Annotated in this window: 46 protein-coding genes, 2 tRNA genes, 2 rRNA genes and 8 pseudogenes (2 of these 58 running past the window's edge); 34 read left to right on the forward strand and 24 right to left on the reverse strand. The window is 59.9% G+C overall.

The window, feature by feature from the left end; translation table 11 throughout:
• The 4 genes from ETW24_RS01395 to ETW24_RS01410 all read left to right on the forward strand — a co-directional run.
• A tRNA-Ile gene (locus ETW24_RS01395) sits at positions 1–14 on the forward strand; it begins 63 nt to the left of the window's first position.
• A 435-nt stretch (positions 15–449) separates the two neighbouring features.
• Positions 450–3,293, forward strand: a 23S ribosomal RNA gene (locus ETW24_RS01400).
• A gap of 223 nt (positions 3,294–3,516) precedes the next feature.
• Positions 3,517–3,631: ribosomal RNA gene (rrf, locus tag ETW24_RS01405) — 5S ribosomal RNA — on the forward strand.
• 46 nt (positions 3,632–3,677) lie between these two features.
• A tRNA-Met gene (locus ETW24_RS01410) sits at positions 3,678–3,754 on the forward strand.
• 7 nt (positions 3,755–3,761) lie between these two features.
• On the opposite strand, the gene ETW24_RS01415 is transcribed toward ETW24_RS01410, so the two are convergent.
• The 7 genes and pseudogenes from ETW24_RS01415 to ETW24_RS01445 all read right to left on the reverse strand — a co-directional run bounded on the left by ETW24_RS01415 (position 3,762) and on the right by ETW24_RS01445 (position 10,529).
• Positions 3,762–3,911, reverse strand: a complete 150-nt coding sequence (locus ETW24_RS01415; protein ID WP_164982658.1) for a hypothetical protein — start codon at positions 3,909–3,911, stop codon at positions 3,762–3,764.
• A gap of 68 nt (positions 3,912–3,979) precedes the next feature.
• Positions 3,980–5,189 (reverse strand): annotated as a pseudogene (locus tag ETW24_RS01420) (IS3 family transposase).
• A gap of 429 nt (positions 5,190–5,618) precedes the next feature.
• Positions 5,619–6,406, reverse strand: a pseudogene (locus tag ETW24_RS01425) (IS5 family transposase).
• Between the two features lie 131 nt (positions 6,407–6,537).
• The gene (locus ETW24_RS01430) at positions 6,538–7,128 is read right to left on the reverse strand and encodes a YceI family protein (protein ID WP_129369433.1); all 591 of its coding nucleotides are present in this window, start codon (positions 7,126–7,128) and stop codon (positions 6,538–6,540) included.
• A 131-nt stretch (positions 7,129–7,259) separates the two neighbouring features.
• Complete coding sequence (locus tag ETW24_RS01435) at positions 7,260–7,883, reverse strand: hypothetical protein (RefSeq protein WP_205877323.1); 624 nt, start codon at positions 7,881–7,883, stop codon at positions 7,260–7,262.
• A complete protein-coding gene (locus ETW24_RS01440) occupies positions 7,876–10,062 on the reverse strand; it encodes a xanthine dehydrogenase family protein molybdopterin-binding subunit (protein WP_129369434.1) in 2,187 nt (728 codons plus the stop codon). The genes ETW24_RS01435 and ETW24_RS01440 overlap by 8 nt, the downstream gene beginning before the upstream one ends.
• A gap of 2 nt (positions 10,063–10,064) precedes the next feature.
• Positions 10,065–10,529: a (2Fe-2S)-binding protein gene (locus ETW24_RS01445; RefSeq protein WP_129369435.1), complete on the reverse strand. Its 465-nt coding sequence runs from the start codon at positions 10,527–10,529 to the stop codon at positions 10,065–10,067.
• A 176-nt stretch (positions 10,530–10,705) separates the two neighbouring features.
• On the opposite strand from ETW24_RS01445, the gene ETW24_RS01450 reads away from it, so the two are divergent.
• The 4 genes and pseudogenes from ETW24_RS01450 to ETW24_RS01465 all read left to right on the forward strand — a co-directional run bounded on the left by ETW24_RS01450 (position 10,706) and on the right by ETW24_RS01465 (position 13,919).
• Entirely contained in the window at positions 10,706–11,404 is a 699-nt protein-coding gene (locus ETW24_RS01450) for a TetR/AcrR family transcriptional regulator (RefSeq protein WP_129369436.1), read from the forward strand.
• Positions 11,405–11,559: 155 nt separating this feature from the next.
• Positions 11,560–12,678 (forward strand): MBL fold metallo-hydrolase, encoded by a 1,119-nt coding sequence (locus ETW24_RS01455; protein ID WP_205877325.1) that lies wholly within the window; start codon positions 11,560–11,562, stop codon positions 12,676–12,678.
• A 538-nt stretch (positions 12,679–13,216) separates the two neighbouring features.
• Positions 13,217–13,432 (forward strand): annotated as a pseudogene (locus ETW24_RS01460) (integrase); the annotation flags it as partial.
• Positions 13,431–13,919, forward strand: a complete 489-nt coding sequence (locus ETW24_RS01465; protein ID WP_254695673.1) for an AMP-binding enzyme — start codon at positions 13,431–13,433, stop codon at positions 13,917–13,919. The pseudogene ETW24_RS01460 and the gene ETW24_RS01465, both read left to right, overlap by 2 nt.
• 38 nt (positions 13,920–13,957) lie before the next feature.
• Here the strand turns inward: ETW24_RS01465 and ETW24_RS01470 are convergent.
• Positions 13,958–14,997 (reverse strand): annotated as a pseudogene (locus tag ETW24_RS01470) (IS481 family transposase).
• Between ETW24_RS01470 and ETW24_RS01475 the strand changes: the two are divergent.
• The 5 genes from ETW24_RS01475 (at position 14,965) to ETW24_RS01495 (ending at position 21,135) form a co-directional block, all read left to right on the forward strand.
• On the forward strand, positions 14,965–15,822 hold the full coding sequence (locus ETW24_RS01475; protein ID WP_254695674.1) for a dimethylsulfonioproprionate lyase family protein: 858 nt from the start codon (positions 14,965–14,967) through the stop codon (positions 15,820–15,822). The pseudogene ETW24_RS01470 and the gene ETW24_RS01475 overlap by 33 nt on opposite strands.
• 68 nt (positions 15,823–15,890) lie before the next feature.
• Positions 15,891–17,954 (forward strand): 3-hydroxyacyl-CoA dehydrogenase NAD-binding domain-containing protein, encoded by a 2,064-nt coding sequence (locus ETW24_RS01480; protein ID WP_254695675.1) that lies wholly within the window; start codon positions 15,891–15,893, stop codon positions 17,952–17,954.
• A complete protein-coding gene (locus ETW24_RS01485) occupies positions 17,951–19,135 on the forward strand; it encodes an acetyl-CoA C-acyltransferase (RefSeq protein WP_129369439.1) in 1,185 nt (394 codons plus the stop codon). The genes ETW24_RS01480 and ETW24_RS01485 overlap by 4 nt, the downstream gene beginning before the upstream one ends.
• A gap of 733 nt (positions 19,136–19,868) precedes the next feature.
• Positions 19,869–20,498 carry a sigma-70 family RNA polymerase sigma factor gene (locus ETW24_RS01490; protein ID WP_129369440.1) on the forward strand — a complete coding sequence of 210 codons (630 nt, stop codon included), beginning with the start codon at positions 19,869–19,871 and terminating at the stop codon, positions 20,496–20,498.
• A 1-nt stretch (position 20,499) separates the two neighbouring features.
• Positions 20,500–21,135: a ChrR family anti-sigma-E factor gene (locus ETW24_RS01495; protein ID WP_129369441.1), complete on the forward strand. Its 636-nt coding sequence runs from the start codon at positions 20,500–20,502 to the stop codon at positions 21,133–21,135.
• Between the two features lie 8 nt (positions 21,136–21,143).
• Here the strand turns inward: ETW24_RS01495 and ETW24_RS01500 are convergent, their stop codons facing one another.
• Complete coding sequence (locus tag ETW24_RS01500) at positions 21,144–21,869, reverse strand: SDR family NAD(P)-dependent oxidoreductase (RefSeq protein ID WP_129369442.1); 726 nt, start codon at positions 21,867–21,869, stop codon at positions 21,144–21,146.
• Positions 21,866–22,636, reverse strand: a complete 771-nt coding sequence (locus ETW24_RS01505; protein ID WP_129369443.1) for a DUF1365 domain-containing protein — start codon at positions 22,634–22,636, stop codon at positions 21,866–21,868. The genes ETW24_RS01500 and ETW24_RS01505 overlap by 4 nt, the downstream gene beginning before the upstream one ends.
• A 118-nt stretch (positions 22,637–22,754) precedes the next feature.
• Here ETW24_RS01505 and ETW24_RS01510 point away from each other — a divergent pair, with 118 nt between their 5' ends.
• From ETW24_RS01510 to ETW24_RS01530, 5 genes are read left to right on the forward strand one after another with little or no spacing between them, the layout of a single operon-like run.
• Positions 22,755–24,104: an NAD(P)/FAD-dependent oxidoreductase gene (locus ETW24_RS01510; protein ID WP_129369444.1), complete on the forward strand. Its 1,350-nt coding sequence runs from the start codon at positions 22,755–22,757 to the stop codon at positions 24,102–24,104.
• The gene (locus ETW24_RS01515; protein WP_129369445.1) at positions 24,043–25,200 is read left to right on the forward strand and encodes an SAM-dependent methyltransferase; all 1,158 of its coding nucleotides are present in this window, start codon (positions 24,043–24,045) and stop codon (positions 25,198–25,200) included. The genes ETW24_RS01510 and ETW24_RS01515 overlap by 62 nt, the downstream gene beginning before the upstream one ends.
• A complete protein-coding gene (locus tag ETW24_RS01520; protein ID WP_129369446.1) occupies positions 25,193–25,684 on the forward strand; it encodes a hypothetical protein in 492 nt (163 codons plus the stop codon). Before ETW24_RS01515 ends, ETW24_RS01520 begins: the two co-directional genes overlap by 8 nt.
• Before the next feature lie 2 nt (positions 25,685–25,686).
• Positions 25,687–26,913, forward strand: coding sequence for an MFS transporter (locus ETW24_RS01525; RefSeq protein WP_129372805.1), 1,227 nt, complete (start codon positions 25,687–25,689; stop codon positions 26,911–26,913).
• Positions 26,910–27,458 (forward strand): DUF3833 family protein, encoded by a 549-nt coding sequence (locus ETW24_RS01530; protein WP_129369447.1) that lies wholly within the window; start codon positions 26,910–26,912, stop codon positions 27,456–27,458. Before ETW24_RS01525 ends, ETW24_RS01530 begins: the two co-directional genes overlap by 4 nt.
• Before the next feature lie 199 nt (positions 27,459–27,657).
• On the opposite strand, the pseudogene ETW24_RS01535 reads toward ETW24_RS01530, so the two are convergent.
• Positions 27,658–28,847: pseudogene (locus ETW24_RS01535) on the reverse strand (IS3 family transposase).
• 84 nt (positions 28,848–28,931) lie between these two features.
• Positions 28,932–29,090, reverse strand: a pseudogene (locus ETW24_RS01540) (transposase); the annotation flags it as partial.
• A 57-nt stretch (positions 29,091–29,147) separates the two neighbouring features.
• On the opposite strand from ETW24_RS01540, the pseudogene ETW24_RS01545 reads away from it, so the two are divergent.
• Positions 29,148–29,372 (forward strand): annotated as a pseudogene (locus ETW24_RS01545) (IS481 family transposase); the annotation flags it as partial.
• Here ETW24_RS01545 and ETW24_RS01550 read toward each other — a convergent pair.
• From ETW24_RS01550 to ETW24_RS01575, 6 genes are all read right to left on the reverse strand, one after another.
• Entirely contained in the window at positions 29,359–30,558 is a 1,200-nt protein-coding gene (locus ETW24_RS01550; RefSeq protein ID WP_129369448.1) for an aromatic ring-hydroxylating oxygenase subunit alpha, read from the reverse strand. The pseudogene ETW24_RS01545 and the gene ETW24_RS01550 sit on opposite strands and share 14 nt — an antisense overlap.
• Positions 30,558–32,633, reverse strand: a complete 2,076-nt coding sequence (locus ETW24_RS01555; protein WP_129369449.1) for an FAD-dependent oxidoreductase — start codon at positions 32,631–32,633, stop codon at positions 30,558–30,560. Before ETW24_RS01555 ends, ETW24_RS01550 begins: the two co-directional genes overlap by 1 nt.
• A gap of 85 nt (positions 32,634–32,718) precedes the next feature.
• Positions 32,719–33,777, reverse strand: coding sequence for an ABC transporter substrate-binding protein (locus ETW24_RS01560; RefSeq protein ID WP_129369450.1), 1,059 nt, complete (start codon positions 33,775–33,777; stop codon positions 32,719–32,721).
• A gap of 19 nt (positions 33,778–33,796) precedes the next feature.
• Positions 33,797–34,897 carry an ABC transporter ATP-binding protein gene (locus tag ETW24_RS01565; RefSeq protein WP_129369451.1) on the reverse strand — a complete coding sequence of 367 codons (1,101 nt, stop codon included), beginning with the start codon at positions 34,895–34,897 and terminating at the stop codon, positions 33,797–33,799.
• A gap of 14 nt (positions 34,898–34,911) precedes the next feature.
• Positions 34,912–35,703 (reverse strand): ABC transporter permease, encoded by a 792-nt coding sequence (locus tag ETW24_RS01570; RefSeq protein WP_129369452.1) that lies wholly within the window; start codon positions 35,701–35,703, stop codon positions 34,912–34,914.
• The gene (locus ETW24_RS01575; RefSeq protein ID WP_129369453.1) at positions 35,700–36,563 is read right to left on the reverse strand and encodes an ABC transporter permease; all 864 of its coding nucleotides are present in this window, start codon (positions 36,561–36,563) and stop codon (positions 35,700–35,702) included. The genes ETW24_RS01570 and ETW24_RS01575 overlap by 4 nt, the downstream gene beginning before the upstream one ends.
• 243 nt (positions 36,564–36,806) lie before the next feature.
• Between ETW24_RS01575 and ETW24_RS01580 the strand changes: the two genes are divergently transcribed.
• Positions 36,807–37,454 (forward strand): TetR family transcriptional regulator C-terminal domain-containing protein, encoded by a 648-nt coding sequence (locus tag ETW24_RS01580; protein ID WP_129369454.1) that lies wholly within the window; start codon positions 36,807–36,809, stop codon positions 37,452–37,454.
• A 201-nt stretch (positions 37,455–37,655) separates the two neighbouring features.
• Here ETW24_RS01580 and ETW24_RS01585 read toward each other — a convergent pair.
• A pseudogene (locus ETW24_RS01585) lies at positions 37,656–37,796 on the reverse strand (integrase core domain-containing protein); the annotation flags it as partial.
• Positions 37,797–37,809: 13 nt separating this feature from the next.
• Positions 37,810–38,718, reverse strand: a complete 909-nt coding sequence (locus ETW24_RS01590; protein ID WP_129369455.1) for a LysR family transcriptional regulator — start codon at positions 38,716–38,718, stop codon at positions 37,810–37,812.
• A 126-nt stretch (positions 38,719–38,844) separates the two neighbouring features.
• Here ETW24_RS01590 and bla point away from each other — a divergent pair, with 126 nt between their 5' ends.
• Positions 38,845–39,726 carry a class A beta-lactamase gene (gene bla, locus ETW24_RS01595; RefSeq protein WP_129369456.1) on the forward strand — a complete coding sequence of 294 codons (882 nt, stop codon included), beginning with the start codon at positions 38,845–38,847 and terminating at the stop codon, positions 39,724–39,726.
• Between the two features lie 446 nt (positions 39,727–40,172).
• Here the strand turns inward: bla and ETW24_RS01600 are convergent, their stop codons facing one another.
• Both ETW24_RS01600 and ETW24_RS01605 read right to left on the reverse strand, forming a co-directional pair.
• The gene (locus ETW24_RS01600) at positions 40,173–41,192 is read right to left on the reverse strand and encodes a helix-turn-helix transcriptional regulator (RefSeq protein ID WP_129372806.1); all 1,020 of its coding nucleotides are present in this window, start codon (positions 41,190–41,192) and stop codon (positions 40,173–40,175) included.
• Between the two features lie 206 nt (positions 41,193–41,398).
• The gene (locus ETW24_RS01605; RefSeq protein ID WP_129369457.1) at positions 41,399–42,283 is read right to left on the reverse strand and encodes a LysR family transcriptional regulator; all 885 of its coding nucleotides are present in this window, start codon (positions 42,281–42,283) and stop codon (positions 41,399–41,401) included.
• A 108-nt stretch (positions 42,284–42,391) separates the two neighbouring features.
• On the opposite strand from ETW24_RS01605, the gene gstA reads away from it, so the two are divergent.
• From gstA to ETW24_RS01625, 4 genes are read left to right on the forward strand one after another with little or no spacing between them, the layout of a single operon-like run.
• Complete coding sequence (gstA, locus tag ETW24_RS01610; protein ID WP_129369458.1) at positions 42,392–43,003, forward strand: glutathione transferase GstA; 612 nt, start codon at positions 42,392–42,394, stop codon at positions 43,001–43,003.
• A complete protein-coding gene (locus ETW24_RS01615; RefSeq protein WP_129369459.1) occupies positions 43,000–43,380 on the forward strand; it encodes a nuclear transport factor 2 family protein in 381 nt (126 codons plus the stop codon). Before gstA ends, ETW24_RS01615 begins: the two co-directional genes overlap by 4 nt.
• Positions 43,381–43,383: 3 nt before the next feature.
• Positions 43,384–43,605: a tautomerase family protein gene (locus ETW24_RS01620; RefSeq protein ID WP_129369460.1), complete on the forward strand. Its 222-nt coding sequence runs from the start codon at positions 43,384–43,386 to the stop codon at positions 43,603–43,605.
• Complete coding sequence (locus tag ETW24_RS01625) at positions 43,602–44,552, forward strand: NAD(P)H-dependent flavin oxidoreductase (protein ID WP_129369461.1); 951 nt, start codon at positions 43,602–43,604, stop codon at positions 44,550–44,552. Before ETW24_RS01620 ends, ETW24_RS01625 begins: the two co-directional genes overlap by 4 nt.
• 76 nt (positions 44,553–44,628) lie before the next feature.
• Here the strand turns inward: ETW24_RS01625 and ETW24_RS01630 are convergent, their stop codons facing one another.
• Positions 44,629–45,492, reverse strand: coding sequence for an NADP-dependent oxidoreductase (locus ETW24_RS01630; protein ID WP_129369462.1), 864 nt, complete (start codon positions 45,490–45,492; stop codon positions 44,629–44,631).
• Between the two features lie 96 nt (positions 45,493–45,588).
• Between ETW24_RS01630 and ETW24_RS01635 the strand changes: the two genes are divergently transcribed.
• From ETW24_RS01635 to ETW24_RS01675, 9 genes are all read left to right on the forward strand, one after another.
• Positions 45,589–46,179, forward strand: a complete 591-nt coding sequence (locus ETW24_RS01635; RefSeq protein WP_254695676.1) for a TetR/AcrR family transcriptional regulator — start codon at positions 45,589–45,591, stop codon at positions 46,177–46,179.
• Positions 46,180–46,779: 600 nt separating this feature from the next.
• Positions 46,780–48,138 carry a serine/threonine protein kinase gene (locus tag ETW24_RS01640; RefSeq protein ID WP_129369464.1) on the forward strand — a complete coding sequence of 453 codons (1,359 nt, stop codon included), beginning with the start codon at positions 46,780–46,782 and terminating at the stop codon, positions 48,136–48,138.
• 11 nt (positions 48,139–48,149) lie between these two features.
• The gene (locus ETW24_RS24640; protein WP_254695677.1) at positions 48,150–49,499 is read left to right on the forward strand and encodes an FHA domain-containing protein; all 1,350 of its coding nucleotides are present in this window, start codon (positions 48,150–48,152) and stop codon (positions 49,497–49,499) included.
• Positions 49,483–50,466 (forward strand): PP2C family protein-serine/threonine phosphatase, encoded by a 984-nt coding sequence (locus tag ETW24_RS01650; RefSeq protein WP_129369465.1) that lies wholly within the window; start codon positions 49,483–49,485, stop codon positions 50,464–50,466. Before ETW24_RS24640 ends, ETW24_RS01650 begins: the two co-directional genes overlap by 17 nt.
• Complete coding sequence (locus ETW24_RS01655) at positions 50,463–51,656, forward strand: hypothetical protein (protein ID WP_129369466.1); 1,194 nt, start codon at positions 50,463–50,465, stop codon at positions 51,654–51,656. Before ETW24_RS01650 ends, ETW24_RS01655 begins: the two co-directional genes overlap by 4 nt.
• 85 nt (positions 51,657–51,741) lie before the next feature.
• Positions 51,742–53,787, forward strand: coding sequence for a dynamin family protein (locus tag ETW24_RS01660; protein WP_129369467.1), 2,046 nt, complete (start codon positions 51,742–51,744; stop codon positions 53,785–53,787).
• A complete protein-coding gene (locus ETW24_RS01665) occupies positions 53,784–54,743 on the forward strand; it encodes a dynamin family protein (RefSeq protein ID WP_129369468.1) in 960 nt (319 codons plus the stop codon). Before ETW24_RS01660 ends, ETW24_RS01665 begins: the two co-directional genes overlap by 4 nt.
• 65 nt (positions 54,744–54,808) lie before the next feature.
• Entirely contained in the window at positions 54,809–55,198 is a 390-nt protein-coding gene (locus ETW24_RS01670) for a hypothetical protein (protein ID WP_129369469.1), read from the forward strand.
• A complete protein-coding gene (locus tag ETW24_RS01675; protein ID WP_129369470.1) occupies positions 55,198–55,992 on the forward strand; it encodes a hypothetical protein in 795 nt (264 codons plus the stop codon). The genes ETW24_RS01670 and ETW24_RS01675 overlap by 1 nt, the downstream gene beginning before the upstream one ends.
• A gap of 26 nt (positions 55,993–56,018) precedes the next feature.
• Here the strand turns inward: ETW24_RS01675 and ETW24_RS01680 are convergent, their stop codons facing one another.
• Positions 56,019–57,090, reverse strand: partial view of an MFS transporter gene (locus tag ETW24_RS01680; RefSeq protein ID WP_129369471.1) — the 3' portion only. It continues 107 nt past the right edge of the window; 1,072 of the gene's 1,179 nt are visible here — the last part of the coding sequence; the start codon falls outside the window, past its right edge — the gene reads right to left on this strand; the stop codon is at positions 56,019–56,021.

The raw sequence follows: 57,090 nt of genomic DNA on the forward strand, positions 1-57,090 counted from the left end.
TCCTCGACCCACCACTTCCCTGGGAGTGGCGATACGATTTGACCGTTAAGCACTGTGCAGTGTTTAACCGTCCAATCGGACGGAAATTGACATCGTAAAGAGAGATACAATCAACAAGACTGTTGGTCGCCCGAGTGTGGGATTGACCTCAGTCAGGTGCTGACTGTCCTTCGGGACGGGATGCGAGCTTCAGAATACGTCATGTTTCCTCAGACGTCCTGAAGTCTGCCTGATTGAAAAGACAGTGTTGTCCAAGTCAAGTACACTAACCCGGTTCAATATCCGCAAGGATTTGAACCCGCATGATCGCACGATCATGCAATAAGTTCCTGGTCGCAATTGTGGCCGGGAGCGGGATAGTTTGCTTTTTGGTTCAGGAAAACATGCTGCGGTTTCTTACCAGCTTCCGCAGCTGAGCGTGTTTTAGAACACTCTCTTTTTCTGGATCAAATCAAGCGCGAGAAGGGCGTTTGGTGGATGCCTTGGCAGTAAGAGGCGATGAAAGACGTGATACCCTGCGATAAGCTTGGGGGAGCCGGGAATAGGCTTTGATCCCAAGATCTCTGAATGGGGGAACCCACCTGAAAGTTTGTTATAATAGCCGCCGGTTCATTCCGGATGGCTGCTTATAATGGGCTTAACCAGGTACTTATAGACTGAATACATAGGTTTATAAGAGCAAACCCGGGGAACTGAAACATCTAAGTACCCGGAGGAAAGGACATCAATAGAGACTCCGTTAGTAGCGGCGAGCGAACGCGGACCAGCCGAGCCTGATGAGTGAGAAGAACATGTTGGGAAGCATGGCCATAGCGGGTGACAGCCCCGTATTCTAAGCTCTGAGGGACGTATTAAGTAGGGCGGAACACGTGAAATTCTGTCTGAAGATCGGAGGACCACCTCCGAAGGCTAAGTACTCCTTACTGACCGATAGCGAACCAGTACCGTGAGGGAAAGGTGAAAAGCACCCCGGCGAGGGGAGTGAAACAGTACCTGAAACCGAACGCCTACAATCAGTTGGAGGCCCCTTGAGGGCTGACAGCGTACCTTTTGTATAATGGGTCATCGACTTGGTCTCACAAGCAAGCTTAAACCGTTAGGTGTAGGCGCAGCGAAAGCGAGTCTTAATAGGGCGAATGAGTTTGTGGGATCAGACCCGAAACCGAGTGATCTAGGCATGGCCAGGTTGAAGGTGCGGTAACACGCACTGGAGGACCGAACCCACATCCGTTGAAAAGGATCGGGATGAGCTGTGCCTAGGGGTGAAAGGCCAATCAAACTCGGAGATAGCTGGTTCTCTGCGAAATCTATTTAGGTAGAGCGTCATCCGAATACCCCGGGGGGTAGAGCACTGGATGGGTAATGGGGCCCCACAGGCTTACTGATCCTAACCAAACTCCGAATACCCGGGAGTACTAGATGGCAGACACACGGCGGATGCTAACGTCCGTCGTGGAGAGGGAAACAACCCTGACCTCCGGCTAAGGCCCCCAATTCATGGCTAAGTGGGAAAGCAGGTGAGACGTCCAAAACAACCAGGAGGTTGGCTTAGAAGCAGCCATCCTTTAAAGATAGCGTAACAGCTCACTGGTCTAATCAAGATGTCTTGCGGCGAAGATGTAACGGGGCTCAAGCCATGAGCCGAAGCCGAGGATGCACATAGTGCATGGTAGCAGAGCGTAGTGTGACATAGTTCCATGCGTCCTTATCTTCCTGCGGGAAGAATTGGACGCAAGGAGCTTTCGATGAAGCGGGCGCGTGAGCGATCCCGTGGAGAGATCACTAGTGAGAATGATGACATGAGTAGCGACAAAGAGTGTGAGAGACACTCTCGCCGAAAGTCCAAGGGTTCCTGCTTAAAGCTAATCTGAGCAGGGTAAGCCGGCCCCTAAGCCGAGGCCGAAAGGCGTAGGCGATGGGAACCACGTTAATATTCGTGGGCCAGGAGGATGTGACGGATTGTGAAGGTAGTTCATCCTTATCGGATTGAATGGGCTGCTGATCAGTCCCTGGAAATAGCCCTCCATCAGACCGTACCCTAAACCGACACAGGTGGACAGGTAGAGAATACCAAGGCGCTTGAGAGAACGATGTTGAAGGAACTCGGCAAAATACCTCCGTAAGTTCGCGAGAAGGAGGCCCGGGTCCTACGCAAGTGGAATCCGGGGGCACAAACCAGGGGGTGGCGACTGTTTATTAAAAACACAGGGCTCTGCGAAGTCGCAAGACGACGTATAGGGTCTGACGCCTGCCCGGTGCCTGAAGGTTAAAAGGAGGGGTGAGAGCTCCGAATTGAAGCCCAGGTAAACGGCGGCCGTAACTATAACGGTCCTAAGGTAGCGAAATTCCTTGTCGGGTAAGTTCCGACCTGCACGAATGGCGTAACGACTTCCCCGCTGTCTCCAACATCGACTCAGCGAAATTGAATTGCCTGTCAAGATGCAGGCTTCCCGCGGTTAGACGGAAAGACCCCGTGCACCTTTACTACAGCTTCGCACTGGTATCAGGATTGTGATGTGCAGGATAGGTGGTAGGCATCGAAACCGTGACGCAAGTCGCGGTGGAGCCTCCCTTGAGATACCACCCTTCGCACTCTTGATATCTAACCGCGGTCCGTTATCCGGATCCGGGACCCTGCGTGGCGGGTAGTTTGACTGGGGCGGTCGCCTCCTAAAGAGTAACGGAGGCGCGCGAAGGTTGGCTCAGAGCGGTCGGAAATCGCTCGTTGAGTGCAATGGCAGAAGCCAGCCTGACTGCGAGACTGACAAGTCGAGCAGAGACGAAAGTCGGCCATAGTGATCCGGTGGTCCCGAGTGGAAGGGCCATCGCTCAACGGATAAAAGGTACGCCGGGGATAACAGGCTGATACTGCCCAAGAGTCCATATCGACGGCAGTGTTTGGCACCTCGATGTCGGCTCATCTCATCCTGGGGCTGGAGCAGGTCCCAAGGGTACGGCTGTTCGCCGTTTAAAGAGGTACGTGAGCTGGGTTTAGAACGTCGTGAGACAGTTCGGTCCCTATCTGCCGTGGGTGTAGGATACTTGAGAGGAGTTGCCCCTAGTACGAGAGGACCGGGGTGAACGAACCACTGGTGGACCTGTTGTTGCGCCAGCAGCAGTGCAGGGTAGCTATGTTCGGACAGGATAACCGCTGAAGGCATCTAAGCGGGAAGCCCCCCTCAAAACAAGGTATCCCTGAGGGCCGTGGAAGACCACCACGCCGATAGGCCGGAGATGTAAGTGCAGCAATGCATTCAGTTGACCGGTACTAATCGCCCGATAGGCTTGATTTGATCCAGTAACAGACAGTGTTACTCAAAACCAAACAAGCAAACACATCCCATAATACAAGACCTGGACAACGTTGATTGTAACCGACGCAAGTTGCACGTGCCTGCCGCCACCCGGCGGTGACACAGCAACCGGGCGGCATCTCGCGCATTTGCTGAAGCAAATACGCTGCCTGCCGCTCGCCAGCCTTGCTTCGCAAGGCCGTCGGAATTGGATTTTTCTTGGTTTGGTGGCTACAGCACAAGTGAAACACCCGGTCCCTTCCCGAACCCGGAAGTTAAGCACTGTCGCGCCGATGGTACTTGGGCTCAAGCCCTGGGAGAGTAGGTCACCGCCAAACCTAGTAAAATCCAATAATCTCTCAATACGGTCTCAAAAAAACCTGACGCGGGATGGAGCAGCCAGGTAGCTCGTCAGGCTCATAACCTGAAGGTCGCAGGTTCAAATCCTGCTCCCGCAACCAGAACTAATTAACCTGACATATCAAAGGCTTCGGATCTACCATCCGGGGCCTTCTTCGTGTTTAGGCCTTCCGCAACCGACGCCAGCCGCAACAGCCCGGCCAGATCCCCCTCCAGCGTCAGATCCAGGCCAGCGCCCGCCGCCGCAGGCGTCAGCACGATCCGCTCCACCAATGCGCGCAGTGACTCTGGACGTGTCCCGTTTTCGTGCCGCTCCAAGTGCTCGTTTAGGCCACTTTCCGTTCGAATGCGACGGGGCTTTTCCAGCCCAATGCTGAGTGCCGCCGTCGCGGATTGTAGAAGCCATTGATGTAGTTGAAGATGGCCAGTTCAACGGCCCTACGCGTTGGCCACGACCTTCGCCAGATCAGCTCTGCCTTGATCGTTTTGAAGAACGTTTCGACCGCCGAGTTGTCGTAGCAATTTCCCTTGCCGCTCATCCACTGCCCCGGCAGTGCATGTTTACATGCATGAGAGGGGGACACGCTGAACCCGTGTTGTCGCAGGATTATCTGATAGTCATGAGAACAGTATTGCGATCCACGATCCGTATGATGAATGCAGCCCATAGGCGGTGATCTGAAGGCTATAGCCATGTTCAGCGCCCGGATCGCCAAGTCCCGCTTCATCCGATTGCTGATGGCCCAACCGATCACCCGCCGGGAATGCAGATCAAGGATCACCGCCAGGTAGAGCCAGCCCTCGCGCGTCCACACGTAACTTATGTCACCTGCCCATTTCTGATTGGGCGCATCTGCGCAGAAATCCCGGTTCAGCAGATTGGGTGCGATGTTGAAGGCGTGGTTGCTGTCCCCCTCTCGGCTGATTGCTTCGCAATCGTCTGCCGGGCAATGGTCGTCACCTTGTATTTCTTAGATCGTTCGACACGGATGCCATTCTCACGCATCAAACGCCCGACGCGACGATGGCCAATGTTCAGGCCCAACTCCTTCAGTTCCTCGGTCATCCGTGGGCGGCCATAACTGCCCAGGCTGAGGCGAGATTGTTCCTTGATATGCGCCAGAACGACCATGTCAGTGCGCTGCCTTTGACTGGCCGGGCGGCTGCGATAGGCCCGTAGACCGCGCTCACTGACATCCAGCACATTGCACATCCGCTTGGCGCTGAAGGTATCAGTGTGTTCTTCGATGAACCTGAACCTCATGGCTTTTGGCCCGCGAAGAACTGCGTTGCCTTTTTTAAGATCTCCCTCTCCTCCTTGAGAATGCGGTTCTCCCGTCGAAGCCGTTCATTCTCTCGGGCAAGGTCGAGGTCTTTGTCGGATACCACCTCGGTGTCGCGATGCGCTGTGATCCACTTGTTCAGGGTCGAAAGGCCAACACCCAAATCAGAGGCCACTTGCTTCCTGCTCAGCCCGCTCGTCAGCGCAATCCGCACCGCATCGGCCCGGAATTCTTCTGTCCGTTTCAGTCCCATAGTTCGTCTCCTTTGCTGCAATAAATGCTATCAAAGGAGCGGCATCAAACCGCGACACGTCCAGTTTACTGCGCCGGATTGGGTTGGATCGACCCGGGTTGTAACCCTGCAGAGACGGAAATTGTGGATAAGGGCCTCGAAATACGGAACTTTCCCTCTGCAGAGGGAGCTGGGCAGGGATGCGGGCATGGACCGCCCCGGCGTGGCTTTGGGGCAAAATCTTTCCGGGAGGGAATTATCCGGATTTTGGACCAACCGGAGTCTGCGCCGCGGGAGTTTGCACAAAACATTGTGCAAATCCGGTGGCTGGGCCGCTTGATTGGCGGGCGAATCTACTGGTCCAGGACCGGCTCTGGACCATTTTTGCGCGGCACCTCGCGCAGCCAGCACTTGATGGCCTCGCCGTCAAACTCCCTTTTTCGAACTAGGTCATGTTGACAAAAGGCGGAACCATAGGCGGATTGACGTGATGTCGATGAAACCCAGAAAACTCTCAGCAGTTTTGTCATAACGGGTTGCGACACGGCGCGCGTTCTTGAGCTTGTTGAAGCACCGTTCGACCATATTGCGCAGCCGGTAAAGCGTATGATCCACTCCAACACGCATCTTGCGGGTCTTTCGCATCGGGATTTGCGGCTGGATAATGCGCTCGTTCATGTTTTCCCGAATGCGATCAGCGTCATATCCACGATCTGCCAGCAGCACTTTCGGCTCGGGCAGGTTGTCAGCCATGACAAGATCAAAGCCAAGGTAATCTGACGTTTGCCCCGGCGTGATCTCGGTTCTCATTGGCAACCCGTGCGCGTTGACGCAGAGGTGGATCTTGGTCGAAAACCCACCTCTTGAGCGGCCAAAACCCTGTTCCGGAGTCCCCCTTTTGCGCCAGCGGCTTGGTGGTGCGCGCGGATCACGGTGCTATCAACCATTTGCAGGGCGTCGGGGACGGCTCTGCTCTGGTTCAGGGCATCCAGGATATCCTCCCAAAGCCCTGCCAGGGTCCAGCGCCTGAACTGGCGGTAAACGCTGGACCATTTGCCGAACTCCTCAGGTAGGTCCCGCCACGGGGACCCGGTTCTGGATATCCAGAAAATCCCATCCAGAACAAGGCGGTGGTTGGCCGGTTTGCGCCCGTTTGCAGCGCGGATAGCGAGGATGAAGTGTTCAAAAAACGCCCATTCCTCATCCGTCATCAGATCTCGTGCCAAGCTGGTCTCCATCGAAGATACCAGCTTGAATCACGCCTGCGGTGCGTTGTGAATCCCTTTTGTCAACACCGCCTAGGCGCATGTCTTGCGTGGACATGTGCCGTTTCTTTTGCGGGAAATGGCACAGAGCTTTTGTGAAGCGGCTATTCGACGGCCTGCATTTCGGTATCGATTTCGATGACCAGTGTCCCAACCGGGATGGTCATGCCGACACCGAAGTCCTTGGGCTCGATTTCGGTCCGCGCGTGAAACGCGGCCCAGTCGCCTTTGTAGTACTCCAGGAACTGCGCCAGCGGGTGCTTGCCGATGTGGGTCAAAGTGGCCTGAAGCGTCACGTGCTTGGTCACCCCGTGCATGGTCAGGTTACCGGTGATATCAGCAGTCTTGTCGCCAGTGCGGGTAACTGAGGCGCTTTCAAAGGTGATTTCCGGGTAGGTTTCCACTTCCAGAAAATCGGCATTCTTGATGTGATCATCCAGCGCAGCGACGCCGGAATGGATGCTGGTTGCATCCACGACCGCGTTCAGGCTCGCGCCTTCGATATTGGCTTCATCCAGAACCAGGGTGCCTTCAGCCTTGGTGAACTCACCATGCTGCATCGAGACGCCTGCATGGCTCCATGCAACGCGGACTTCGGTGTGGCCCTGCTGGGTCTTATAGGTTTTTTCTGCAAAGACAGGGGTCGCCAGCAGAAAGGCGGCTGCAGTTGCGGTGAGGAGGTTTGAGAAAGACATGGCATCTCCAATCTTGAGGGTTGAGGAATTGGGGGCGCGGGCGAGGAAAAGCGTGTGTTCCACGCACCCCCTGGCTCCGGCCGGAACCTGAATCTGTCCATGTTCGGGCCCCGGTCAGACGAGGTCAGGCATCAGGGCTGATAGGGTTCTTCCCGAAGCGTATGGCTGACCAGAAGCTTGAAGAACAGGATTGGCAGGAACCATTCCAGGTGCTCGGGATTCTCGAAAACGTAGAGCGAAAGAAGCAGAGCGATGCAGTAGACAAGGGCCGCAAACGGGCGCTGCAGGTATAAAGGCGTCAGAAGGATCGCCGCACAGGACGCGAGGGTGAAACCATAGACCATGGCAATCCAGCCCAGATCAAAGCCCAGAAACGCCCAGCTGAACAAAGTGATCTGGATCAGGTGAATCGCAATAAAGCTCATATGAGCCTTGAAGCCTTCGCCCTCGCGGAAGAACCAGCGTTTGGCTGCGGAGGTCGAATTGGTAATGGATCCGCCGACCATGTCCACGGCGATCAGAGCAACCAGAATATACTGCCAGATATTCCAGTCAGCGCTCTGGAAGAGGCCGAAGACAACAACGCCGGCAGCAAAGATGAACGGCGGATAAAGCTGAAGGTTCTTTTCCGCTTTTGTCGCTCCTGGGCCGATCAGCGTGTCGATGAAGCCCCAGAAGCCAGCCCGTTTTTCGGGCAGCGTCCAATCAATTCTCATAGTCTTGTCGTTTCCTTTATGAGTTTGCAATTCAGGCAAAAGTCACGCCGTTTTCAGCCATCGGCAGTTTGCTGACCATCGTGCCAGCCAGGGCCGCAATGGCATTGGCCAGAGCCGGGCCTGCCGGAGGCGTTCCGGGTTCGCCGATGCCGCTGGGGGCTTCTGCCGAGGGGATGATGTGGACATCAATGGCGCCGATGTCCCCGATGCGCAGCGGCTCGTAATCCGGGAAATTGAACTGGTCCACTTCGCCGCTGCTCAGAGTGATCTGATCACGCATGATGTGCCCGATGCCGTAACCGACGCCGCTTTGGATCTGGGCATCCACGATGTCCGGGTTGACAGCAATGCCGCAATCCACCGCGCATGTGATTTTCTCAATCTTCACGCCGTCTTCCGGATTTCCGGACACTTCGGCAACAAGGGCAACAAAGGTGCCAAAGGACATATGTGCCGAAATCCCCTGCGCATGACCGGCAGGTGCCGTGCCCCAGCCGGCCTTTTCAGCGGCCAGTTTCAGAACCGCTGATTTCCTCTGCTGGTTCTTGTTATCCGCGCCTGCAAGATACTTCAGCCGGTACTCCAGTGGGTCGGTTCCGGCTGCCTTGGCTGCCAGATCCATCATTGTTTCCATCACGTAGGCGGTATGGGCGTGGCCGATGGAGCGCCACCACAAGACTGATGTTGCCTTCTGGGTATCTGTCAGGCCCAGGGCAAATCCCGGAATGCTGTAGGCCGTATCAACAGCCCCTTCCACGGAAGTGTGATCCACGCCGTTATGCACGACAAGGTGCTCGAACGGGGTGCCTTTCATTACAGATTGACCGGCAATTTGGTGCTGCCAGCCGACAATGCCGCCATTGGCGTCCAGTCCGACCCGCACCTTGTGGCCGAAGGCAGGCCGGTAGTAGCCGCCCTGGATATCATCCTCGCGCGTCCAGACCAGTTTCACCGGCCGCGTCCGGTCCGTCATGATAAAGGCCATGGCCGCTTCGACCTGATAGTCCGCCGTCGGGGTTGCCCGGCGACCAAAGGAACCGCCTGCGAACATCGACTTGATGTGGATCTTTTCCTGCGGGAGCCCGAAGATTTCCTGATAGGCCAGATGGGTTGCCGTCGGCATCTGCGCACCATCATGGAGCACGATGTCCCCGTCTTCGGTCTGTTCAATGGTGCAATTCAACGGCTCCATCGGGGCGTGCGCCAGCAGCGGGAAGTAGAAGGTCTTCTCAATGGTTTTTTCCGCCCCATTGATGTCTGCCGCCACTGCATCCGGATCCGTGCTGTTTGCCCGGAACTCAGGTTCCGCGTCCAGCGCCGCCCGGATTTCGGCTTCAACCTCATCAGAGCTGCGGGTCTCGGCGGTGGAAACATCCCACTCAGCCTCAACCGCTTCCCGCGCCTGAATTGCGGCCCAGGTGTTTTCCGCATAAACGGCAATGCCCGCCTTGTTCGGCAGCACTGCGGTGTGCAGGTAGCCTTTCACGTCCTGCGCAGCGCTGTCGTCAAAGCTGACGGCCAAACCGCCCCGCGACGGCGGGCGCTTGATCAGCACAACCATTTGGTTGGGAAGATGCACATCCATGGAAAATTTGGCCTGACCATTGCCTTTGCCTGCGGAATCCAGACGGCGGGCCGCAGGTGAGCCGATCAGCTTGTAGTCTGCCGGGTCTTTCAATCGCGGGTTTTCAGGCGCCGGGAGCATCGTGGCAGCCGCCACAAATTCGCCGATGGGCGTTGAATGCCCGGCCGCTTTAACAATCCCCTCGTCGATTGTGATTTCCGCGGCATCAATTCCCCATGCCGCAGCCGCGGCCGCGATCAGCATCTCACGGGCTGCCGCGCCGGCCTGGCGGTACTGATCCCAGGAGTTGACGAGGGATGTGGAACTGCCTGTGCCTTGGAAAATCTCGAACCTGAGGTTGGCATAAAGTTCAGGATTGGAGGGCGCGAACTCGAACTCGATCTGATCAAGACGCAGGCCGATTTCTTCCGCAATCAGAGTAGAAAGCCCGGTGCTGATGCCCTGACCGGCCTCATAGTGCTTGACGATCGCTGTCACTACGCCGTCCGACCCGACTTTGACAAATGGATTGAACTGAGCCTGGCTTGCCTCGGCAGCGGCAAGACCGCCGCTGGGATTCACTCCGACAAAGAGAACAGCTGTGGAAGCCGCAGCCCCCTTCAGAAAGTTTCGGCGGGACGTATTCGGGGTCATCTTCAGCCCTCCAGAATTTCAGCAGCGCGCAAGATACCGGCCCGGATACGCTGGTACGCAGCACACCGGCAGGCATTCCCCGACATGTAATCGTCGATGTCTTCCGCCGTAGGTTTGGGGGTTTCTGCAAGCAGCCCGGCCGCAGACATGATCTGCCCGGATTGGCAGTAGCCGCATTGAACGACATCCAGCTCCAGCCAGGCCTGCTGCACAGCAGCTCCGATGGCTCCGCTGCCGACGGCCTCGATGGTGGTGACTTCCGAGCCCTCAGTATCTTCTATGTATGTCTGGCAAGAGCGGACCGGCTCACCATCCAGATGCACAGTGCAGGCACCGCATGAAGCAACTCCGCAGCCAAATTTCGTTCCGGTTAGTTTTAGTTCGTCCCGGATCACCCAAAGAAGCGGGGTTCCCGGTTCAGCTTCGACCATGTGCGTCTGGCCGTTCAGTTTCAGCTTGATAGTCATTTTGTCATCCCTCTGGCGGAACCGCCTTGCCGTCGCCTGGCCAACGGGCGGCTTGGCAGAAGCTTCTTGAAGATGCCTTCTTCGGTATTTTGAATCACCATATACTGTCAACACTTGTTGACTTGCAGTGATGACAACAAGCTTGACTTCCCGCCAAAAGCGATCACATTCGCGTCATGACTTCGGAAAATCCAACCATCCAAACCAAAAACTTGATCTTCAAAGCTGGAACCAGTCTCAGCACGGAGCTGATTCTGGATACCGCCCTCGCTCTGGCTGAGGAGGTCGGAAGCCTTGAAAAACTGTCCCTCCGGAAAATAGGCAAAGCCTTGAATGCCGATCCCACGGCGATCTACCGTTACTTCCGCAGCAAGAATGAATTGTTGCAGGCCATGGCGGACCGGATCTATGCAAGGATGCTGCCTGCCAGGGACATGGAGGACGAAGACTGGGCCACTCAGCTTACAGAAATCGCATCGTCTGTCCGAAGTGTTTACCTGGTATTTCCAACGATCGGGCTGGAAGTGACAAACCTGTCTGACTCTGATGCCAGGGCAGCCAGTTACGTAATTGAAGCAATCTACCTTGCGCTGGAGAAATCCGGACTCCCGGAAAGGCAAATCCCGATTTTCGGAGAAGTTCTGCTTTCCATGGCTATCGGCGTTGGAACTGGTGAACATGTGTTCGGTTCTGATCCGGTCCGCGGCAAGGAGCTGGTTAGGCAGAAGCAATCAAAGCTTGATCCAGCTGAGTACCCGAACTTGACCCGGTATTTGGGCAATCCGATCCCTTCAAATGATGAAGTGTTCGAACTTGCCGTTCAAATGCTGATCGAAAAGATCTCAGCAAGTGCCAATGCCAACACTAAAAGCTGAACACCTGAGGGAAACCCGTCCAAGAACCGGCCAACACATCGCCAAGGAATGTCCCGGCTTTGGACGCTGCCTTTTTCAGTTTCCGCAGCATGAATCGTAAGAAAGACCGCCCTATCAAACGGATGGCCTTGGGCTGGCAGCCTCAGGCAAGGAATATGAAACTGAAGAGCCTCGCTCTCCTGACGGCCGGATTTCTCCCGCTGCTAAGCGCATGTGCTTCCTACGAAACAAAAGACAAGTCCCAGACCATGAGCAGTTCAGTACCCAGCCATCACACTGCCAATGGCAGCTTCAGAAACCCTCCCGGCAGCCCAGCACGCGAAGGGTCCGCCGGAGAGATGCTCAGGTTCATCATGAACCAGCTGCTTTCTTCTTTCAAAACACCTATTCCCAGCGATCATGTCCTGGGAGTTGACGAATTCCGTCGGCAGTTGGCGGATGCCCGGAATCCAAGTGTGACTTGGCTGGGCCATTCAGCCTTCATCATTAGGCTGGGCGGCAAGGTCATACTGACAGATCCTTTCCTCGGGGAAACTGCGGGTCCTGCGGGCTTTGGCCCCAAACGGTTTGTCGCAGCTCCGATCACCGGAGCGGAGCTTCCCAAGGCAGATGTGCTGTTGGTCAGCCACAACCACTATGACCATCTCGACGCACCCACAATTGAGGCCTACTCTTACAAGGCCGACACCCAGGTTATTGTGCCACTGGGTTTAGGAACGTTCTTTACCAGCCGCGGCTATTCAAAGGTGATCGAACAGGACTGGTGGGAGGAGTGGCAATCCGGCTCCCTCAGAATCTCCACATTGCCGGCAATCCACAACTCCGGCCGCGGGCTCCGAGACAAGAACAAAACGTTGTGGGCCAGCTTTGGCATCTACTCCGAAGAAGGCAGTATCTGGTTTTCCGGCGATACGGCGAGCGGCCCTATCTTTGACGGGCTCGGCAAAAAGGCGGGGCCTTTCGATTTGGCCTTGGTGGCGATAGGAGCATATGAGCCGCGCAAACTGATGAAGGGAGCCCATGTCACGCCAGAAGAAGCTGTTGATCTTGTAAAGAGAGTTGGTGCGCGAACCGCAATCGGCATGCATTGGGGGACAATTGCGTTGACGCCCGAGAACCCGTTTGATGCTCCAACGAAGTTTCGGCAGGCCGCTGAAAGGCAGGGCCTGGGGGCAGAAAAAGCTGTCGTGATGAAAATCGGTGAATCCGTAAATCTGTCTGCCGGAGACCTTGCGCTGCCGCACCTCCTGCAGCGAGATTTTGGCAGTATCTAGCTTCGCCCTTTCCAGCGGAGTGTGAACTGGCCCCCGTTTAGACCGGACACCTTGACTTGACCAAGGAGGCTTACCCACGCTTTGCCCGAGACATGTGAATTCGGGTGGCAGGTCTCGCTGGAGCATGCTCGAACGGCTGGTTTTCACGCCGCGCAGCGGCGCCGAAAAAGATGCAGTCGCGGCGATTTTGCTGCTGCGAGCGCGCGCAGCGAAAACACCCAAGGTACAGGTTGGGCTCCGACCGGGCGTTCGCCGCGCCAGGCGCGAATGACGATAGGCAGCCCGGAGCGGACATGCGAATGAGGCACGCGGTGCTGGATGCTGCAGGCGCGAGGCTTGTCAGCCAATTCATCCATTGCGGACGTTCATCCAGGCACGGGCAATACCTTCGAAGCTTCGCTCTCGGCCCGAGAATTCCCCATTTCATCGCTCGGTTGACCTAACCGCAATTCGCCGCGCTGCCGAAATAGCATGTTAGAATTATGCACCAACGTCGGGTTGGTGTGGTGGAAGGGCGTGGCGGATCGGAGAGCCTATCATGCCCATTGCCAATTTACCCGCCATTCGCGCGTGCCGCCCAGCCTGGAACAAGGGGCGCGTTGTCGGTCAGAAGCGGCCGCTCCTGCCAAAACACGTCTGGGCCATTCGCGTCCGTTTGGAGATCGCCCGGAACCACAGGGATCTTGCCCTGTTCAACCTGGCCATCGACAGCAAGCTGCGTGGCTGTGATCTGGTGAAACTGAGGGTCGCGGATGACCCAGGGTTATTACGGTAACGAGCAAGCCTCTGACGAACTGTGGGCTGGCGGGTATCTGCACACCGGGGATGTTGGCTATATCCGTGAGGATGGATCGTTGCAGATCACTGACCGGCTCAAGGATGTGATCAAAACCGGCGGCGAATGGATTTCGTCACTGGCATTGGAAAACATAGCCTCCGCTTGTTCCGGCGTCGAAGACGTGGCCGCGATTGGCCTGCCACATGCCAAGTGGGGCGAAAGGCCGGTGCTGGTTGCTCAGCTTGCAAAGAATGCCGAACCGGATCAGGTGCGCCGAGTCATCCTGGAAGAATTCCAGTCGCGCGCTGACATGGGGGACCTGTCGAAGTGGGCGGTGCCAGACCGAATATTCTTTATCGACCGGCTTCCCAGGACCAGTGTTGGCAAGCTCGACAAGAAGCTCTTACGGCAAGAGATTTCTACAGGCACGGATGTGAAATCATGTGTAGTGGTTCCGATGTGATCTGACAGTTGGCCGTTTTTCCGGCGGCGTCTGTCAGGTCAAGTTTGGTTCAGGAACTTTTCCTTCCAGATTTCTTTGCCCTCGATCATGGTCTGAAACGGCGTTCTGCCGCAACACATTTTGCCCTGATGAGTGCGCTCGTGGTTGTAGTGGTGCAGCCATTCGTCCAGATCGGCCTGCAAGGCTTCGATGCTGTCGTAGAGCTTCTTGCGGAACGCGACCTGATAAAACTCCTGCAACACCGTCTTGTGAAACCGTTCGCAGATGCCATTGGTCTGCGGTGATTTCACCTTGGTTTTGGTGTGGTCGATATCGTTGATCGCCAGGAAGAGCTGGAAATCGTGTTTGTCGACGCGCCCGCAGTATTCCGTCCCGCGACTGTCATGATCCGCAGCACCGGCAGGTCGTGCTCGTCATGGAATGGCAGCACTCGGTCATTGAGCAGGTCGGCTGCGGTGATCGGTGTTTTGGTGGTGTAGAGCTTGGCATGCGCCACCTTGCAATAGGTGTCCACGTAAGTCTGCTGATAGACCCGCCCGACGCCCTTGAGGGTGCCGACATAAAACGTGTCCTGTGATCCCAGATAGCCGGGATGGGCTGTTTCCACCTCGCCGCAGGCTTCATCGTCGAGCTTCTTCTTCTCCAGCGCCTGCACCTGGGCCTCGGTCAGGATCATGCCGTCCTCGGCCACCTTGGCTTCCAACGCCCTCAGCCGGGCCTTGAAGTTCGCCAGATCGTGCCGCAGCCAGATCGACCGGACACCCGAGGGTGAGACGAAGACACCCAGCTTACGCAACTCGTTCGAAGTGCGGGCCTGACCGTAGGCCGGGAAATCAGTGGCGGATTTGATGACGGCCTGCTCGGTCGCGTCGTCCACCCGGTTTGCCAGATTGGGCTTGCGCCGGGTGCGCTCAAACAGCGCTTCCACGCCGCCTTCTTCAACGGCTGACTTGTAGCGATAGAAAGTATCCCGGCTATAGCCCATCACCTGACAGGCTTTCGAGACATTCCCCAGTTCCTCGGCCAGATTCAGCAGGCCGGTTTTGTGTTTGATGATCTTGTCGGTAGTATTCAACATCGTGGTTTCCTCGTTTCGATGGTTTGGTTGGCACCACCATCAAAACGGACAACCATCTCCCTTCAAGGGAACCACCGCCCCCAATCCAATTTGAAAAAATGGGGGCGGTGTCAGATCACATCGAGACTAATTCAAATCATGACAGACAAGCAGCACCGTATTCAGGCCCTCATCCGAGCCATTGTCGCGTATTTGGAGACCCACCGCAGCGATGCGCCCGGTGTTGATCTGACGCTGGACAAGCTTGCAGCCATGGATCTTTCCTGCAGGCGGCAGCGTGATGTCCCTCCCCAGGGAACCCGTCATGATCAGATGCTGATTCAAGCCATCGCCGGCATCACCGAGCCCAAACTGCTTGAAATCGCAAAATGCCTGTCTGCGGCTAAGGATGACCTGGTCTGGCGCGAGGACAACGCGCAGTTCTATCCGCCCGGCGCCGACCTGGGGGAGGGGTATATTAAGTGCAACCTGCATTCCTTGCTGATTGGCGCCGATGCCTGCGGGCATCACCATCCTGACTTCAGCCTGGGTATCTTTATGCTGGGTCCGCGGACGTTGTACCGCGACCATAACCACGACGCGCCTGAGCTTTATCTGAACCTGTCCGAGAGATCCGGCTGGCGGTTCAGATCCGGCGAATGGCAGGACTATGCTGCCGGGTCGCTTATCTGGAACGCCGCAGGCGAGCCCCATGCCACCCGGGTTTATGATCTGCCGTTCATCTCGGTCTTTGTCTGGCTTGAGAACGTGAGTTCGCGCTGCAATGTCATCCCCTTCAACGACTGGGCCGAGATCGAACAAGGTCTTGCCCAAAAGTCCATCTGAGGTCTCCCAAAATGTTTTCTATAGAACGCAGCGGCAGCGTTGCAGTCATCGAGCTGAACGCCCCACCAGTGAACGCACTTGGCCTGAAGATGCGGCAAGCGCTCTCTTCGGCCGTTCATGAGTTGGAAGCTGACGAGCAGGTCAAAGCTATTGTTTTATGTTCGGCATTGCCGCTTTTTTGCGGCGGCGCTGACATCGCCGAGTTCCGTACAGGGGCGGTCTGGGACAAACCGGATCTGCCAGACCTGTGCGTAACAATTGAAACCAGCAGGAAACCTGTTGTCGCGGCTATTGCAGGCCCTGCGATGGGGGGCGCACTGGAGATCGCACTTGCCTGTGACTACCGTGTTGCCGCGCCGGAGGCATTGATGGGCCTGCCCGAAATCAAACTGGGGCTGCTGCCCGGTGCAGGTGGGACTCAACGACTGCCACGGGTTGCCGGGCTGGAAGTGGCGACACGGATGATCCTTTCCGGTGACCCTGTGAAAGGCGATTTTGCTCTGTCCTGCGTGCTGGTCGACGCACTTTTCGAGAGCGGCCAGGATTTTCGCGCACATGCTATAGAGTTCGCCACCAGGATTGCGCGTGAGGGGGATCCGAAGCGCAGTTGCGCGGATATGACCGTCGCACACCCTGATCCGAAGGGTTTTCTCGCGGGTTTCCGGACCGAGATCGCGCCAAGGTCCAAAAACCTTGTCGCCCCTGAACGATGCCTAAAATCGCTTCAGGCCGCCTGCGAATTGCCGCTGGCCCAGGGGCTTGCACAGGAAAAGGCAGGATTTGCCGAATTGCTCGGCACACCTCAATCGCGCGCGGGCCGCCATCTGTTCTTTGCAGAGCGTGAATGCACCAAGGTTCCCGGCGTTTCACGCGGGCAGCTGCCACGTGACATTGCATCGGTCGCCGTGATCGGCGCGGGAACAATGGGGCGCGGCATCGCCATCGCCTTTCTTCAGGCGGGGTATCCGGTCACACTTTTGGAAACTACACAAGGGGCGCTGGAACAGGGGCTGGATCAGGTTTCAAAGCACTTCCAGCGTGCAGCTGACAAGGGACGGTTCAGTCCCGATCAGGCAGAGGCTTTTGCATCCAACGCCACAGGGACGCTCAGCTATGCAGACCTCGCAGATGCCGACCTGATCATCGAAGCAGCGTTTGAAAGCATGAATGTCAAACGCCAGATTTTCGAAGCGTTAGACCGGCACGCAAAACCTGGCGCGATACTGGCCTCAAACACATCGACGTTGGATCTTGATGAAATAGCCGCGGTCACGTCCCGTCCGGAGGATGCGATTGGTCTCCATTTCTTCAGCCCGGCCAATGTCATGCGCTTGCTGGAAGTGGTGCGCGGCGCCAAGACCGCACCCGATGTCATTGCGACGGCAATCACAGTCGCAAAGAAGATTCGAAAGCTCCCTGTCACGGTGGGCGTTTGCTACGGCTTTGTCGGGAACCGGATGCTGGAGCCATACTTCCGCGAAGGGTCCCGGCTGCTGCTTGAGGGGGCGGCGCCGAAACAGGTAGATGACGTCCTTGAAGGTTTCGGCATGGCCATGGGCATTCATGCGATGGCAGATCTGGCTGGGATCGATGTGGGCGCCCGCGTGCGTCAGGAGCGGCGAAGTGAAATTGCGCATGATCCGGCATACCAGGCAGTCCAGGACAGGCTTTTTGAATTGGGACGACTGGGTCAGAAGACCGGGCGAGGCAGCTATATCTACGAGGGCCGGACACGGGTTGAAGATCCCGAGGTTGTTCAAATCAGCAAAGAGCTGGCCACACGGCATGGTGTAGCGCACCGACAAATCGACGATCAGGAAATCCTTGAGCGGTGTCTGTATCCCTTGATCAACGAGGGCTTTCTGATCCTTGAAGAAGGCATGGCAACGCGCCCTGGGGACTGCGACCTGATCTGGGTCAACGGCTATGGCTTTCCCGACTGGCGCGGCGGCCCAATGCACTATGCCGATGAAGTCGGATTGCCCCGCATTCTGGACCGCATGAACCACTACCGGCAATCGCTGGGCGCCTATGGCGAGATGTGGTTCACACCCGCGCCTTTGCTGGAGGAACTCGCAAACACGGGCGTGACACTTGCAGAGCACTTTGAGGCCAAAAAGGGAACATCATGAGAGAAGCCGTTATCGTCTCTACCGCACGAACCCCTATTGGGGTTGCCTTCAAGGGTGCGCTGAACAACATCAAATCCCCAACCATGATGGGGCACGCCATTCAGCACGCGGTTGAACGTGCAGGAGTGGACCCCGGATTGATCGAAGATGTTGTGATCGGATCGGTCCTGACTGCCGGAACAGGAGGGCTGAATGTCGGCCGCTTATCCGCGCTGGCGGCTGGACTTCCTGTCACTGTGTCAGGTCAGACGATAGACAGGCAATGTTCATCGGGATTAATGGCCATTGCGACGGCCGCAAAACAGATCATCGTGGATCGGCAGAACGTTGCGGTTGCAGGCGGGCAGGAGAATATTTCCGCGGTGCAGAATGCCTATCTGAAGTGGGCAGGTGATGAGAAGGACCCAAGCGTTACCGCCCAGTGCGAACATGCCTATATGCCGATGCTGATGACGGCTGAGAATGTGGCCCGGGTATATGGGATAAGCCGCGACGCTCAGGATGAATACGCAGCACTTTCGCAAAAGCGGACTGCACGGGCACAAGCCGCTGGCGCCTTTGACGACGAGATTGTCCCGATCACCGCCACCAAGCGGGTCAGGAACCGCGAAACCGGGGAGGAGACCCTGGAAGAGGTGACTTTGTCCAAGGATGAAGGCAACCGGCCAGGCACGACAGCCGAAACACTTGGCCGATTGAATCCTGTTTTGGAAAGGGGCGTCATCACAGCCGGCAATGCAAGCCAGCTTTCCGACGGGGCCTCGGCCTGTGTCCTGATGGAACGGAAAATTGCTGACCAGCATGGCCTTACACCCCTTGGCATCTATCGCGGCATGGCAGTCGCAGGCAATGCACCGGAAGAGATGGGGATCGGCCCAATCCATGCCATACCGAAATTGCTAAAGAATGCAGGTCTCGGTATCGATGACATCGGGCTTTGGGAGTTGAACGAGGCATTCGCTTGCCAGGCGCTCTATTGCCGCGACCATCTTGGCATTGATCCCGAGCTCTACAACGTGAACGGCGGTGCTATATCGATTGGCCACCCCTACGGCATGACAGGCGCGAGACTAGTCGGGCATGCTTTGCTTGAGGGCAAGCGTCGTGGCGAAAAATACGTGGTTACGTCCATGTGTGTCGGCGGAGGCATGGGGGCCGCAGCGTTGTTCGAAGTCACCTGACGCCACTGAAGTAAAATTAAGCGGAGCGTTATCTGACCGAGACATCGACGACCTGTCATCTGCGACGGTCGCCTTCCGCAGAAGACACGTTCCATCTCGGACGCAATGTGCAAATAGCAGTCATTTGAGAACTCGCAGCGAAAGTCTGAAAAGTCCCGCACTGTGTGAATTCACCGGGTTCAGAAGCTCGCTGTCGCAGCGAACGGCAGAAACGACGGGCTGCGCCGCAGCGAAAATCCTCGGTCGGTTGCGTCAAACGGCCGAGTTTGCAAAGGGCGCTTCCTGCGCTCCGCTACCCCCGGTGCATCCCGCAGCATCACATGAGGCGCTTTAGCCCTGCCGAGGGTCCGCTTCCGGGAATTTGGCCTCAGACCTTCGCACCTGCGGCGAAACCAGCGCCGGGCCTAGCACGACCGGCAGCTTAGGGCTGCCTGGCGTCGTCTGGCGGAAGCGTCCTGGCGAAGTTTCGCTGCAACCCTGCCGCCGCATCGCCGCAAGTCGGCAGAGAGCCCCCAACCGCTACTGCCTTGAACGTCACAGTTTGCTGCCGCAGCATGTCGACCAACGACATCACGTCAATCTGTCTCTGGTTTCGCCATTTGTCAACATGACCTAGTTTTTGGCGAGAAGAAGGGCAGTGCTGACCAACCCCAAAAGACTTACTGCGGGCTGTTAAGGAACTAATTGTGCTGTCGGGCATGATCCAAGTTTCTAAAGTGACCGTATCCACGTTATGGTGACAATAAATTTGCACAGTCCACCCGGCAGAAAAAAACTGCGCAGGGAATCCCCAAGGGGCACAGCAGCAGTGTCAAACGGCAAGGCCCATTCTGAGCTGACAATCTGGCTGCTAGCGGTTCGCGACCAGCGGGACCGTGCTGCCTTTGCTGCGCTGTTTGACCATTTGGCACCGCGGTTGAAAGGATTTGTCATTCGCTCCGGCGCCAGCTCCGCGCTGGCTGAGGAAATCGTGCAGGATGTCATGCTCACCATCTGGCGCAAGGCGGCGCAGTTTGATCCGCATAAGGCACAGGCCTCGGCCTGGATTTATCAGATCACGCGTAACCGCCATATCGATATTGTTCGTAAGGAACACCGTCCGGTTCCGGATGAGCTGGGCGCGGACCCAGGATTGGAACCGGATGCCAGCCAGATGCTTGGCCTGGAGCAAGAAGCAGAGCGGTTGAAGCTGGCAATCCAGAAGTTGCAGCCGGATCAGAAAGAGATGATCGAAAAAGCCTATATCGGCGAGCTGACCCATCAGGAGATCAGCAGCCAGACCGGCCTGCGGCTTGGAACCGTTAAATCGCGCATTCGCCTCGGATTGGAGCGGCTGCGCAAAGAACTAAAAGGATTGCGCTGAAATGCCTGCAATCACCCATCATATCCCCGACGCAATCATCGCGGCCTACGCAGCCGGCAGTCTGCCACATGCTTTTTCCATGGTGGTGGCCAGCCACTTGTCCTATTGCCGCGATTGTCAGGCAGCGCTTGGCGCGCATCAAAGCGCTGGCGGCGTCTTGCTGGAAACCACGAAAGGTGAAGAGCTGTCGCCTGGAATGAAGGCCCGCGTTATGGCGAAGCTGGATGAGCCTGCATTGCCGGAGCCGGTCTATGATGCCAGTGGGATTTACCCTGGTCCTGTGATGCAGGCCTTGAAGGGCGGCACCCCGCGCTGGCGGACCCTGGGCATGGGCGTAAAGCAGAACATCCTGTACGAAGGAAACGGCGGTTCAGCCCGGCTGCTCTATATTCCGGCAGGTCAGGCGGTGCCTGACCACACTCACAATGGCTTGGAACTGACGCTGGTGCTGCAAGGGAGTTTCAGCGACGAGACAGGTAGGTTTGGTGTTGGCGATGTTGAGATCGGCGATGAGGATCTGGAGCATACTCCGGTGGCAGATGCTGGCGCCGCCTGTGTCTGTCTTGCTGCCACAGATGCCCCGTTGCGGTTCAATGCATTCATGCCGCGCTTGCTGCAACCGTTGTTCAGAATCTAAGACGAGCCTTATTTGCTGCGGTAAACCAGCCAGTCAGGCAGCAGGTGCAGCAGCTTGATCGCCCAAGAAAACGGGCGCGGGAAATCTGTCCGGAAGCGGCGAGATTGCAGCGCTGCCACAACATGCCCCGCCGCCAGCTCCGGGGGCATGATCTGCGGCATGGCAAAGCTATTCTTGTCTGTCAGTCGGGTCTTGATAAATCCCGGGTTTATGATGCGGACCGTTACGCCGGACCCTGTTAGGTCATGCCGCATAGTTTCAGCCAGGCTGATCAGCGCAGCCTTGCTGGCGCCATAGCCGATGGCGGCAGGCAGGCCTCGGTATCCGGCCAGCGAGCCGATCAATGCGATGTCGCCGCGGCCCGCTTTGACGAAATCCGGCAAGACTTGCCCCAAAACCCTGACAGCACCGTTGTAGTTCACGTCGCTCATCTTCAGGGCGGCGCCTGTGTCCCAATCCTGAGTGCGCATCGGTTCATAGGCGCCGGCGTTGTAGATGACCATATCCACTGTGCCTGCCAGCCGTGCAACCTGGGCGACCGACCCCATATCCGTTACATCCATTGGCAGCGGTTTTGCCTGGGTCAGCTCACGGGCCAGATCTTGCAGGGCAGCTGCTGAACGGGCTGACAGGACCAGCCGGGCGCCCTCTCGGTCCAACTGCCGCGCGATCTCACGCCCCAGCCCGTGGCTTGCGCCCACCAGCCAGACGGTCTTGCCATGAAAGCTGTTCATGCCTTGCGTCCAGAATAGGTAGAGCTGTCGGATATGAGCGGTTCCGGCGGTGCTGATTTTCTCAGAAACGGCGCCCGTTTGGCCCAGAGTTTCAGCGCCTGCCAATAGATCAGGGCCACCACTCGCAGCGCACCAAAGGGCCTGCGCAGCGCGGCTCCAGCCAGTGAGATTGTGGAGGCCGGGCGGCGCAACCCGTTCAGCGTTGCCAGCACGCCCTGTTCGCCGTTCCTGTAGGAAATCCGGATATTGAAGGCGTGGTCCGTCATCCCGAAGTGGAACTGGTAGCTGCCGGCGACCTGCTGAAATGGAGACACATGCATCAGCTTTTCAGCCTCGATCACCTCATCCTGGCGGATAGGCCGATAATCCGGGTGCGCTGCAAAGTAACAATGGCGATGGCCGAAGGTGTTGTTTACTTCAGCAATGAAGGCTCTTGGCGTTCCGTCCCTGACAGCGATCCAGAAGCTTACCGGGTTAAAGTGGAACCACAGAAAGCTCGGCTGGGTCAGTAGCAACAGTTGTGCATCTTCAACTGGAAAGCTGCGCTGCTGCAATTGATCTCGGAACCAGGCAACTCCGCTGCCTGCCCCGCGCGGGCCGCCATGGTGGCGGTCAAAGATAGAAAACAGATTGAACCGATTGCGTGACAGCAAGGGCGGTGCTCCTTCGGTCAAATCGGTCAGAATATAGTCCACTCCGTACCGAAACGCATTTTTTAGGCCACCGCTGCGGGCGTGATAGGTCTGGGCGGGCACATGCTCAATCATTCTTCTTCTACGCCTGCGGAACCACTTCGGATCACATCACAAGAAAAAACCTTGCCGCAGTGATCCGCCCCCCTTTGAGAGCCGTAACATGCTCAAACAACAGGAAGGAAAGCTGCATATGCTGGATCAGACGCAGGGGCCGCGGCGCAGGATCGCGATTGTCGGAGGCGGCATCTCCGGCCTGTCCGCAGCCTACTTCCTATCAGCCAATCACGACATCACACTGTTTGAGGCCGCCCCCCGTCTTGGCGGCCATGCCCGCACGGTTCTGGCAGGCAGGAACGGGGACCAGCCGGTCGACACCGGCTTTATCGTGTTCAACTATGCAACCTACCCTTATCTCACCAAACTGTTCCGCGAACTGGACGTGCCAGTGATGAAAAGCGAAATGAGTTTTTGCGCCAGCATCGACAATGGCAGGCTGGAATACGGGCTGAATAGTCTGCGCATGCTCACTGCGCAGAAAAGCAACCTACTCCGGCCCCAGTTCCATAAAATGATTGCTGACATCATTCGCTTTGGCAAACAGGCCGAGGCAGCAGCGGTAAGTGATGACAAGACCATAGGCGAACTGGTGGATGAGCTGGCCCTTGGGCAATGGTTCCGCGACAATTACCTGATGCCGATGTGTGGAGCGATCTGGTCCACGCCGGTCAGCGATGTAGATGCCTTCCCGGCGAAGTCACTGGTGCAGTTTTTTCGCAACCACGCGTTGCTTGCCGGAACTGGCAAGCATCAGTGGTGGACGGTCAAAGGTGGCAGCATTGAATACGTCCGCCGTTTGGAGGCCGCGCTGATTGCCCGCGGATGCCAGATTCGGACCGGGACACCCGTTCACAAAGCAACACGTAATGACGCTGGTGTTACACTGCAGATGGATGGGCAGGAGGGGGGCACCTTTGACGAGGTGATTTTTGCCTGCCACTCGGATCAGGCGCTGGCCATACTGGGCGCCGATGCAACGCCTGCTGAGGCCGCCGCACTCGGCGCAATCCGGTATCAACCGAACAAGGCAGTGCTGCATTGCGATGAGGGGCAGATGCCGCGACGGCGCACTTGCTGGTCAAGCTGGGCTTACCGCAGCCAGGATGGCAGCGTCGGGGTGACCTATTGGATGAACCGGTTGCAGAACATTCCCGAGAGCGATCCGCTCTTCGTAACGCTGAACCCGTCTCAGCCCATTCCAGCAAGCAAAATCTATGACGAGACAGAGTTTGCCCACCCGGTTTTCGACAAGGCCGCGCTGCGGGCGCAGCGTGAGCTCCGGGCCATGCAAGGCCAGAACCGCACTTGGTTTGCCGGCGCCTACAACCGGCACGGTTTTCACGAAGACGGCATCGCCAGCGCCATGCGGATTGTCCGCATGATGAATTCCCCCGCCGCACACCCATCCAAAGGAGCAGAACATGGCATTCACAGACAAAGCCCTGCAGGCACAATTCCTCTCAGCTTGCGCGCGTCTGCGTGAAGGGCGCCTGACACTGCGCACACCGGACGGAGCGCGCTATGAATTCGGCGACCGGGGGGCAGCGGCGGAAATGCAGATCCATGATTGGGCCGCGGTCTCTGCCATGGCGGCGCATGGCCAGGTCGGCCTGGGCGAGGCATATGTGCAGGGCCTTTGGGACACGCCGTCGGTCGAAGGGGTGATGCAGCTGGCCATGCAGAACCGGGACCATCTTGGCAGTTATGACCAGGCCAACCCGCTGAACCGGGCAAAGTTCCGCATCGTCGACACGCTGCTGCGCGCGAACTCCAAACGCGGTGCTCGCAGGAACATCCGCGCGCATTATGACGTCGGCAACGAATTCTATCAGCTTTGGCTCGACGACGGCATGACCTATTCCTCCGGCCTGTTTGGTGACGGGTGCGGCGACCTTGCCAAGGCGCAGACCCGCAAGAACGACCGTATATTGTCACGGCTGGGAACCAGTGAACGGGTGCTGGAAATCGGCTGCGGCTGGGGCGGGTTTGCCGAACAGGCCAGTGCTGAAGGCCGTGACGTGACCGGTGTCACCATTTCCCGCAACCAGCACAGCTATGCCGAAAGCCGTCTGGACGGGCGCGCTGATATTCAGCTGCGCGATTACCGCGACATCGAAGGGAAATACGATAACATCGTCTCGATCGAGATGATCGAGGCAGTCGGTGAGCGCTACTGGCCCAACTATTTTGCCAAGCTCAAAAGCAATCTGGCCGAGGGTGGCCGGGTGCTGTTGCAGGCCATCACCGTGCAGGACGATTTCTTTCAGACCTACCGCAGCTCCTCGGACTACATCCGCCAGTATGTATTTCCAGGCGGTATGCTGCTGTCAGATCAGGTGATCACGCAGCAGGCAGACGCTGCGGGGCTGCAGGTCAGGGAAAGTTTTGCGTTCGGTCAGGACTACGGCAAGACCTGCCGCATCTGGGCGCAGCGCCTTGCGGATCAGAAACGCCGCATTACGGAATTGGGCTATGGCGAGGCCTTTTTCCGTAATTGGCAGTATTACCTTGAGATTTGCGCAGCATCTTTTGCCGTCGGCCACACCAATGTGGTGCAAGTGGAGTTGGCACATGCTTAGGCCGGTCATCCTGCTTTGCCTGCTGGCACTGCCGGCAGCCGGGGCCGCCAGTCAGCTTCAAGCCCTGCTGCCGGGCGCCAAGGAGCGCGGCGCCGCGACTTTCCGCCTGCTGGGCCTGCCGGTTTATCAGGCTCGGCTGTTCACCAGTGATGCCGCCCCGCTGGACTGGTCGCAGGACTTTGGCATCGAACTGACCTATCAGCGCAGTATCAGCCAGGCGGATCTGACCGGGGCCACCCTGCGTGAAATGCGCCGAATGGGCAATCCGCCACCACCGGAAGCCAAGCTTGCCGCCTGTTTTCAAAATGTTGCGCCCGGCGACCGTTATCTGGCCGTCAGCCGGGGCCCCGACCGGGTCGATTTTCTGCGCAACGGCCGCACTACATGCAGCTTGCGACACCCGCAAATCAAACGGCATTTCATGTCGATTTTCTTAGGCGCAAAATCCCGTTCTGCCAGCTTCACGCGCAGCCTCCTGGGATGACAATGCTTTACCCGCGTGTCAGCCTTTATGCGATGATGCTCGCCTCGGCAGGTATTCCGCTGTACATTCACCTGCCGCAATTTGCGTCGGTGGAACTGGGGATTGGATTGGGCACTCTCGGTGTGATCCTTCTGTCCATCCGCCTGATAGATCTGGTTCAAGATCCGCTGATCGGCTGGATGGCCGATCGTTGGCCGCAGGCCCAGCTTAGGTTTGCGATGCTCGCGGCCGGCGGACTGGCGATCGGCTTTCCCCTGCTGTTTTCGTTGACCCCGGGGCCACAAGCCACAATCCAGCTGGTTCTGACCCTGATCGTTCTGTTCACTGCCTACAGTCTTGGCATGATCCTGCTCTATGGCCGCAGCGCTACGCTGGCCAAACAGCCCGGGCCCCATGAGCTGCTCACGCTGGCGGCCTACCGCGAGGCCGGATTGCTGGCAGGCGTTATCTTCGCCGCAATCGCGCCGGCCGCTCTGGCGGCCTTTGGGGCAGCGGGCCAGGGGTATGGTGCCTTTGGCATGGCCCTAGGTCTGTTTGCGCTGCTGACCGGGTTGCTGACCCGCCCGATCTGGACCCGCCCGGCATACGTCGGCCAGCGTTTGTCCATCCGGTCGCTGGCCAACGCCGGGGCTTTCAGACTGCTGATCCTGGCGGTGCTGAACAGCCTGCCTGTTGCGCTGACGTCCACTTTGTTCCTGTTTTTTTCCGGGGACCGGCTGCAGCTTGCGGAATATGCCGGGGGGCTGCTTGTGCTGTTCTTCCTGTGCGCAGGTCTCAGCGTGCCGCTGTGGACGTTCATCAGTCAGCGGACCAGCCCCAAGCAAACCCTGTTGATTGCGATGCCGATGGCAATCGCAAGCTTTGCCGGCGCGGCCTTTCTCGATGCTGGAGACCTGGCGGGATTTGCCCTGATCTGTGCGGCCTCCGGGGCAGCGCTTGGTGCAGACATGGTGCTGCTGCCTGCCATGTTCAGCATTGTCTTAACCAAGGCAAACCTCAATGCAGCCGCCGCTTTCGGCATCTGGTCTTTTGCTGGCAAGCTGGCGTTGGCCTTGGCTGCAGCCTTGGCCCTGCCGCTGCTGGAACATCAGGGATTCCGTCCCGGCGGCCCGAATGACGCCCAAGCGCTGGGGGCCCTGACCCTGGCCTATGCGGTGCTGCCCTGTGTGCTGAAAACCGTTGCTTTTGCTTTTGTCCTAACGCTTCCATCGGAGAAACCCGCGCCATGAAACTGCTTACAGTCCTGCTGCTGATCGCGCTTGTTGCGATGATCGCAAAAACCTACTTGCTGAGTTTCCGGTTCCAGTCGCCGCAAGACTATGCCGGGACAGGCCCGGAGTTCATCCTGAACAAGCACCTGTCCGGCGAGATCCTCTCTGAAGGGCTGATCTTTGGCCCCGATGGCAAGATGGCCAACAGTTTTACTGCAAGGATGGTCGGAGAATGGGAAGGCAACACCGGCACTTTGACCGAGCAGTTCACCTATTCGAACGGCGTGACGCAAAGCCGGAAGTGGTATCTGACGCTTGGCCCGGACAACACATTTACTGCCACAGCCGATGATCTGGTGGGAGAAGGACAAGGCGTTGTTTCCGGTAGCACAGTGCGGCTAAGCTATACGATCAGACTGCCCCAAAGCGCAGGAGGCCATGTGCTGCGGGCAACGGACTGGATGTATCTGACTGAAAGTGGCGTCATCATCAACAAGTCAGAAATGCGTAAGTTCGGCTTGAAAGCAGCTGAACTTGTCGCGACATTGCGGCCAGCGCCATGAGATAAGCGTTTGGGTATAGCTTTTGCGGCAATCACCAACTGAGCTCTGAGCGCCGGTGCCCAGTTTTCGGATTGGGAAAACTGCCGTCGAAATCTCGAGTTACTTACTTCGCCCCATTAGCAGTTCTACACTAGTCGCCGGGAGAGATTCCTGCGTATTCTGAGCTACTCCCCAATGTTTGGACAGGTTTTGACGTAGGTTAAGCTACTCTCTGCTCCTGCTGATCGGTTTGGGTTTCTTCTTTTCTCAGCCAATAGACCACGGCTGGGGGTTTGCCGCCAAGGGCGGAGTGTGGGCGTTTCGGTTGTAGAAATCGATCCATTTCCCAACGCCCGCCTTCGCCTCTGATCCGGTCTCCCAGGCGTGCAGGCAGACGCATTCGTATTTCAACGACCGCCAGAGCCGCTCGACGAAGATGTTATCGAGGAAGCGCCCCTTGCCATCCATCCGCTGCCCGGCAGCGCATGTGTGCATGCGCGAGCGGGGAGATCCGCACGCCGGATCGGCGCAATCTGCTCGTCCAGGCAAAAGATGTGAACTGGCTGCCCTGATCCGTATTCATGATTTCCGGCGGGCCAAACCTGGCGATGGCCTCGTTCAGTGCCTCGACGCAGAAGTCTGCTTCCAGCGTGTTCGAAAGGCGCCAGGCCAGCACCTTTCGGGTGTGCCAATCCATGATCGCCGCCAGATACAGAAAGCCCCTGCGCATTGGCAGATACGTGATGTCGGCACACCACACCTGATTGGGACGCTCCAGGCGTAGACCACGCAACAGATAGGGATAGGTCTTGTGCCCTTTCGCTGCTTTGCTGGTGTTTGGTTTCTGATAGATCGGCATCAAGCCCATCAGCCGCATCAAGCGTCGGATGCGCTTCTCGTTCACAAGGTGCCCGTCGTTTCGGAGGTGCCAAGTCATCTGGCGGACACCAAAGAACGGCGTTTCCAGGAACTGTTCATCGATCCGGCGCATCAACATCAGGTTCATCGCCGTCTCGCCCTTGGGCGTGTAGTAAAACGACGACCGCGAGATCGACAGCAGCTTGCACTGCTTGCCAATCGACAGGTTGGCATTGGCAGGCTCAACCATCTTGCGCCTCACTTGCCGGTCCACGGCTTGAGCTTTCGTGACAAAAAATCGTTGGCGACAGCCAGCTCCCCGATCTTCGCGTGCAGTTCTTTGACCTGCTCCTCGTCGATCTCTGGGGACTTCTTTCCGCCGCGTTCAAACACGCCGGACGCGCCTTCCAGCAGAGCGCGTTTCCAGCTGTGGATCATCGTGGGATGGACGCCGAATTGGCTGGCAAGCTCAGCCGCAGTTCGCTCACCCTTCAAAGCCTCAAGCGCGGCTTTCGCCTTGAACTCGGGCGAGTGGTTCTTCCGTTTCGACATCTCTGATCTCCTCTTCGTCGAAGACCAGAAGACAACAAATCATAGCTTACGTCAGTGTCCGAAATTCAGGGGGTAGCTCACTACGCCCATTCCGCCATACTGCTTGCGCCAGCGGTAATAGGTCTGTTCAACAACGCCGATCTGCCTGATCGCATCAAGACGGGACATTCCTTGACCCATCAGAACTTCAGCCTGCCGTAACTTCGAGACAATCTCTTCCGGCTTGGGTCGCTTGTTTGCCATTCTCGGTCTTCCGTTTCCTAAACATAGCGCTGGACCAGTTCAGTTGGGGAGGCTCACTATTACGACAGCCATGATCAGCTGCGCACTCACCTCGCCGGCTTCATGGATGCATACAACTTCGCTCGCAGGCTGAAGACGCTCAGCGGCCTCACACCCTGCGAATACACCTGCAAGGTCTGGACTGCAGAGCCAGATCGTTTCATTCTAATTCCGATCCACCAGATGCCGGGACTGAACACCTGGACACAGTTGCTAGGGTGTAAGGCGTTCAGATCATGCTGAAATAGCTTCGGTAGAAGCCGGGCAGACTCCATTCCATTTCCGACAGCGGGCCGGGAATGAAACGGTGCGAATTCACCCCTTCCTGATTGTGGCGGATAATCTTTTCGTCATCGAGCGAAGTCACATGCCAGAGCCAGGAAAGCGCCTCCTTGTCGTAGTCGCGCCCCTCTTCCGCACCGCCGCGCACATACCAGGCGATTTGTATGTCGGTCTCCTGCAGAGAGCGCGGCACAAAGCGGTAGCCGACAAAGTGGTCGGCGTAGATCAGGAAATAGTTGAGCGTGCCGACCGCAAGGTCGGTGGCGCCGCCGTCATGGCCGCTGAGCTTGCCCAGCGGAGGCGCCAGCGGCGCGCCATCCCTGCTGCCGGTCTGATAGCCGGGAAACAGCGGGTAGCGGCGCCAGTAGACGTCCGCGCCCGAGGCCAGGGCATTGGGGCCGGTGAGGTCCAGTTCTTCGGTCGGCAGGCCGATGGAGGCTGAGCGTTCGCGCAGGGCTTCGCCATGTTTTACTACATCCGCCGGGTCTTTCAGCGAATGGCTGCGCGAATATTCCTGATGCGAGGGCGCGCAATGGTAGCACTCCAGATAGTTCTCCAGCGCCAGCTTCCAGTTGGCGGGCACCGGATAGGAGGCTTCGTGCGCAAGCGTCAGATTTTCCAGCTGCATCGGGGCGGACAGCGGTGCCAGTTTGTCCAGGCTGTCCTGCAGTGCCGGCGGGTTTTCGTCGGCGCAGACAAAGATCAGCCCTTGGAAAATCTGCACCTGCACCGGGAACAGCCCGTATTCGCCGGGGTCGAAATCCGGCCCCATGGCACGGCCGCCACGCAGTTTTCCGTCCAGACCGAAAGTCCAGGCGTGATAGGGACAGGAGAAAACCCGGGCTGTGCCCTGTTTCTCCAGGCACACGCGGGATCCGCGATGGCGGCAGACATTCAGATGGGCGCGGACATCGCCGCTTCGGTCGCGCACCACGATGATGGATTCCGGGCCGTAGTCGAACAGGAAATAGTCGCCCGGCTCTGCGATCTGGCTGACATGGCCGGCCCAGATCCAGTTGCGGTTCCAGAACGCCTTGATGTCGTGGTCATAAACCGCCTGAGAGGTATAGAAATGCCGCTCAAGCGCAAATCCGGGCTGATGGGTTTCAATCAGGTCACGCATCACTTGCAGGTCATCTTTGGGCATTATACGCCTCCCATATCGTTGAGTGAGATAAGTTCGCGGCGGAACCATTCAGCATCGGCTGCCGCCGGGTCGCGTTCAAAGTTGCGTGCCGCCAAATGGCCGGCAAAGACCGCATCGGCAATCAGGCCGGGCGAGGCGGCGTCGCCGATCAGTTCCAGCGTGGTGAACCGGTGCCCGTAGTCTGCGCGCAGGGTATCAAAAAGCGCCGTATCGCGCTGGCGTGACGTCACCATCAGAAGGCTGGCGCAGCTGATTTGCCGGATGCGGCCGGTGTAGGCACAGGCGAGTGCCGCGCCGGTGGCATCCGCCGATTGGAGCAGGTGCAGCGGCACGATCTCGACGCCTGCCTGCAACAGGCTGGTTTGCACCCGGGCCTGCTCCAGCGTCAGGTCGGTAAAGACTGAAGCCACAGCGCCGGGCGTGGCCAGGATCACCTTGCGGCCCGCGGCGGCCAGGTGGTCGGCCAGCACCCCGCCCAGATACCCCTGGTCGTCATCATAGAGCAGCACCGGCCCGCTGTCCGGCGGCAGTTCACCAGCCATGATGTCATCCGGTGTGAAACAGGGCATATCCTGCACCGGCAACGGCGCCAGCGAAGAGCGCCCGCGTCCGTCGCGGTGCCACTGGCTTCCGGTTGCGAGGAAGACATTGGGAATGCCGAGATCCGCCACCTCTTCGGCGGTCATCGGGCTGTCTGTGAACATCTGGACATTGGCCCGCTGCTGCAGCTGCCACAGACGGTTGTCCGCGACCCGTTTCCAAGCTGCCAGCCCTTTGAGGCGGCTTTCGCGCAGCGCCCGCCCGCCAAACTCCTCCCCGGCTTCGGCAAGGGTCACGTCATAGCCGCGTTTGGCCAGCTGCATCGCGCATTCCAGCCCGGCGGGTCCGGAACCGACCACCAGCGCGTGCTCCTCATGGCCCTTTGATGCGATCACCTCAGGGTGCCATCCGCGCCGCCATTCCTCGCCCATGGTCGGGTTCTGGGTGCAGCGGATCGGCACCCCGAGCATATCAGCAGAAACGCAAATATTACAGCCGATGCATTCGCGGATTTCCTCAATCCTGCCTTCTTCAATTTTCTTAGGCAGGAACGGATCGGCAATCGAGGGCCGGGCCGCGCCAATGAGATCAAGCACCCCCGTTTTGACCAGCGAGGCCATCAGATCCGGCGAGGTGAAACGGCCGACACCGACGACGGGTTTGGAAGTCACCTGTTTGACGAATTCGATGTAAGGAACCTGAAACCCGTCCTGCGGCTGGAACCGGGTGGTCTGGCTGTCATTGCTCCAGTCCGAGACATTCACATCCCAAAGGTCGGGCAGATCGGCCAGCAATTCCACCACGGCGCGGCCTTCCTCCTTCGCCTGCATCCCGTCCGGTCCGGCCATCTGGTCCACGCCAAAGCGGAAGGCCACCGCGCAATGGCCGTCAAGCTCCTCGCGGGTTTCCTCCAGCAGTTCGCGGGTAAGGCGCAGCCGGTTTTCCAGGCTGCCGCCGTATTCATCGCTGCGGTTGTTGTACTGCGGCAGCAGAAAATGCTGCGGCAGGGTCATCTGGTGGCCGGCGTAGATATAGACAATATCGAAACCCGCCTCCTTGGCCCGCCGCGCGGCGGCCCGGTGCCAGCGGCGCAGGTCGCGGATGTCGGATTTGTCCATCGCACGAGCCTGTTTCGGGAATGGTGTGTCGATCGGCATGTCCGACGGGCCAAGCACCGGCGCGCGGGTCAAATGGTTGGTGGCATGATGGCCGTTATGGGCGAGCTGGATCGCCGCAAGCGCACCTTTGTCATGCACACCTTCCGTCATCAGCCGGAGGGCGGGGATGTCATGCTCATCCCAAAGCCGGTTTTCCGCATACGGCCCAAGGTCCGAGGTCGGATGAATTTCCGTCTCCTGGGTGGAGACGACGGCCCAGCCGCCTTCGGCCTTCATGGTGCGCATCGCGGCCTCTGCCTGGGGGCGCACATGGCCCATCCCGTTGCAATGGGGCACCTGATAAAATCGGTTCCGTGCGGTGACGGGGCCGATTTTCACCGGCTCGAAGAGAATGGAGTACCCATGAGCGCCTGACATGGCCGCGCATCCTTTGTGTCGTGAGTGATTGCAGAAAGAGTCGGAGGCCGGAAAAGGCGGGCGTCAGCGCCCGCCGCGCGCGGGCTCAGAACCCGGCCTTGATGCGCTCGAATTCCTTCAGCATGCGGCCTTCAAGCGCGGGGGTGACGGCGTCGAAGAACAGGCTGCCCTCGAAGAACTTGTCGACATCAGCAAAGCCGTAGGTTTCGATTAGCTCCTGATCGGCGGATTTGAAGGCATCGGCATTGGCATGCGCGTAGCCCCAGCTCTCAATGATGTATTTGCCGCTGGCCTCGGCGCTCAGCGCATTCAGCATGTCATAGACCTGCTCGTCGCTTTGGGTCGAGGAGGTCAGATGCACATAACCGCAGACCCAGGTGGCGATGCCTTTGTCCACGTCGCGCATCATCTTTGCAGGGGTTTCGTTCCAGATCAGGTTCAGCTCAGACTGGTTCCAGCCCCAGCCCATGGTCACCTCGCCCGAGGCAAGGGCCTGATCCAGCTGGCCCGCATCGGACCAGTAGAAACGCACATTCGGGTGGATCGCGCGCAGGAAGTCCGAGGCTTTCTGGAACTCCTCATCCGACATATCGGTATAGCTTGAGGCGCCGGTTGCCAGCGCCGCCATTGCATAGGCCGAGGAGGCCGCATCGGGAATGGCGATCTTGCCCTGATGGGCCGGATCACCCAGCAATTGCAACGAGACGTCCGCAGCATTGATCTGGTCGGTGCGGTAGATCAGCCCGGTGTTGCCCCACTCAAATGGCACCATATAGGTGTTGCCGTCGATGGTGACGCCGTCCACATCCTTGATCTGCGGCAGCAGCTTGTCCCAGTTGCTGATTTTCGAGGTGTCGATCGGTTTCAGAAGCCCCGCTGCCACCCATTTGCGCAAGCCGTCGGTGCAGGGATGGGCAAGATCTGCGGCAAAGCCCGATTGCAGCTTGGTAAAGGCCTCTTCGACGCTGCCGAAATAAGTGTAGCTGGGGGCGCCGCCGTATTTGGCGACATAATCGCCGTAGAAGCCCTGATCCTCATAGCCTGACCAGTCAAAGACCGACAGGCTGGCGGCATCTGCGGATGCGATACCTGCCGAGGCGGTCAAAGCCGTGGCAGCGGCCAGTACCGTTTTGAAATGTTTCATTGTCTTCCTCCCATTATTCTCATGACTCGCGGGCGCCGAGGTCGATGACCGAGGCGTTCTGCACCCCCAGCCAGACCGGATCGCCCTGCTTGTGATCAACCGTGTGAAAATAGTTCGGCACCGACACCGCAATGGGCTGCTGCAACCCGTCAGTGGTGACGTGGTAATGCACGTTCTCGCCGTAAAACGCGGCATTGGTGACGGTGCCCTGCAGGTAGCCGTCGTAGCCATCCGGCCGTTGCGCCGAAATCTCCAGCTGTTCGGGACGGATCCCCGCCAGCAGTTGCGGCCCGCGCCGCGCCACATTGGGGTTCACGTCGATGGTGAGCGGCCCGAAGCCCTGCACCTGGGCTTTCAGCTTGCCGTCCGCCTCACCTGTCACGGCCGCGTCGAGGAAGTTCATGCCACCGATGAAGGCCGCCACTTCCCGGCTTGCGGGGCGGGCATAAAGCACCTCGGGTTTGTCGACCTGTTTAAGCTGGCCCTGGAACATCACGCCGATGCGGTCGGACATGGTCATCGCCTCATATTGGTCATGGGTGACCATGACAAAGGTGATGCCAAGCTTCTGCTGCAGGCGGCGCATTTCGAATTGCATCGCCTCGCGCAGATTTTTATCGAGCGCCGACAGCGGCTCGTCCAGCAGCAGCACCTTGGGCCGCATCACCAGCGCGCGGGCCAGGGCAACCCGCTGGCGCTGGCCGCCCGACAGCTCATCTGCCTTGCGCGCCTGCAGCCCGCCCAGCTCTACCATCTCCAGCGCCTCGGCCACGCGTGCGCTGATCTCGGCCTTCTTAAGTTTCAGCTTGCGTAGCCCAAAGGCGACATTGTCGCCGACATTCAGATGCGGGAAGATCGCGTAAGACTGGAACACCATATTTGTGGGGCGCTTGTTGGCAGGGATCTCCGCCATCTCCTGGCCGCTGATGCGGATGGTGCCGGCGTCATGATCCTGAAAACCGGCAATCATCCTGAGCGCTGTTGTCTTGCCGCAGCCGGAGGGGCCAAGGAGCGAGAAAAATTCGCCCTCCTTCAGTTCGAGGTTCAGATCGCGCACCGCCACAAAGGTGCCAAATCGCTTTTCCACCCCGGAGATTTCGATGATGTTCTGGCTGGTCATCTTCTGTCCTTCATTCAGGCGGATTTGGTGGAGCGGCGGCGGAAATATTCGGCGGTTAGCAACAACAGCACCGAGGCCAGCAGCAGCAAGGAGCCTAGCGCCAGCGTGTTCGGCAGCTTCGCCGGAAAGCGGATTTGGCTCCAGATGTAGACCGGCAGGGTGGGCTGGTTGCCGGACAGGAAGAAGGCCAGCACAAATTCGTCAAACGACACGGTGAACGTGACTAGCAGGCTGGCGACAATGCCCGGCGCCACGATCGGCAGGGTCACCCGGCGGAAGGTACCGATGACGCTTTCGCCCAGATCAAAGGCGGCTTCCTCCAACGATAGGTCAAAGTCGTCAAAGGCGGATTTCATGATTGATACGGCAAACGGCAGCGCAACAAAGACATGGCCGAGGATCACCGTGGTCAGCGACGGCCGCAGCCCCAGCGAGATGAACAGCACCAGCATCGACGACGCCACGATGATGCCGGGGATGACCAAGGGCAGCATCACAAGCCCTTCGGAGACCTCGCGCCCCGTGAAGCGGTAGCGCACATAGGCGCGGGCCGCAAACAGCCCCAGCGAGGTGGCCGCCAGTGCGGTCACCACGCCGACGATCAGCGAGTTCGCCATCGCCTGTAAGAGCGTGTCCTGCGCGCCCAGCTGGGCATACCATTTCAGGGTAAAACCCTTCATCGGGAAGGCGACGATGGTGCCGTCGTTGAAGGAGAACAGCGGCAGCAGCAGCACCGGCAGGTAGAGAAAGATCAGGTAGCCGACCGCATAGGCCAGCAGCCAGGGGAAACGGAGTGACTTGCTCAACGGATTCTCCTCCCCAAGACGGTGGCCAGGATAACGAACAGGATGGCGACAAAGCCGACCGAGGCCATCGCCACCAGCGACAGCGTCGCGCCCAGCGGCCAGTTGTTGGCGGGGCCGAACTGCACCTGGATGAGGTTCGCCACCATCTTGCCCTGCGAGCCGCCGACCAGCGACGGGGTGACGTAGTCGCCCACTGTGGGAATGAAGATGATCAGGCTGCCGGCGATGATGCCGGGCACCGACAGTGGCAGGGTGACCCGGAAGAACCGTTCCAGCTTGGAGCACCCGAGATCGGTGGCGGCCTCCAGCAGTGCCCGGTCGATCTTCTGCAGCGACACATAGATCGGCAGGATCGCAAACGGCGCCCAGGCATGGGCCAGGGTCAGCACCACCGCGAATTCATTGTAGAGAAGAAAGGTCAGCGGTTCATTGATCAGCCCCATTGAGAGCAGCGCGGAATTCATCACCCCGTTGAACCCGAGGATCAGCTTCCAGCTGAACACCCGCAGCAGGTAGCTTGACCAGAACGGGATGGTGATCAGCAAGAGCCAGAGGGTTTTCTTGCGGGTGCGGTAGGCGATGAAATATGCAATCGGATAGGCCAGCGCCACCGTCGCCATGGTCACCGCCCCGGCAATCAGGATCGAGCGCAGCATCAGATGCCGCACCAGCGGATCGGTGGCGGCCTCGGTGTAATTGGCCCAGGTCAGCGTCTTGTCGATGTCGACATAGGACTGGGTCCAGAAGCTGTAGGCCACCAGAATGCCCAGCGGCGCAGCTACCAGAAGCCCCACATATAGCGACGCAGGGGCGCTCAATGCATAACCCTTGCCTGCTTCGGTTCTGAGAAATCCGGCCATGTCACTCCAGTGTCTGATATGCGGGTCCGGCGTCGCCCATAAAAATGGACAATCGTCCATCAAATCTGACGGCTGGAAGGGCCCTCTGTCAACAGGGTTTCCAAAAAAATGTACAAACGTCCATTTATGGTGGAGAAATTCCTTTGGTGTGCCTAGACTGGCAAAATACACCTGCCTGCTGCATAGGTTCGCGCCATGTATCAGGCGGGCCAGATTCGGCAGGGATCAAAAATTCGGGATCAAATGACCGGGAAAAGGGAACAGAACCGCGAGCAGAACCGCCAAGCCCTGATCGGCGCCGTGCTGGATTCAGTGGCAGAGAAGGGCATATCCGAAACCTCTGTCAGTGAGATCATCCAGCGCGCCGGCCTGTCGCGCGGCATGATCCACCTGCATTTCGGCGGCAAGGACAACCTGGTTCACGCTGCCGCGCATCATTCCTCGGAAGAATATTATGACGAGCTGGAGGCTCTCTTGCAGACCGCTGGCGAGAGCCCGCAGGAGCGGATCGAGATGATCGTGCGCGGCGACCTTAGCGAACGGGTGCTGAACCGGCGCAATGTCAGCATCTGGTATGCCTTCCGCGGCGAGGCCCGGAACCGCAAAGCCGTCGCCGAGTACTCCGACACCCGCGACGGGAGGCTGCGGGGCATGATCCACAGCGCATTTTCCCGAATCGTTTGCGAATCCGGCACCCCGGCCCCTTTCGAGGCCGCCCGTGATGCCACCCACGGCACCCTGGCATTGCTGGAGGGCATGTGGACCGACTTCTTGCTGCACCCTGACCGCTTCGACCGGGAAGAGGCATCGCGGATCATATTCCGCTTCCTGGCGGCCATGTTCCCGGCGCATTTTTCGCTGAAGGGTGCTGTGCGCCCGTTGAAAGTATAGGCACCTCGGCGCGGTTACAAATTACAGCCGCGCCGCACATCAGGGCAAGCCCTGCGTCAGCGGCCCCGATCTCACCCTGGATGCAGCGGCTTGAGACCATCCATCGTCGGGCCGGGATTATCGGCGAATTCGGTTCAGATTATTTGAGTCTGTAAATCGGGACTGGCTCAAGACAGTTGCGGCCGGGCTCAGCCATAGAATTCATGCGGCTTTTTTCAGTTTCCTTACGGGTGTCATGCCGCTGATGCCCATGTTGGGTCGCTCATTGTTGTAAATCCAGAGCCATTCCGTTGCCTGGTTCTGCGCCTCCTCGACGGTTTCAAAGATGTATTGCCCCAGCCAAGGCTGACACGAATCAAACGTCTCCCGATCCAACAGGAGGCATCAGCTTTGCCTCTCCCGCGCTCTGCCCAGAGAGCCATCGGGAAAATGCGTTCATCGCCCGTGTCGCAGGGCGGTCTGACGGCCAGGCCAGATAGTAACGCCCGGCGGAAAAGGTGACGCAGAAGGGTTGCGCCAGCCGGCCTTGGGCAATGAAACTCTCGAACATGGCGACTGGCAACAGCGCAGCACCTGCCCCCGAGGCGGCCAGTTCCGCGAGCGCCACCGAGCTGTCAAAAACCGGACCTGTGACCATCGGACAGGGCGCACCTGCGACTTCGAACCAGCCCGGCCATTCAGCGCTGCGGTAGCTGCGCAGAAGCGTCACCTGTCCGAGGTCCGACGGATGCCGCAGGCGCGCCGCCAGCCCCGGCGCGCAGAGCGGTGCCAACGGCGCCTCCGTCAGCGGGATCGCGTCATGGCCGGTCCAGCCGCCGGTGCCGAAACGGATCGCCATGTCCAGCCCCTCGCGCAGGATTTCCACCCGGTTGTTGTTGGTCGAAATCCGCAGATCGATCTCCGGATGCGCCTGCCGGAAGGTATCGACACGCGGCATCAGCCAGCCGAGCGCAAAGGTCGTGTTCACTCCGACTTTCAGCACCTCTACGTCACGCTGCCCGCCAAGGCGGTCGAGCACCCTCGCCATCGCGTCGAACCCGTGTTCGAGCACCGGGAAAAGCCGCTGCCCCTCGTCGGTCGGCACCAGCCCCTGCGAGGTGCGCAGGAACAGGGTGACGCCCAGCAGATCCTCCAGCCGCGCGATCTGATGGCTGACTGCGGCCTGGGTCACGCGCAGTTCGACGGCGGCCTTGGTGAAACTGCCCTGGCGCATGGCAACCTCGAACACGCGCAGAGCGTTCAACGGCAGGTCGGGGCGATCCATGTCGATACCTCAGCTAATGACAGGCGATAAGATTTGTCGTTTGTAGCGCCGGATCAAGCTGAAATATACCAGACGCATGATATCACCTGATGTCGTCTATGGCACATATCCGGAAAGGAACACCCCATGCGGTTCACCGCTTCCGTCCTGTCGCGCGCAGTGGCAGGGCTTGCTCTTGGCCTGTCTCTGGCCACCATGTCCGCAGCTGACACGCGCCTCGAGGCGCTGGCCGAAACCGTGTCGCAAGTTGAACAGAGGCTTGGCGGGCGTGTCGGCCTGTCGCTCGAAGAGGTCGGCGGGCAGACGTCCTGGTCGCACCGGGAGGATGAACGCTTCCTGATGAACAGTACCGTGAAGGCGCCGATCTGCGGGGCCGTTCTCGCGCAGCGCGATGCGGGGGCCCTGGCTCTTTCTGACGCGCTGCCGGTGCGCGCGGCGGATCTGCAGTCCTACGCGCCGGTCACCAAAACGCGGGTTGGCAAGGACATGACGATCGAAGCGCTGTGCTTCGCCGCCATCGACATGAGCGACAACACCGCAACCAACATTCTGATCGACCGGCTAGGCGGCCCGCAGGCAGTTACGCGATTCTTCCGCGGCATCGGCGACCCGATCAGCCGTCTGGACCGGCGTGAGCCCGGTCTGAACACCTTTGTGCCCGGCGATCCACGCGACACCACGACCCCGGCGGCAATGGCCGTAACGCTGGAAAAGTTGCTGCTGGGCAGTGCGCTGTCCCCGGTATCGCGCGACCAGCTGGCGGACTGGATGAGCCATGGCGGCGTGACGGGCAACTTGCTGCGCGCTGACGCGTCTGCGGACTGGCAAGTCCTCGACAAGTCCGGCAGCGGCAGCCACACCCGCAATATCATCGCAATGGTCACACCCGGCAAAGGGGCGCCGTGGATCATCACCATCTTTCTGTCAGACGCCGATGCGGATTTCGACACCCGCAACGCGGCCCTGCAGAAACTTGGCAGTGCAGTCATGGCAGTGATCCGGGACTGAGCAGGCTCGGGCCGGGGCGCGGAAATTCGGGTCAGGTCAAGTCTTGCAGCGCGGCAGAGTTCAGCATGAAACTGTGCCGGTCGAATGCCGGCACTCCGCCTGGCTGCCGGCCGGTTTGGACCGTGGCGGTACAGCGAAAATCAATGCCGGATCTGGCGGCAGGGATGGATTTGCAAATGCCGCACAACAATGCGCAGCTCTGGAACCTCGGTGAAGGTCCATTCACTTTCCGGGTTCAGGCGGGAACCCGCGGTTTGCCTGAGGGGCTTTATCGTAGCACAGCCGGTTCCTGAACTGGCGTCCGTTTTTGAGCTCATTGTTCAGGATGCCGGTGCCCCTTTGGCGGTTGCCAAGGATGGTCGAGGCGCCCCGATGGCGCCAAACGGGCCCGTCACGCCTTCCTTGTTGAGCTCTTCTGCGATCTTCTTCGGGGACAGGGCCAGTGTTCAATTTTTCGATGCTCTGTACGAACTTGGTGTTACACCTGTCCACCGCCGGAAAGCGCGGTGGAAATTCGCGGGAGAGGAGAACCCGACATCCTGAGAGATTTCTTCGATGCTCTTGCTCCCGGCCTGCAGGTCATGAATGGCTATGTCCCGGCGCAGCCCGTCCTTGATCGCCTGAAAGGAGGTGTCTTCCGCATCCAGCCGCCGCATCAAGGTTCTAGGTGTGACGTTCAATGCGCGGGCGGCATCTGCCAAGTGGCCGCCCTCCCAGCTTGTTTGATAAAGGAACTCCCGGACTCTCAAAGACTGCTTATGTTCCCTATACCCTGTGAACATCCAGTCTCGGGGAGCCCGGCTTAGAAACTCCTTCAGTTCCGCAGAGCTGCGTCTTTTTGTTGGCCCCAGTTTCGCGACCTCAAACGTAATTGCCGAACACGGTGCCATGAAGCTGATCTGCGCCGGAAATATCACCGCGTAATCGTCTGAAAACCCAGGGCGCTCAAAGGCAAATTGAACCGCCTGGACAGGCACTTCATATCCTGCAAGCCAGGACAGCAGCCCATGCGCCAGTTTCAGGATGAGCATATGGCCGAACTGCTGACAGGGCTGCTCACCGCGTGGCAAAAGCCGCAGGCTGAGACTGCCGGGCCCGGACGCAAGTTTCATCTGGTAATCGTCCAGCAACAGGTTCCAAAACGTAGAGAACCGGTGCAAGGCTGAAGGAAGAGAGCTGGCTTCGCGGACCGTTGTCAGCAGGTGCTGCAGTGCTCTGGCCCGGATCGGCCGGCTCCAAAGGCCCATCATTTCATCATTGGTTTCGATGGCAGCGATTTGGTAAAGCCGGACAATCTGATCCAAAGTAATGCGGTGGGCAATCTGACCCTGGACTGCATGCATCCCCGCGCGCTGCAGGAAGGAGGCCAATTGGGCATCCGTGCAACAATGCCGCAAGGCCATAATCCAATTCCCGGCAAACTGCGACGAAACCGTGGCCAGGCTTGAAGGTTCCGAAGTTGTCATTTCCATAGGCTCCAGCGCCGATTGTCATTTTTGGAGAGCATATCGCCTTTTTTAAGCGTGAATTTGGTCAGCTGCTACAGGCATCTGGCATGAAGTAACAATACGCACCCACGGCGGAAAGCAACAGCCGCGGGACCGCTTCTGCGTGTCCTCAGGTGAAATTGCCGGCGATTGTGGCGTGACCTGCTGCCGGGCATTCTCAGGCCCTAGGCCGGTTCGGCTGCCCCAATTCTGTTCCAAAGCTCACTGGCAACGACGCCGGGCGGGCGGTCTCGGCGTCTTATCTTGAAGATCATCGTTCGGCGTACAGGAAATCGTTCCAGGTTGAGAGGAAGCAAAGCACCGGACAGCCGCTCCGCCTCGGTCATATGGTCCGGCAGGCCGCCCCAGCCGAGACCGGCGAGGATCACCTTTTTCTTGGCGGCAAGATCGGAGACGGTCCACTTCAGCCCGCCCGGCAGCAGATCGCGGCTTTGTTCATGCGCGGCGCCGCCTGTGCCCGCCGCGACCACCTGCACGTGGCTTTGCATTTCGGATGCTGAAAGTGCACGGGAGCCGGCCGGCAGGTTCAGCCCGGGGCTGGCCACTGGCCGTATTGTCACCTCCGTGACCGGCTCAGCTTCCACATCATCCAGCGGCACCCCTTCCAGCGAAGCAAGCGCGATATCTGCCTTGCCCTCCATCAGCCGGGCAATCGGGCCGCCCATCATTTCCATCCGCAGCCGCAGGTGGGTGGCCGGGTGATGCCGCCCGGTTTCGGCAAGCGCCGGCAGCAAAGGATCCAGATCCATTGTGGCGCTGACGGCAATGTTCAGTTCTGGCTCTTCGCGGGCGCGCAGCCGGGCGGCAGTGGTTTTCAGGCCTTGCATCTGCCGCAGCACCCGCGACGCCTCGCGGTAGAAGATTTCACCTGCCGGGGTGAGCGCCGGCCGGTAGGCCGCGCGGCTGAACAGCTCCAGCTCCAGTTCCTCTTCCAGCTGGCGGATTGTGTGGCTGATGGCGGACTGTGATTTGTGCAGCCGCTCCGCCGCGCCGCGGAAGGTGCCGGTTGAGACAATCGCCTCCAGGGCAACAAGCTGGTCGTGTTTCATGTAGTTGCCATATGATCTGTTTTTTTAATCACTACTGTGAGAACACAATATTATCAACAAATCATGTCAAGGGGTAGTCAGGAGCATCACCAAGCACAGGAGATAGTGATGAAGCTCTACTACAAACCCGGCGCTTGCCCGCTGGCCAGCCATATCGCCCTGTATGAGACAGGCCAATCGTTTGAAATCGAAGCCGTCGATACCGCCGCGGGCCGGACTGCAAGCGGCGCGGACTACCGCGCGATCAACCCCAAAGGCTATGTTCCGGCCCTGGGCCTGGACGACGGCAGCGTTCTCACTGAAGGGGCGGCGGTTCTGCAATATATCGCGGACGGCAACCCGGAAGCGGGTTTGGCGCCGGCGGCAGGCACCTTGGCCCGTGCCCGGATGCAGGAACAGCTCAACTGGATCGGGACCGAGCTGCACAAGGCCTTTAACCCGCTGTTCCGCGACGGAATATCCGAGGGCGGTAAAGACGACGCGCGCACCGCTGTAGCGGGCAAGTTCGATTTCATCGAGACGCAGCTGGAGGATGGCCGCGAGTGGCTGGTAGAGAACCGGTTCTCGGTCGCGGACGCCTATCTGTTCGCGGTCTCGAACTGGGCGAACTTCACCGGCATCGACCTGGCCCGCTGGCCCCGGCTGGCGGCGTTCGTGAGCCGCAGCGCGTCCCGCCCGTCCGCTCAGGCTGCAATGCGCGCAGAAGGGCTGATCCAATGACACCAGCCGATCACAAAGTGGTCGGCGCATTGATGGAGGCCTATTTCGAGGGCCTCCATCACGCCGACAGCACCATGCTGCGTGAAGTTTTTCACCCGCAACTGGCCTATATCTGCGCAACCGAAGGCGATGAACTGTACCTGGATCTTGAAACCTACATGGCCCGCGTCGATGGGCGCGAGCCGCCGGCCAAGCGCGGCGACCCGCGCGAGGAGGAGATCCTGGAGATTGCCTTTGCCAGCGACCGGCTGGCCCGTGTCAGTGCCCGGATGACCATGATGGGCCGGGATTTCCATGACCTGCTTACCCTTGTCCGCCACGGCACCGAATGGCGCATCGTTGCAAAAGTGTTCTCATACGTACCGCGAAAGGGCTGACCGATGCCTTATGTGAATATCAAAGTCACCCGCGAAGGCGGCCCCGATGGCACCGGCCCGAGTGCGGACCAAAAGGCGCAGCTGATCACCGGAGTTACGGACCTGCTGCAGGAAGTTCTGGGTAAGAACCCGGCAACCACATTTGTGGTGATCAACGAGGTTCCTCTGGAGGATTGGGGCGTTGGCGGCCTGCCGGTGCAGGAGTACCGGAAGCAGGCGCAATGAAAACGCGGCTGACAGAGGCGCTGGGGATCACTTGCCCGGTGATCCAGGCGCCGATGGCCTTTGCTGCAGGCGGCGCGCTGGCCAGCGCTGTCTCCAGCGCCGGCGGGCTGGGCATGATCGGGGGCGCCTATGGCGATGCCGCTTGGATCGACCAGCAGTTCGACATTGCAGCGGGCGCCCGCGTCGGCTACGGGCTGATCACCTGGAAACTTGCGGAACAGCCGCAGCTGCTGGACCGGGTGCTGGCACACGATCCAGCGGCGCTGTTCTTGTCCTTTGGCGACCCGGCACCATTTGCGTCAGCGATCAAGGACGCGGGTGTGACGCTGATCTGCCAGGTGCAGACACTGCGCGACGCGCGGCAAGCGCTGGGCTGCGGCGCAGACATCATTGTCGCCCAGGGTGCGGACGCCGGGGGCCATGGCGAAGCCCGCGGCACCTTTGCCTTGGTGCCGGAGATCGCTGACGAGATCGCACGCCGGAACAGCAAGGCGCTGCTCTGTGCCGCAGGCGGCATCACGGATGGCCGCGGCCTTGCAGCGGCCTTGATGCTGGGGGCGGATGGGGCGGTGATCGGCACGCGGTTCTGGGCCTCGCGCGAGGCGTTGGTGCATCCGCGCATTCTTGATCGCGCGCTGGCGGCAACGGGAGACGACACGATCCGCACACGTGTGGTGGATGTGGTCCGCGGTTACGACTGGCCCGGCCGTTACAACGGCCGCGTTCTGCGCAACCGGTTCATTCAAAAATGGCACGGTTCCGAGGAGGCCTTGAAACTGGAAGCGGGCGCAGAGGCCGCAAAATGGTCGGCAGCCCAGGAGGCTGGCGATCCGGATGTTGCAACCGCTTTTGCCGGTGAAGGCATCGGCTTGATCAAAAATGTTCAGGCCGCCAGCGAAATTCTGGCGGGCATCACGGCGCATGCGCAGCGGTGTCTGGCAGGGTAAAGACGGTAAGAACTGGAGTGAACAATTGGGCCGGAACAGGCGGGAACGCTCCCGTCTGTTCCATTTTCAGCAGGTTTCAGAATGCATGGTCCAGAACAAATTTGCCTGTATACCCGGGGGTCTCCAGCCTGCGGTGCGCTTCCGCGATCTGGTCAAGCGGCAGGATATCTTGGACCTCCGGCGCCAGGACGCCCTGGGCCAGCCAACCCGCCAATGGCTGCAGAACCTCCTGATTGGCGGGGTTTTGAACCGTCACCGGGCAAATGCCCCGCGATTCCGTGAATACCCCGCCTGGCTTCCACCACTCCGGGACAATGGTTGCATAGGCGCCGCCATCTTTCACGGCGGCAAATGCCTGCTGCGCGTGTTTGTGCCCGCGCACGTCAATAGCGCCGTCCACCTGCCGCGTGTCCGGGGCGGCGGGTTCGAACCCCAGCAGAGGGGCAATTGCTGCCGCCATTGCGCCAACCGCCCCCTTTGGGTTGTTGATCAGGACACGCGCGCCCGGCGGCAAAGCCAGGGCCTGAAGAGCCGCCAGCGCTGTGCTGCCGGTCAGCGGCACTGCGGCGGCAGTGGTAAAGGGAACCGTGTCCGCAATCTTTACAACCTGACTGGCTGGCAATGCTGCAAATTCCGCGTGGGTGCCAACCAGTGATCCCGGCTGCGGCGAAATTGCCAACACCCGGTCGCCGGGGGCAAACCCCTCTGTTTCCGGGCCAAGCGCCTCGACTGTCCCCGCCGCATCCCAACCCAGGATCATCGGGAAAAGGGCGGGATCATCGGGCAGGATGGCTCCTGACCGCACGCCCGCATCCACCGGGTTCATGCTGGACGCATGGATGCGGATCAGTACCTCTCCCGGCTTGGGGTCGGGACGCGGCAGGTCTGCCATCCGGAACACATCCACGTCGCCAAAAGATCCTATGATTGCAGCTTTCATCCGTGCCTCCATTATTTTGTAGTGATCGTTAAATAATGGGTTGCTTGCCGGGTCAAGTGTTTTGTGTAATGATCGATAAGTAATTTGGAGGCGACCTTGGGGCGGCAAAGATCTTTTGACACCGGCCATGCGATTGAACAGGCGATGCTTCTATTCTGGGAGCGCGGATATGAAGCCGCATCGATGGCCGATCTCAGCGCGGCCATGGGGGTGAACCCCCCAAGCATCTATGCGGCCTTTGGCAACAAACAGGCGTTGTTTGAGCGCTGTGCGAGCCACTACGCGCAGAACATTGCGGCCTATGCCCCCCGCGCTCTGGACGGGGAAGCAACGGCTGCCAAAGCCCTGCGCCGCTATGTGTTTGAGGCCATTGAGGCGTTTTCCGGGAAGGAGAGACCCAAAGGCTGCTTGCTGGTCAGTGCTGCAACCAATTGCGGTACCGCCAGTACCGGCGCGCAGAAACTGCTCGCCGGGTACAGGCAGGCCAGCGAGGCAATGGTCGCCGCCCGGATCCGGCGTGGTATCGAAGACGGAGACATGCCGGCAGCAAGCGATCCGGATCTGTTGGCGAAGTACATTGCAGTTCTGATTCAGGGGCTTGCGGCGCAAGCCCGCGATGGCGCCACAGCTGATGCTTTGCACAGCGTGGCTGAACTGGCGCTGGGCCAAGTTGCGGTTTTGCCTTAGAAAAGAAAGGATACCCGTCTGCTGGCCCTATCTTTAAAACCGCTGGATCAAGCTTAACTGCTGTCTCATCTGAAATATGTTCAGAGGTTCCAAAGAACGTGTCTGCAGACCTGTTTTAAGGCCCGGATCTGTTCCCAAGCACATGTTTGTTGTCCGTAAGATTCTTGCATCACCTGGAAAACACCAAGTCCCAAAGCTGCCTTTGTCAGACTAAGGCATGCGGCCTTAGCCGCTGGCGGGCAGGCTGGTGCCCGCGGCCGCGGCAAGCAAAGTGCTGCCGGGCCTTTGGCTGAAACGGGGCATTGGAATCCCTCTCGCAAATCTCGATGCCGCTGCGTTTACAGCAAAATCCACCGCTGTCCTGGCCAAGGCTACGGACAATCATCACTTACACACGCAGTTTAACTAACTTCGACGCAAGTAGTTATGGGCCCGTTAACTCAGTCTTTCCAAGCGTCCCGCGCCAATTGCGGCGGAAATTGGACGCAACCGCCTTGATTGCCTGAATGGCGCCGCGATCTTTCCGCATTCTGCTTTCAGCGTTGGGGTTCATCCGCCCCGCTCCGGCCAAAGCCCAGGCTGCCACAAGGAATTGACGCTGTGCCTCACGACACATCTTCTGTTGACCCGGCTCTCGCCTGTGAACTGCCCTGCGGCTTCAAACTGCTGCAAGGCCAGTACCAGATCGAGCAGCCGCTGCTCAGCGGTGGCTTTGGGATCACCTATCTGGCCCGCGACAGCCTGGAACGCCGCGTTGTCATCAAGGAGTGCTTTCCGGCAGGCATTTGCCGCCGCAGTGGCACGGATGTCGAACCCAACACGGAAGAGCACGCCAAATCCTGTCGCAATGTCTTGCGCAATTTTCTGCGCGAGGCGCATCTGCTGGCCCGCGCCCGGCATTCCGGCATCGTTGGCGTGCATCAGGTGTTCAAGGAAAATCAAACCGCCTATATCGCGATGGAATTCGTCGACGGTTTGGACTTGCTGACCGTGCGGGAGGACCAGCCTGAACGGCTGACCGGGCCGCTTCTGCGGCACATTCTTTGCCAGGCACTGGAAGCGCTCGACTGCCTGCACAGGCAAGGGATTTTGCACCGCGACATCTCGCCGGACAACTTCATCCTTGGAAAGGATGGGAGCCTCACGCTGATCGATTTCGGGGCCGCCTGCGGCACTCTTCCCAATGATGATACCGCGCTGCCGGTGCTGCTCGCGGTCAAGGATGGGTATTCCGCGCATGAGCTGTACAAGCCCGAGTTGCCTCAACGCCCGGCCTGTGACCTCTATGCGCTGGGTGCCACGCTGTACTACCTGATTACCGGTAACGTGCCCGCAAGCAGCCAGCAGCGGCTGAGCGCAGTAATGGCAGGTGACCCGGACCCGTGCAAACCGCTGCTGGGCAGACCGTGGAACGCGGATCCTGCGGTGCTTGCCACCGTGGATATGGCGATGTCCGTGCTTCCGGCTGAACGGTTCCAATCGGCGCATGACTGGGCGGGCGCGCTGGCCGAAAACGGCTGCGAAACACAGAACGCTGCGGAAACAGACGCTCAACTGCCCGGCACGGTTGCGCCAGCGCCAGAAGACAATGCCAATCTGGACGCCGTCATCGCCGAGCTGGTCGCGACGGCCAATGGCGGCCTGACACCTGGGCAACCGCGCTCGGCCAGGCAGCAGCAGACCGCACCTGCCAGCAAACCCTCAAAGCCGCTTCGCCAGCTGGTGAATATCTTCGGCGAGCCGGTCAGCGACGTGGAAGCCTGGCTGGAGGAACAGGACGCAATCCCCCGGCGGAAGAAAAACGCTCCCGCCGTGGAACGGCTGCCCGCCGCCGTACCTGCTGCGGACCTCCCGGCAGATCCGGTTCTGGAACTGCGCCAGGAAAAGCCCGGTTTCGCGGGCCGGCTGCGAAAAATCTTCGGGCGCCAGCGCAGCACCCCGGAAACGGTTAAGAACTGAAGGGAATGGGTATGAAATTCATCAAGGATATCATCGGCGAAAAGCGGGAGAGGGTCCGCCTGGACGGTCATGCCGCACCAGAAGCAGACCCGGCCCAGGCGCCTGTGCAGGATGCGGTTGCTCCTGACGTCGCCAGTACCGGGGCTGCCCGTCCGCCTCTCAGCCTCGACCGTGGTTTCCTGCTGGATGCAGTGCCGGAAACAGCTCAGGCGGCATCCCCCGTGGAGACTGCTGCTCCGCTGGCTGGCAAGCCCGCGGATGACGGCTGGACTTATGACGCAGGGCCTGATGACGCGTTGGCAGAAGGCGAAGGTTTGCCAGGCTTTGCTGAAGAGCAGCCCCAGGACCCGGCCATTGCGGCCTTTTTCGCCCGCGAGCAGGAAACCGTGGCAGTGCCAGCGGTCAGTGCTGACCCTAGGGATGCCGGAACCCTTGGCAGCCTCGCAGGCGCCGCATCAGATGATCCCTTCGCAGCTGGCGCCGAAGCGCCTGCGCGCGTTGGCATTGAGGATAGTTTCCGCAGCCCGGAACTGGCTGAACCAGCAGCCGAAAGCAGCGAATCCTACAGGGTCTTCAAGCGAACCCAGGCCGGCGTACAGGAGCAAGGCAGCGCGCCAGAAGTTGAGGAGACTCCTTCTGCAGCCTTCGCCCCAGTACATCAGCCTCAGCAGCAGCCGGAAATCAGCCCGCGCGGCGTCGAAGCACAGCCTGCCAGTATCCTGGCAGGCACCCCTCAACCGGCTGCCCCTGCTCCGCAGGCGGCTCCTGTTGCCGCCCCGCAACCGGCGCCGGCAGCTTCGCAACCCGTGGTCTCCATGGACATCCCGGCAGACGCGTCGATTGATGTGCCGGCACCGTCGATGGGGCGCGGCGCCAGCCGGGCGGGACGGGTCAAGACCCGCCTGCTGGGTTTCAGCCCGGCTCAAACCGAAGACAGCGATCCCTTTGCCCGCAGCCAGAAAGACATTGCGCCCGGTTACACCCGTTTCCCCGTCGGCTGGCTTGCCATCGTGCAGGGGCCGGGCCGCGGTGCTGCTTTTACATTGTTCAGCGGCGTCACTGTGATCGGCCGCGGTGCCGACCAGACCGTTAGGCTGGACTTTGGTGACAACAGCATCTCGCGCGACAACCACGCTGCCATCGCCTATGACCCGGAACAGAAGGCTTTCTATATCGGCCACGGCGGCAAGGCGAATCTGGTGCGCCGCAACAACCGCCCTGTGCTCAGCACTGAAACCCTTGCAGCGGGTGATGTGATCCGCATTGGTGAAACCACCCTGCGCTTCGTGCCGCTGTGCGGCGCCGATTTCGGCTGGGACCAGCCGCAACCCAGCGATACCGACCATGCTGTGCACCGCTGAGTTCGAATATGATGCCGCGACGGCCATCAGCAAGGGCCGCCGCGAGCGCCAGGAGGACGCGCTTGCCGCCGATTTCCTGGCCGGTACCGGCACTGGTTTTGCGGTGCTGGCCGATGGCATGGGCGGCCATGCCGCCGGAGATGTCGCCAGCAAAATCGTGGTCACCGAAGTGTTCAGCGATCTGAAGCTGCGCGCGGACGACCCGGGTGCGTTGGAACAGTCGATCGGCGCAGTGCTGCAGCAGGCTGCCAGCGGTGCAAATGCCTGCCTTGGCGAATACGCCAGCCATCAGCCTCAGGCCCGGGGAATGGGCGCGACGCTGCTGGCTCCGGTGCTGTTCAGCGACCGGCTTTACTGGATCTCGGTTGGTGACTCGCCGCTTTACCTGTTCCGCGACGGTGCGCTGATCCGGCTCAACGCCGATCACTCGATGGCAGCAGAGATCGACAGGCTGGCCGCCCAGGGCCGCATGGACCCGGCCGAGGCCGCCAGCCACCCGGACCGGCATTGCGTTACCTCAGTGCTGACGGGGGCGGAAATCCCCCGCATCGACTGCCGCAGCACACCTGTCCGGCTGCAGCATGGCGATATAGTTCTGGCCGCCAGCGACGGGCTGCAATTCCTGGAGGAGGACGAGATCGCCGCCGTCCTCGCTGCAGAATGCGGCAGCTCCAGCGCCCGTATCGGTGCGGCGCTGATGCGGCAGCTGGAGGTGCTGAATGCCCCGGAACAGGACAATGCCGCGTTCTGCGTGATCAAACCGATTGACCCGCAGGCCGCTCTTCCTGCCCAGGCACAGCCATCAGCGCTGCCGATGGACGCGCCGGTTCTGGACCCGCCGCCGCCCGAACAGCCGCCCGCGCCGCCGCGTCAGCGCAGCGGCCGCCGGGTGATCACCCTCCTGGCTTCGGCGACGTGGGATTCAGCACCCGCCGCCCGCCGCAATAAGACGGATGCATCGGCTTGAGCCTTCCTCAGACAGATATCAGCCCGCTGGCAGGCCAGCTGGAGCACACGCTCAGCGCAGGGCAGCTGCCGGCAGAGTTTTCAGGCTGGGGCAGCCAGTTGCTGCGCCGGCTGCGCCAGCCGGTGCAGATCATTGTCACCGGCGTCACCGGTTCGGGCAAGTCGGCGCTGATTGATATGCTGTTGGGGCGTGTGGTCATTGGCCGCAATGCGGGCAGCGCGGTCATTGACATTTGCTATGGCGATCAGGAATGCGCGGTTTTTGAAACCGTCAAGGGCGAGCGCCTGCAGCAGGCGGGTGTTCTGGCTGATCTTGACATACCGGCAGGCACGCTGCGGATCCGCCAGTTTCTGCCGGACCCGCGGCTGCGCACCCACAGCTATACGGAACTGCCGCTTGCAGGCCCGCAGATCCGCCAGCAGAACCTGCTGCAGCAGGCCTCTGGCGCGGCGGATATTATCCTGTGGTGCAGCCAGGCGTTTCCGGACACAGAACAGGCCCTGTGGGCTGAAATTCCTGACAGCACCAAGGATCACAGCTTCCTGGTGCTGACAATGGCCGACCAGCAGATCATGCGGGGAACCTTGGATGGGTTGATCATGACGGTGGAACCGGTTGCCGCTGAGGAGTTCCTGGGCGTTTATCCGGTTGCCGCGATCCAGGGGCTGACAGCCCGGACAGCAGCCGCACCGGCACATGATCTTTGGCGCTCCAGCGGTGGCAAGCAACTGGCGGATGGCGTGATGTGGCAGGTTGAAACGGGGCGTGCCTCGGACGTGGATCAGGCCGAATTGCTGATCCGCCAGTTTGGCGGTGAAACAGCCGGCCCTGTCGGCCTGCAGTCCGCAATTCCTGCTGCGGCCCCGCCGCTGACCGCTGCCGCCGGCCTCAGCAGCGCATTGGACCAGATGCAAGCCTGCGCAGAGGAAATGCTGGCCGAGGCCGAAGCCGCAGGCGGCCCGCAGGCCGGCCCGGTGCTGGCGCAATGCATGGAGATGATCCGAGGCTTGTCGCAGACATTGGCGGCAATGCCAGGCAGCACAGCCGTTGAGGCAGCCCGCGAAGCAGCGCAGGACGGGGAGGAAATGCTGATGCTCTGCCAGCTGGAGCAGGACGAAGACGCGGCCATCGACGCGGTGACGCTGCTGATTCAGCTGAAAAAGGAGCTGATCGAAGACACCACTGAATGATGACCAGCCGCACCTCCTTTCCCGCCGCCTCGCGGCCCGGCAGGGCAGAGACACACGCCAAAGCAAGACACAACAAGGTTCAGCCATGAACATGGAAGCTCAGATCGAGAGTGCCACCGACATCCACGCCTCCGCGCGTCCGACCAATCTGAATGCGGGGCTGGAACCGCTCTTGGAATTCGCCCGCAAAGCGCAGCGGATTGAAACCGCCCTGTCTGCTTTGTCCGCAGTTTCGGGGATGCGCGTCCAGCGCAGCCTGTCGCGGCTGCTGTCGGAGCTCAGCACCTTTGAACCCAGTGTCACGCTGCTGGGACAGGTGAAGTCGGGCAAGACATCCCTGGTCAATGCGATGGCGGGCTGGGCTGACCTGCTGCCGTCGGACGTGAATCCCTGGACCTCGGTTGTCACCTCCTTGCATCTGACACCGGGGGATGCCCGGATTGAGAACAAGGCCTGTTTCCAGTTCATGACCGAGGATGAATGGGACCGGCTGCTGACCAAGGGCGGGCGCATCGGTGAAATGGCGGGCCGTGCCGGCGCCAGCAGCGAGCTGCAAAAAATCCGTACCCAGATAGAAGAGATGCGGGAACGATCGCGCCAGCGGCTGGGCCGTAAATTCGAACTGCTGATGGGGCAGAAACACGAATACGGCTATTTCGATAAGAACCTGATCGAACGCTACATCTGCCTGGGCGACGACTTTGACGAGGAGGAGGGCGGCGCCGGCGAACAGGGGCGCTTTGCCGATATCACCCGCGCGGCCGACCTGTACCTGAATTGCCTAAGCGTGCCCCACCGCCTGTGCCTGCGTGACACGCCTGGCGTCAACGACACCTTCATGATGCGCGAGCAGATCACCATCCAGGCAATCCGCGACAGCCGCCTTTGCGTGGTGGTGCTGTCGGCAGGCCAGGCGCTGACTTCGGTCGACATGGGGCTGATCCGGATGATCTCCAACCTCAAGTCCCGCGAGGTGGTGATCTTCGTCAACCGCATCGACGAACTCGCCGACCCCGCCGCTCAGATCCCCGAGATCGAGGCCAGCATCCGCCAGACGTTGGACACTCATCACGGGCCCGAGGACGCAACCGTCCTTTTCGGCAGCGCCTATTGGGCTAACAAGGTGCTGACCGGCGGGCTGGAGGACATGGACAAGGCAAGTTCCGCTGCGCTGCTCCATTGGGCCGAAGCTTCGGTCAACAGTTCCCATGCGGATCTGTCGGCCCAGAACATGGTTTGGGAGCTGTCCGGGCTGCCTGCGCTGAACCGGGTGGTGGCTGAGCGGATCGTGACCGACCTTGGCACGCCGCTGCTGACCCGCGTTGCCGGCTCTGCCGTTACCGCCGCCACCGGCCAGCAGGCGGCAGATGCGGTCAGAGTGCAGGGCGAGGGCGGCGCGCAGGCCGGTCTTCACGACACCAGCGCCGCGTTTGAGAATATCTGCAAATCCCATCTGGACGCACTGGAGGCCGAGACCGCGCAAATCCTCGACGGATTCCGCGACCGCGCCGACCGGGCTCATGCCACCTTTACAGACCGCGCCACCCACGCGCTGATCGAACACCTGGAGAAATGGGGCGAGGACTGCCACTGGGAATATGATCCCGCCGGGCTGCGGATGCTGTTGCGTTCTGCTTATTCAGTGATGACCAGCCGCCTGCAGGCTGCCGCCCAGGCCCGGTACAAGGCCGCGGTGCAGGACATTGCGGAACTGCTCTATGACGGTTTCGGCGCTGCGGTCGAGGGTATTCAGCTGTCAGTTCCCGAGGTGCCCCCGGCCAGCTCTCCGATTGCGCTGGGGCAGGCCATCGCACTGGATTTCAATGACAGCTGGTGGGCCGCCTGGTGGCGCCGCACCCGCGGCTACCAGGCATTTGCCAAACGTTTCCGCAGCCTGATCGCGGGCGAGACCGAAGATTTCATGACCCAGCTTAAATTCGTGCAGACAGCAAATGCGGGCGCTGCTGTCCTTGCCCGGCTGCAGGGCTTTTTCGACGACCAGCGCGACATCCTGATGGAAATCGCGGACCACAGCCGCCGCGGCGGTGATGTTCAAGGGCTGATCGCCAATGACAGCCGCCGGACACAGGCCGACGACGCCTTGCAAACGCTCAGGAGCTTCACCGAATGACACAGGAATCCGCCATGCACACTCCCGTCTTCCCGGCTGCTGTACCACAGCGCAAGCCACGCCTGGCACTGATGGGCGAGTTCAGCGCCGGCAAAAGCACCCTGACCAACCTGCTTGTGGGGCGTCAGCCGCTGCCCACCCGCGTGACCGCCACCCGGTTGCCGCCGGTCTGGATATCGCACGGACCCGAGGCGGCCAGCATCACCGGCATCGATGGCGGCGAAACTCCGCTGCTGCTCGGCGACCTCGCCAATGTGCCGATGGACACCACTGCGCTGATCCGCCTGACCCTCCCGGCAGAGGCGTTGGAGCTGTGCGATCTTATTGATATGCCGGGCATTTCGGACCCCAACATGCCGTCCAGTGTCTGGCAAAACCTGCTGCCCGAGGTAGACGGCATTATCTGGTGCACCCATGCCACCCAGGCCTGGCGTCAGTCCGAAGCCGCCGTGTGGGAGGAGATTTCACACCGCTTTGAAGGCCCGAGTACATTGCTGATCACGCATTTCGACAAGCTGCGAAACAGCCGTGATCAGGACCGTGTGGTCCGGCGTGTCAGGAAGGAAACCGGCGATGCCTTCGGCGCAATCTTTCCGCTGTCGCTAAGCCAAGCGCTGGCCGCGGGCGAGGATATGGAAGTTTGGAAGACCAGCGGCGCTGACAGTTTCATTGAATTTCTGGTGGATATGCTGGTGACTTGGGCACAGCCAAACCGCGTTGCGCCTGCACAATCCAACCCTGCGGCTTCTGCAGCAAATCCGCAAACGGAGCAGCCTTTAGGGGCTGACGTGCTGGATTTTGGCGGCAGACGCGAGAGCGGTGAACAGCCGCAATTGCAAGAAAGCCCTGCCTGCGCGGAAGCCGGCGACCGTGTGACACCGCGCCGGGTCACCCCGGTCAAGCGCAGCAAGCGGCCGGCCCGGTCCCGGCCCGAAACCCATCCTACTGGTGAATAGCACATGATACCCAAACGTCCCGCAGCAGAATGCACAGCGGCCCTTGCCGGGAACGGGAGGATTCTGTGACGCTTTCCCTGCAGCTTGATACGCTGCGTCAGACCGCCAAGGGCTGCCGTTTGGCCGCCTTTGGTGATCTCGGCGCCAGCATTGTCCTGCGCAGCAGCAGCGCCGCCAGCCATCCGCAGGAATATCTTGACGGCCTCTGCCAGCAGGCCCGGCTGGGGTTCTTGCTGCTTGATGCCGCTTTGGCAGCCGGAGATCCGCAATCCGCTGCGCCGGCCGATGATGTCCTGATTCTGACCCCGGGCGAAGCACGCGTTTTCATCCGCGCCGCAGATGGTTCGGGTGATGCGGTGTTGTGTGTCTGCTCCGATGCGGCAAGCGCTGGGCGGCTTGCTGCCCCGGCGCGGAGCCTGCTGGCAGCAGTGGCAGCAGTGGCCGGGGGGGCATGATGGCAGACGCGGCTGCTTATCTCCTGCCGCATCCGGCCGGAGCAGCCGGCGCGCTGCAGCAGGCATTGAACCGGCTGGCCGAAACACCAACCGCAATTCGTGCAGGCATGCAGCAGGCTGCTGCCGGGCAGGAACCGCTCGCCGTTGCTGTGCTGCGCGAAATCAGCGAAACCGTATTGCCCCGGGAACTGACCATCTGTGTCGGCCAGCAGCCCGCCGCGGTGCTCACCGTTGCGCAACGCAGGCTTACGGGGTTGACCCTGGGTCGCTCCGCAGGTCCCGCGGACGGGGCAGAGGATCCAGACACAGCAGCCCGGATATTTGCCGCGCGGCTGCGCACATTGGATGCCGTTGCCGATGACGCAGGCTTCACAATCAAACGCCGTCCTTGCAAGGCAACCGAAGGTGTTGGCAGCTGTACTGCCAAGATGCTGAGCGACGCCATGGGCGCAGCCGAAAGCAGCAGCCCGCTGGACCGGTTCCACGCTCGCGCTACCCCTCAGGCAGAGGCTTGGATTTCATGCGGGCGGGGTGGGAATCTGTCCGGCAGCGGTGGGCCGGAGGAGCTGCTTTGCCAGTTGGAGGCAGTGCGTACCGTCCTCGCGGCCCAGGGTGCTTGCCCCTCCACGGCCAGAATGCCTGCGTCCAAGCCGGAATGCCTGCTGCTGCCGGTCTCACCTCAGAGGCGCATCATCGTGGTCTCAGCCTGCGGCGAACAGCTGCTTTTGGCCCTGCGTGCCGGCGCGGCAGATGCGATGCTGCGTGTGTGGACGGAAATTTTTCCCGGCTCTTGATCCGTGCTTGCAGAAATCCGCCCGCATCAAACAATGCCCAAACCCTGTTCCGCTCCTGACCGGTCCGGATGCAAGCTTTTCCTCCAGAACAGGACGATAACCCCCGTAGCGGATATCTGCGCGGCGGCAAAAAGGGCCATTGCAACCAGCAGCCCAAAGGTGTCGGCCAGCGCGCCGCTGGCAATGACCGGCAGCGAAAACCCGCAATAGGCATAGACAAACAGGCCCGCCGTTGCCCGCGCCCTGTCATCAGGTGCGCGCAGCGACACCTCTGCCAGGGAGGCAAGATAGGTAAAGCCATAGCTTGCCGCGCTGGTGATGCAGGTTCCGGCAAGGACCAGCACCAGTGATGTCAGCCAGACGCCGGCCAGGAGCACGAGAAAGCCCAGCGGGATCAGCACAAACCCGAGTGCCAATGCCCGGCCGTTGGACATGCGCCGGGCGATTGGCTGGCAGAGAAACCCTGCGAAGATCGCCAGAAAAATGACAAGCCCGGTCCATCCGCCAAGCCCATTGGCGGCCAATTGCAACGGCACGACGGCAATGGTCATGCCAGTTGTCGACCAGGCCAGCGCCATTGCCGCACCGAACACCCAGGTGCCGGACGGAAAGACCGGCAGCCGCAGCGGTGTGACGGGTTTCGGACTGTCCGCCTTGGGCAGGGCCAAGGCGGCTGCGGCCAGAACCGGCGCTGCTGCAAGAAGCGCAAGATAGCTGAACGGCAGGAATGTCGGCCCTTGCAGGCCAAGGCTAAGCCCGGTTGCCAGAGCGCCGCCGCCGAAGCCAAGCGACGTTGCCGATGTCACAATCAAGGCCGCGGTGCGTGCCCGGGTGGCGCCAAGGATTTCGGCCATATACGCAGTGCCTGCAGTGGTCGCCAACCCGGTCCCGATACCCAGCAAAACCCGCGCCGTGACCAGGCTTGCCCAGTTTGGGAATTGTACCAGCACCGCTGTCGCAACCGCGCCAAGGACCAGGGCCAGAGCAAGAGGGATACGCCGCCCGGTCCGGTCTGACAGCCCGCCAAGCAGCAGCAGCGTTGGCATCAGGCCACCTGCATAGGCGGCGAAGGCAATTGTAACAGCAGTGGCACCGGCA

The organism is Leisingera sp. NJS204 (assembly GCF_004123675.1).
Classification (GTDB): domain Bacteria; phylum Pseudomonadota; class Alphaproteobacteria; order Rhodobacterales; family Rhodobacteraceae; genus Leisingera.

Bases quoted from the DNA above. Each gene is read 5' to 3' on its own strand.
- ETW24_RS01430 (WP_129369433.1), bottom strand. From the start codon at position 7,128: ATGTCTTTCTCAAACCTCCTCACCGCAACTGCAGCCGCCTTTCTGCTG.
- ETW24_RS01440 (WP_129369434.1), bottom strand. From the start codon at position 10,062: ATGACCCCGAATACGTCCCGCCGAAACTTTCTGAAGGGGGCTGCGGCT.
- ETW24_RS01445 (WP_129369435.1), bottom strand. From the start codon at position 10,529: ATGACTATCAAGCTGAAACTGAACGGCCAGACGCACATGGTCGAAGCT.
- ETW24_RS01450 (WP_129369436.1), top strand. From the start codon at position 10,706: ATGACTTCGGAAAATCCAACCATCCAAACCAAAAACTTGATCTTCAAA.
- ETW24_RS01455 (WP_205877325.1), top strand. From the start codon at position 11,560: ATGAAACTGAAGAGCCTCGCTCTCCTGACGGCCGGATTTCTCCCGCTG.
- ETW24_RS01465 (WP_254695673.1), top strand. From the start codon at position 13,431: ATGACCCAGGGTTATTACGGTAACGAGCAAGCCTCTGACGAACTGTGG.
- ETW24_RS01485 (WP_129369439.1), top strand. From the start codon at position 17,951: ATGAGAGAAGCCGTTATCGTCTCTACCGCACGAACCCCTATTGGGGTT.
- ETW24_RS01490 (WP_129369440.1), top strand. From the start codon at position 19,869: ATGGTGACAATAAATTTGCACAGTCCACCCGGCAGAAAAAAACTGCGC.
- ETW24_RS01495 (WP_129369441.1), top strand. From the start codon at position 20,500: ATGCCTGCAATCACCCATCATATCCCCGACGCAATCATCGCGGCCTAC.
- ETW24_RS01500 (WP_129369442.1), bottom strand. From the start codon at position 21,869: ATGAACAGCTTTCATGGCAAGACCGTCTGGCTGGTGGGCGCAAGCCAC.
- ETW24_RS01505 (WP_129369443.1), bottom strand. From the start codon at position 22,636: ATGATTGAGCATGTGCCCGCCCAGACCTATCACGCCCGCAGCGGTGGC.
- ETW24_RS01510 (WP_129369444.1), top strand. From the start codon at position 22,755: ATGCTGGATCAGACGCAGGGGCCGCGGCGCAGGATCGCGATTGTCGGA.
- ETW24_RS01515 (WP_129369445.1), top strand. From the start codon at position 24,043: ATGGCATTCACAGACAAAGCCCTGCAGGCACAATTCCTCTCAGCTTGC.
- ETW24_RS01520 (WP_129369446.1), top strand. From the start codon at position 25,193: ATGCTTAGGCCGGTCATCCTGCTTTGCCTGCTGGCACTGCCGGCAGCC.
- ETW24_RS01525 (WP_129372805.1), top strand. From the start codon at position 25,687: ATGCTTTACCCGCGTGTCAGCCTTTATGCGATGATGCTCGCCTCGGCA.
- ETW24_RS01530 (WP_129369447.1), top strand. From the start codon at position 26,910: ATGAAACTGCTTACAGTCCTGCTGCTGATCGCGCTTGTTGCGATGATC.
- ETW24_RS01550 (WP_129369448.1), bottom strand. From the start codon at position 30,558: ATGCCCAAAGATGACCTGCAAGTGATGCGTGACCTGATTGAAACCCAT.
- ETW24_RS01555 (WP_129369449.1), bottom strand. From the start codon at position 32,633: ATGTCAGGCGCTCATGGGTACTCCATTCTCTTCGAGCCGGTGAAAATC.
- ETW24_RS01560 (WP_129369450.1), bottom strand. From the start codon at position 33,777: ATGAAACATTTCAAAACGGTACTGGCCGCTGCCACGGCTTTGACCGCC.
- ETW24_RS01565 (WP_129369451.1), bottom strand. From the start codon at position 34,897: ATGACCAGCCAGAACATCATCGAAATCTCCGGGGTGGAAAAGCGATTT.
- ETW24_RS01575 (WP_129369453.1), bottom strand. From the start codon at position 36,563: ATGGCCGGATTTCTCAGAACCGAAGCAGGCAAGGGTTATGCATTGAGC.
- ETW24_RS01580 (WP_129369454.1), top strand. From the start codon at position 36,807: ATGACCGGGAAAAGGGAACAGAACCGCGAGCAGAACCGCCAAGCCCTG.
- ETW24_RS01590 (WP_129369455.1), bottom strand. From the start codon at position 38,718: ATGGATCGCCCCGACCTGCCGTTGAACGCTCTGCGCGTGTTCGAGGTT.
- bla (WP_129369456.1), top strand. From the start codon at position 38,845: ATGCGGTTCACCGCTTCCGTCCTGTCGCGCGCAGTGGCAGGGCTTGCT.
- ETW24_RS01600 (WP_129372806.1), bottom strand. From the start codon at position 41,192: ATGACAACTTCGGAACCTTCAAGCCTGGCCACGGTTTCGTCGCAGTTT.
- ETW24_RS01605 (WP_129369457.1), bottom strand. From the start codon at position 42,283: ATGAAACACGACCAGCTTGTTGCCCTGGAGGCGATTGTCTCAACCGGC.
- gstA (WP_129369458.1), top strand. From the start codon at position 42,392: ATGAAGCTCTACTACAAACCCGGCGCTTGCCCGCTGGCCAGCCATATC.
- ETW24_RS01615 (WP_129369459.1), top strand. From the start codon at position 43,000: ATGACACCAGCCGATCACAAAGTGGTCGGCGCATTGATGGAGGCCTAT.
- ETW24_RS01620 (WP_129369460.1), top strand. From the start codon at position 43,384: ATGCCTTATGTGAATATCAAAGTCACCCGCGAAGGCGGCCCCGATGGC.
- ETW24_RS01625 (WP_129369461.1), top strand. From the start codon at position 43,602: ATGAAAACGCGGCTGACAGAGGCGCTGGGGATCACTTGCCCGGTGATC.
- ETW24_RS01630 (WP_129369462.1), bottom strand. From the start codon at position 45,492: ATGAAAGCTGCAATCATAGGATCTTTTGGCGACGTGGATGTGTTCCGG.
- ETW24_RS24640 (WP_254695677.1), top strand. From the start codon at position 48,150: ATGAAATTCATCAAGGATATCATCGGCGAAAAGCGGGAGAGGGTCCGC.
- ETW24_RS01650 (WP_129369465.1), top strand. From the start codon at position 49,483: ATGCTGTGCACCGCTGAGTTCGAATATGATGCCGCGACGGCCATCAGC.
- ETW24_RS01660 (WP_129369467.1), top strand. From the start codon at position 51,742: ATGAACATGGAAGCTCAGATCGAGAGTGCCACCGACATCCACGCCTCC.
- ETW24_RS01665 (WP_129369468.1), top strand. From the start codon at position 53,784: ATGACACAGGAATCCGCCATGCACACTCCCGTCTTCCCGGCTGCTGTA.
- ETW24_RS01675 (WP_129369470.1), top strand. From the start codon at position 55,198: ATGGCAGACGCGGCTGCTTATCTCCTGCCGCATCCGGCCGGAGCAGCC.